Source organism: Bacillus sp. AFS088145, assembly GCF_002564465.1.
Taxonomy (GTDB): Bacteria; Bacillota; Bacilli; order Bacillales; family Bacillaceae_G; genus Gottfriedia.
The window spans coordinates 1-57,671 of sequence record NZ_NUUX01000015.1; the positions used below are offsets into that span (position 1 = coordinate 1).

At 33.0% G+C, this 57,671-nt stretch carries 49 protein-coding genes (1 of these 49 running past the window's edge); 16 read left to right on the top strand and 33 right to left on the bottom strand.

Annotated elements, in window-relative coordinates:
• Positions 1-361: 361 nt before the first annotated feature.
• The 8 genes from COI44_RS11130 to COI44_RS11165 form a co-directional block, all read right to left on the bottom strand.
• Positions 362-2,584 (bottom strand): glycoside hydrolase family 65 protein, encoded by a 2,223-nt coding sequence (locus COI44_RS11130; protein WP_098428008.1) that lies wholly within the window; start codon positions 2,582-2,584, stop codon positions 362-364.
• 174 nt (positions 2,585-2,758) lie between these two features.
• Positions 2,759-3,157: a VOC family protein gene (locus COI44_RS11135; protein WP_098428009.1), complete on the bottom strand. Its 399-nt coding sequence runs from the start codon at positions 3,155-3,157 to the stop codon at positions 2,759-2,761.
• Positions 3,158-3,214: 57 nt separating this feature from the next.
• Entirely contained in the window at positions 3,215-4,306 is a 1,092-nt protein-coding gene (locus COI44_RS11140; RefSeq protein ID WP_098428010.1) for a threonine aldolase family protein, read from the bottom strand.
• 90 nt (positions 4,307-4,396) lie between these two features.
• Entirely contained in the window at positions 4,397-5,005 is a 609-nt protein-coding gene (locus tag COI44_RS11145) for a methyltransferase (protein ID WP_098428011.1), read from the bottom strand.
• A gap of 93 nt (positions 5,006-5,098) precedes the next feature.
• A complete protein-coding gene (locus COI44_RS11150; protein ID WP_098428012.1) occupies positions 5,099-6,163 on the bottom strand; it encodes a DUF871 domain-containing protein in 1,065 nt (354 codons plus the stop codon).
• A 208-nt stretch (positions 6,164-6,371) separates the two neighbouring features.
• Positions 6,372-8,750 carry an immune inhibitor A domain-containing protein gene (locus COI44_RS11155; RefSeq protein ID WP_098428013.1) on the bottom strand — a complete coding sequence of 793 codons (2,379 nt, stop codon included), beginning with the start codon at positions 8,748-8,750 and terminating at the stop codon, positions 6,372-6,374.
• Positions 8,751-9,163: 413 nt separating this feature from the next.
• Complete coding sequence (locus tag COI44_RS11160) at positions 9,164-10,018, bottom strand: MurR/RpiR family transcriptional regulator (protein ID WP_098428014.1); 855 nt, start codon at positions 10,016-10,018, stop codon at positions 9,164-9,166.
• A 184-nt stretch (positions 10,019-10,202) separates the two neighbouring features.
• Positions 10,203-13,709, bottom strand: a complete 3,507-nt coding sequence (locus COI44_RS11165) for a S8 family serine peptidase (RefSeq protein ID WP_098428015.1) — start codon at positions 13,707-13,709, stop codon at positions 10,203-10,205.
• A gap of 873 nt (positions 13,710-14,582) precedes the next feature.
• On the opposite strand from COI44_RS11165, the gene COI44_RS11170 reads away from it, so the two are divergent.
• The 5 genes from COI44_RS11170 to COI44_RS11190 all read left to right on the top strand — a co-directional run bounded on the left by COI44_RS11170 (position 14,583) and on the right by COI44_RS11190 (position 20,339).
• Positions 14,583-15,005, top strand: coding sequence for a VOC family protein (locus COI44_RS11170; protein ID WP_098428016.1), 423 nt, complete (start codon positions 14,583-14,585; stop codon positions 15,003-15,005).
• 187 nt (positions 15,006-15,192) lie between these two features.
• Positions 15,193-15,963: a MurR/RpiR family transcriptional regulator gene (locus COI44_RS11175; RefSeq protein ID WP_098428017.1), complete on the top strand. Its 771-nt coding sequence runs from the start codon at positions 15,193-15,195 to the stop codon at positions 15,961-15,963.
• A gap of 191 nt (positions 15,964-16,154) precedes the next feature.
• Entirely contained in the window at positions 16,155-17,717 is a 1,563-nt protein-coding gene (gene malX, locus COI44_RS11180) for a maltose/glucose-specific PTS transporter subunit IIBC (protein WP_098428018.1), read from the top strand.
• 20 nt (positions 17,718-17,737) lie between these two features.
• Positions 17,738-18,928, top strand: coding sequence for a MalY/PatB family protein (locus COI44_RS11185; protein ID WP_098428019.1), 1,191 nt, complete (start codon positions 17,738-17,740; stop codon positions 18,926-18,928).
• A gap of 178 nt (positions 18,929-19,106) precedes the next feature.
• Positions 19,107-20,339 carry an MFS transporter gene (locus COI44_RS11190; protein ID WP_098428020.1) on the top strand — a complete coding sequence of 411 codons (1,233 nt, stop codon included), beginning with the start codon at positions 19,107-19,109 and terminating at the stop codon, positions 20,337-20,339.
• Positions 20,340-20,384: 45 nt separating this feature from the next.
• Here COI44_RS11190 and truA read toward each other — a convergent pair whose 3' ends face one another.
• Positions 20,385-21,128 (bottom strand): tRNA pseudouridine(38-40) synthase TruA, encoded by a 744-nt coding sequence (truA, locus tag COI44_RS11195; protein WP_098428021.1) that lies wholly within the window; start codon positions 21,126-21,128, stop codon positions 20,385-20,387.
• Positions 21,129-21,339: 211 nt separating this feature from the next.
• Between truA and COI44_RS11200 the strand changes: the two genes are divergently transcribed.
• From COI44_RS11200 to COI44_RS11210, 3 genes are all read left to right on the top strand, one after another.
• Positions 21,340-22,458, top strand: coding sequence for a CdaR family transcriptional regulator (locus tag COI44_RS11200; RefSeq protein WP_098428022.1), 1,119 nt, complete (start codon positions 21,340-21,342; stop codon positions 22,456-22,458).
• Positions 22,459-22,544: 86 nt separating this feature from the next.
• On the top strand, positions 22,545-23,957 hold the full coding sequence (gene glcD, locus COI44_RS11205) for a glycolate oxidase subunit GlcD (RefSeq protein WP_098428023.1): 1,413 nt from the start codon (positions 22,545-22,547) through the stop codon (positions 23,955-23,957).
• On the top strand, positions 23,954-25,288 hold the full coding sequence (locus COI44_RS11210) for a (Fe-S)-binding protein (RefSeq protein ID WP_098428024.1): 1,335 nt from the start codon (positions 23,954-23,956) through the stop codon (positions 25,286-25,288). The genes glcD and COI44_RS11210 overlap by 4 nt, the downstream gene beginning before the upstream one ends.
• Before the next feature lie 90 nt (positions 25,289-25,378).
• Here COI44_RS11210 and COI44_RS11215 read toward each other — a convergent pair whose 3' ends face one another.
• From COI44_RS11215 to COI44_RS24605, 12 genes are all read right to left on the bottom strand, one after another.
• Entirely contained in the window at positions 25,379-26,779 is a 1,401-nt protein-coding gene (locus COI44_RS11215; RefSeq protein WP_098428025.1) for an Ig-like domain-containing protein, read from the bottom strand.
• A gap of 1,055 nt (positions 26,780-27,834) precedes the next feature.
• On the bottom strand, positions 27,835-28,206 hold the full coding sequence (locus COI44_RS11220) for a cysteine-rich CWC family protein (protein ID WP_098428026.1): 372 nt from the start codon (positions 28,204-28,206) through the stop codon (positions 27,835-27,837).
• A gap of 221 nt (positions 28,207-28,427) precedes the next feature.
• Positions 28,428-29,282 (bottom strand): MurR/RpiR family transcriptional regulator, encoded by an 855-nt coding sequence (locus COI44_RS11225; RefSeq protein WP_179887090.1) that lies wholly within the window; start codon positions 29,280-29,282, stop codon positions 28,428-28,430.
• A 194-nt stretch (positions 29,283-29,476) separates the two neighbouring features.
• Positions 29,477-30,367 (bottom strand): N-acetylmuramic acid 6-phosphate etherase, encoded by an 891-nt coding sequence (gene murQ / locus COI44_RS11230; protein ID WP_098428027.1) that lies wholly within the window; start codon positions 30,365-30,367, stop codon positions 29,477-29,479.
• Positions 30,368-30,428: 61 nt separating this feature from the next.
• Complete coding sequence (locus tag COI44_RS11235) at positions 30,429-31,337, bottom strand: N-acetylglucosamine kinase (protein ID WP_098428028.1); 909 nt, start codon at positions 31,335-31,337, stop codon at positions 30,429-30,431.
• Positions 31,338-31,387: 50 nt separating this feature from the next.
• On the bottom strand, positions 31,388-31,699 hold the full coding sequence (locus COI44_RS11240; RefSeq protein WP_098428250.1) for a PTS lactose/cellobiose transporter subunit IIA: 312 nt from the start codon (positions 31,697-31,699) through the stop codon (positions 31,388-31,390).
• A gap of 41 nt (positions 31,700-31,740) precedes the next feature.
• Positions 31,741-33,078: a 6-phospho-beta-glucosidase gene (locus COI44_RS11245; RefSeq protein WP_098428029.1), complete on the bottom strand. Its 1,338-nt coding sequence runs from the start codon at positions 33,076-33,078 to the stop codon at positions 31,741-31,743.
• Between the two features lie 407 nt (positions 33,079-33,485).
• Positions 33,486-34,775 (bottom strand): PTS sugar transporter subunit IIC, encoded by a 1,290-nt coding sequence (locus tag COI44_RS11250; protein ID WP_098428030.1) that lies wholly within the window; start codon positions 34,773-34,775, stop codon positions 33,486-33,488.
• Between the two features lie 37 nt (positions 34,776-34,812).
• Positions 34,813-35,121 (bottom strand): PTS sugar transporter subunit IIB, encoded by a 309-nt coding sequence (locus COI44_RS11255; RefSeq protein WP_098428031.1) that lies wholly within the window; start codon positions 35,119-35,121, stop codon positions 34,813-34,815.
• Positions 35,122-35,297: 176 nt separating this feature from the next.
• Positions 35,298-36,392, bottom strand: a complete 1,095-nt coding sequence (locus tag COI44_RS11260) for a DUF871 domain-containing protein (protein ID WP_098428032.1) — start codon at positions 36,390-36,392, stop codon at positions 35,298-35,300.
• 11 nt (positions 36,393-36,403) lie between these two features.
• The gene (anmK, locus tag COI44_RS11265) at positions 36,404-37,552 is read right to left on the bottom strand and encodes an anhydro-N-acetylmuramic acid kinase AnmK (protein WP_098428033.1); all 1,149 of its coding nucleotides are present in this window, start codon (positions 37,550-37,552) and stop codon (positions 36,404-36,406) included.
• A 91-nt stretch (positions 37,553-37,643) separates the two neighbouring features.
• A complete protein-coding gene (locus tag COI44_RS24605) occupies positions 37,644-37,772 on the bottom strand; it encodes a hypothetical protein (protein ID WP_286163884.1) in 129 nt (42 codons plus the stop codon).
• Positions 37,773-37,976: 204 nt separating this feature from the next.
• On the opposite strand from COI44_RS24605, the gene COI44_RS11270 reads away from it, so the two are divergent.
• Positions 37,977-39,170, top strand: coding sequence for a M20 metallopeptidase family protein (locus COI44_RS11270; protein ID WP_098428034.1), 1,194 nt, complete (start codon positions 37,977-37,979; stop codon positions 39,168-39,170).
• A 104-nt stretch (positions 39,171-39,274) separates the two neighbouring features.
• On the opposite strand, the gene COI44_RS11275 is transcribed toward COI44_RS11270, so the two are convergent.
• Positions 39,275-39,466 carry a hypothetical protein gene (locus COI44_RS11275; protein WP_098428035.1) on the bottom strand — a complete coding sequence of 64 codons (192 nt, stop codon included), beginning with the start codon at positions 39,464-39,466 and terminating at the stop codon, positions 39,275-39,277.
• Positions 39,467-39,680: 214 nt separating this feature from the next.
• Here COI44_RS11275 and COI44_RS11280 point away from each other — a divergent pair, with 214 nt between their 5' ends.
• Positions 39,681-40,445 carry a DUF2935 domain-containing protein gene (locus COI44_RS11280; RefSeq protein ID WP_098428036.1) on the top strand — a complete coding sequence of 255 codons (765 nt, stop codon included), beginning with the start codon at positions 39,681-39,683 and terminating at the stop codon, positions 40,443-40,445.
• Positions 40,446-40,521: 76 nt separating this feature from the next.
• Here the strand turns inward: COI44_RS11280 and COI44_RS11285 are convergent, their stop codons facing one another.
• A complete protein-coding gene (locus COI44_RS11285) occupies positions 40,522-41,208 on the bottom strand; it encodes a response regulator transcription factor (protein ID WP_098428037.1) in 687 nt (228 codons plus the stop codon).
• A 536-nt stretch (positions 41,209-41,744) separates the two neighbouring features.
• Between COI44_RS11285 and COI44_RS11290 the strand changes: the two genes are divergently transcribed.
• The 3 genes from COI44_RS11290 (at position 41,745) to COI44_RS11300 (ending at position 44,466) form a co-directional block, all read left to right on the top strand.
• Positions 41,745-42,647, top strand: coding sequence for a LysR family transcriptional regulator (locus tag COI44_RS11290; RefSeq protein ID WP_098428038.1), 903 nt, complete (start codon positions 41,745-41,747; stop codon positions 42,645-42,647).
• Between the two features lie 303 nt (positions 42,648-42,950).
• The gene (locus COI44_RS11295; RefSeq protein ID WP_098428039.1) at positions 42,951-43,214 is read left to right on the top strand and encodes a CD3324 family protein; all 264 of its coding nucleotides are present in this window, start codon (positions 42,951-42,953) and stop codon (positions 43,212-43,214) included.
• A 616-nt stretch (positions 43,215-43,830) separates the two neighbouring features.
• A complete protein-coding gene (locus tag COI44_RS11300; RefSeq protein WP_098428040.1) occupies positions 43,831-44,466 on the top strand; it encodes a FusB/FusC family EF-G-binding protein in 636 nt (211 codons plus the stop codon).
• A 59-nt stretch (positions 44,467-44,525) separates the two neighbouring features.
• Here the strand turns inward: COI44_RS11300 and COI44_RS11305 are convergent, their stop codons facing one another.
• Positions 44,526-45,272, bottom strand: a complete 747-nt coding sequence (locus COI44_RS11305) for a TerC family protein (RefSeq protein ID WP_098428041.1) — start codon at positions 45,270-45,272, stop codon at positions 44,526-44,528.
• 213 nt (positions 45,273-45,485) lie between these two features.
• Here COI44_RS11305 and COI44_RS11310 point away from each other — a divergent pair, with 213 nt between their 5' ends.
• Positions 45,486-46,397 (top strand): bifunctional helix-turn-helix transcriptional regulator/GNAT family N-acetyltransferase, encoded by a 912-nt coding sequence (locus COI44_RS11310; protein WP_098428042.1) that lies wholly within the window; start codon positions 45,486-45,488, stop codon positions 46,395-46,397.
• 59 nt (positions 46,398-46,456) lie between these two features.
• Complete coding sequence (locus COI44_RS11315; RefSeq protein WP_179887091.1) at positions 46,457-46,855, top strand: DUF5412 family protein; 399 nt, start codon at positions 46,457-46,459, stop codon at positions 46,853-46,855.
• Positions 46,856-47,047: 192 nt separating this feature from the next.
• On the opposite strand, the gene COI44_RS11320 is transcribed toward COI44_RS11315, so the two are convergent.
• The 3 genes from COI44_RS11320 to COI44_RS11330 all read right to left on the bottom strand — a co-directional run bounded on the left by COI44_RS11320 (position 47,048) and on the right by COI44_RS11330 (position 49,882).
• Positions 47,048-47,257 carry a hypothetical protein gene (locus COI44_RS11320; RefSeq protein ID WP_098428043.1) on the bottom strand — a complete coding sequence of 70 codons (210 nt, stop codon included), beginning with the start codon at positions 47,255-47,257 and terminating at the stop codon, positions 47,048-47,050.
• Between the two features lie 121 nt (positions 47,258-47,378).
• On the bottom strand, positions 47,379-48,137 hold the full coding sequence (locus tag COI44_RS11325; protein WP_098428044.1) for a class I SAM-dependent methyltransferase: 759 nt from the start codon (positions 48,135-48,137) through the stop codon (positions 47,379-47,381).
• A gap of 32 nt (positions 48,138-48,169) precedes the next feature.
• Positions 48,170-49,882: an ABC transporter ATP-binding protein gene (locus COI44_RS11330; RefSeq protein ID WP_098428045.1), complete on the bottom strand. Its 1,713-nt coding sequence runs from the start codon at positions 49,880-49,882 to the stop codon at positions 48,170-48,172.
• Between the two features lie 335 nt (positions 49,883-50,217).
• On the opposite strand from COI44_RS11330, the gene COI44_RS11335 reads away from it, so the two are divergent.
• Positions 50,218-53,244: an efflux RND transporter permease subunit gene (locus tag COI44_RS11335; protein ID WP_098428046.1), complete on the top strand. Its 3,027-nt coding sequence runs from the start codon at positions 50,218-50,220 to the stop codon at positions 53,242-53,244.
• A gap of 147 nt (positions 53,245-53,391) precedes the next feature.
• Here COI44_RS11335 and COI44_RS24150 read toward each other — a convergent pair whose 3' ends face one another.
• From COI44_RS24150 to celB, 6 genes are all read right to left on the bottom strand, one after another.
• On the bottom strand, positions 53,392-53,544 hold the full coding sequence (locus tag COI44_RS24150; protein WP_176547310.1) for a hypothetical protein: 153 nt from the start codon (positions 53,542-53,544) through the stop codon (positions 53,392-53,394).
• A complete protein-coding gene (locus COI44_RS11340; protein ID WP_098428047.1) occupies positions 53,541-54,800 on the bottom strand; it encodes a helix-turn-helix domain-containing protein in 1,260 nt (419 codons plus the stop codon). The genes COI44_RS24150 and COI44_RS11340 overlap by 4 nt, the downstream gene beginning before the upstream one ends.
• A 167-nt stretch (positions 54,801-54,967) precedes the next feature.
• Positions 54,968-55,675 (bottom strand): chitin disaccharide deacetylase, encoded by a 708-nt coding sequence (chbG, locus tag COI44_RS11345; RefSeq protein WP_098428048.1) that lies wholly within the window; start codon positions 55,673-55,675, stop codon positions 54,968-54,970.
• Positions 55,672-57,003 (bottom strand): 6-phospho-beta-glucosidase, encoded by a 1,332-nt coding sequence (locus COI44_RS11350; protein WP_098428049.1) that lies wholly within the window; start codon positions 57,001-57,003, stop codon positions 55,672-55,674. Before COI44_RS11350 ends, chbG begins: the two co-directional genes overlap by 4 nt.
• Positions 57,004-57,018: 15 nt before the next feature.
• The gene (locus COI44_RS11355) at positions 57,019-57,339 is read right to left on the bottom strand and encodes a PTS sugar transporter subunit IIA (protein ID WP_098233187.1); all 321 of its coding nucleotides are present in this window, start codon (positions 57,337-57,339) and stop codon (positions 57,019-57,021) included.
• 249 nt (positions 57,340-57,588) lie between these two features.
• Positions 57,589-57,671, bottom strand: partial view of a PTS cellobiose transporter subunit IIC gene (celB, locus tag COI44_RS11360; protein WP_098428050.1) — the 3' end only. It continues 1,234 nt past the right edge of the window; the window shows 83 of its 1,317 coding nt (coding positions 1,235-1,317); its start codon lies off the right edge, out of view — the gene reads right to left on this strand; it ends in the stop codon at positions 57,589-57,591.

The following is a 57,671-nucleotide window of genomic DNA, read 5'->3' on the forward strand; positions in this document are numbered from 1 at the left end:
CTTATCCCATAGGAGTCGAGCATCCCTCCATTCCAATCAACTAATTCATCAAAAAAAGTTTGCTATAAAAACCTAATCTAATAACTTTTACTTAGAGTAAAATAACCAATTTATTAATTATTTCGTAGATCAATTAAGATCGAACATCAAATTATAAACTATCATTCGAACTTGTTTTCTAAAAATATTTAGCTTAAATTTTGTTTTTTGAAAGATGGTTCAATCAATCTAATCAACAAGATCATTATGTTCTCAATAAATTCCACAAAAACTACTACTTTGCAAAGAAAATAAGAACTTTTTGAATAAAGTTCGCTTAATGCTCGAACTTTTCAATATTAACTGCAGCATATTTCGTTTCTTAAAGAGAAACCTTTATCTTTTCTGTTAAATTATATGTTTCACCATTAATTTCTAATGATACTGGTGGACCATATTCCTTTGTGACTGTTATCGATTTTTTGGAAATTGTTACTTCAAGTCTTGATCCTTGCCATAGGAAAGGAAAAATCATCTTATCCCAATTTGGAGGTAATTTTGGATCAATTTTTAAACGATTGATGTCCATGGAGATATTTGCAAAGCCAAAGATTGCTACTAGCCAATTTGCTCCCATAGGCGCAGCATGAATTCCATCATTTGATGATTTTGGATTCGGTCCTAAATCGATTAAACATCCTTCTTGAAATAATTGGTAAGACTCTTCTTGATAGTCACATCTTGCAGCAACAATTGCATGAATTGCTTTGCTTATTGGAGAATCATGAACAGTACGCTCCTCGTAGTATTCTAAATTCTTTTTAGCGATTTCCGTTGAGAACAAATCTGGGAAAAGATAAAGCAACATTACAACATCAGCTTGTTTTAAAACTTGTAGTTCATAAAGTTCTTGTAGAGAATAATCTAATAGAATTTCCCGACTTGCAATGGATTGTCTATATTCCGTTAAGTCAATCTCGGGTTTACTTAAAAATGTATCATCTTGCGGGATGACATTTTCATCATTCTGAATTGGTAAATATAATCGTTTTAAAAAATCAGTACACTTTTGCTTTAATTCTGCATCAGGATCATTGTATTTTCCCATATAATTTAACGCATTCTGCACATTATAAAAAGCCATGTAATTGGTATAAGCATTATTATCGACTTGATCTGTATATTCGTCTGGACCGATGACATTTTTAATGATTAATTCGCCATTTGTATCGGTTGTCCTACTCACCCAAAAGCGCGCAGTTTCTTTGAGAAGTTCAAGTCCATCATTGGCCATAAAGCTTTCATCTAGCGTATTTTCATAGTATTGTACGACTGCAAATGCAATGTCAGCTACAATATGTTCACTTGATTTTGCTAAATTTGAGGTTTGATTGATCTCGGGTATTGTATTATTCTCTGATCCTTTCTGTGTTTCTTCTTTTCCGGAAAAAGCACTTGCCCAAGGAAATAAAGTCCCCTCATAACCTGATTGGTATGCATTTACTTTTGCTTCTTTAATATGATGATAGCGATATCTTAGTAATCTTTTAGCAATCTCTGGTTCAGTAAATAAGTGAACCGGTGTAATAAACATCTCTGTATCCCAAAATATTAAACCATTATTGCCCTCACCAGTTAATCCCCTTGCACCAATACTCAATCGATCATCATGCCCAGGGGTCATCGCTTCAATGTGATACAAAGAAAAATCTAGAGCTAACTGATCGGCTTGATCCTTCGAAGTTATGACTACTCTTTTTTTCTTCCAAAAATCCTGCCATTTGATTGTCGTACTATTTCTCAAATTATCATAACCCTCTGATAAAAATTTCTGTACAGTATTAACACTAGCTGCAGAAGGTTCTTCCCGTAACATATCATTAGAGGTATAAACTGAGCTAATTTTTGAAAACTCAACCGTTCGATCAACTACGAGCTCTTGTGTAATTGAGGCTAGAAGTTGATTATTTAACGTAAAATATGAAACTTCACTCTCATCAGGTGTTACACAGCATGTTGCAATTGCAATTTTCTGTTTAGTCTCAGTAGTTTGATAAACACCATGCATAATTCTATTATCCATTATTCTTACTAATTCTTCTGTAAGTTCATTCTTTTGTTGACTAACACACTCCGCATTAATACCTGTTTTTATTTTAATCTTGGCATTACAATCTAAAGCTGTGACAGTAATTTTTGAAGCGAGTAAATGTAAATCATCCTTTGAAACAAAACGCTGAAACAAAAAGTGGAATCGATTTCCGTCTTTATTCTGCCAAATTACCTCTCTTATTAATTCACCGGTCAGCATATTTAATTTTCGATCATAAAATGTAAATTGACCAGTTGCATTCGAAAAAATATCACCATTTATTTCAATTTCCATTCCAATTAGATCTGGAAGATTCACAATCTTTGTCGTTTGACTTGGAGATAACTGATTATAGATACCTGCTACGTACATCCCCCTAATTTGTCCTTCGTAGTCTTCTTCATGACAAGATCTCAAACCTATGTAACCATTACCTAATGCCATTAAACTTGCATATTTATTAATTAATTGCTCGTCAAATTCTTTTTCAGTAATCATATTTACTTCATTCATATAGTTAAATTCTCACCTTTATAAAAATTCATATAGTAAAAGTTTGCAATAAATCCTCGTATTTTAAACTTGATATTTTAAAAATAGTGGAAGATTTATTAAAAATAGGATTACCGACAATAAAAAAAAAATCGTGTCACTGTTTCCAACACGATTTTTTCTTACAGTTCTTTATTAATTTTTTGCGAGAGTTAATTGCCAAGATACACCATATTTATCATTCACCCATACAAATTTTTCACTGAATGGATATGATTGCAAAGGCATTAATACTTCACCATCTTGACTTAATTGTTTGTATGCATTTTCAATTTCTTGATTTGTTTCACAAGTCACATATAATGAAACAGCTGGTGTAAACGTAAATTGATGCTTAACGGTACTATCAATGCACATAAATTGTTGGCCGTTTAATGTGAAAGTAGCATGTATTACTTTCCCTTCAAATTCACCCATATCTGCTCCATAACGCGTAATATTCACAATCTCTGAATCGTTAAATAGAGACATATAAAAATTCATTGCTTCTTCTGCTTGTCCTTCAAACATTAAAAACGTTGTAATTTTTTGCATTTAAGTCAACTTCCTTTTTCATTTATATTAAAAATTCATTGCTTAAACAATTTTGGTTTATAGTGATTTCATTTCTTCGTTTAATTTGTTAAAAATACTGTGAAGATCCTCTTTAGAGATTGTTGAATATAAATCTCCAATACTAATCTCGCAATAACAAACTTCCTCATTAACTGGTCTTAAGTTACCGGTAATACCAATTTTTGTTTCTTCATGAATAGATTGAAGTATGTATTTAACCTTTTCGATCGGAGCATTAAAATGAACATGAAACATATTAGAAACAGGTATAGCTGGGACAGTATTGATTGCTTGGCAACTATTAAAAAATTTGGCTAACTCTACTGCATCTTCATAGTATTGCCCCATCTTATTTGCTCTTTGATCAAAATAATAATTTGCACTTATTATGTAAGGATAAAGACTAATTAAATCGCCTCCATGTCTTCTTTTCCAAACTTTTGATTCGTCGATAAAATCTCTTTCACCAGCAAGAATTGCTCCCGCTACTCCCCCAATACCTTTATAAAATGACATATATACACTATCAAATAAGCTACATAATTCAGAAGCTGTCTTCTTATAGTATGGGAGAATTTCCATTAATCTAGCACCATCTAAATGCAATTTAATTCCCTTTTCACGGCAATATGAAGAAATTGATTCTAGTGAATCATATGATGGTAGTTGTCCACCAATTTCTCGTTGTGGTAATTCTAGTAATAAACAAGAGATTTCCTCATCCATTGCTAAAACATCCTCTAACTCAATAACACGACTTTTATCTGCTAGTAAAATAGGCTGTATATTATGTAGTTTTTTCAAACCATCTTCTTCATGAATTTCTAAATGTGATAAAGGATGATAAGCAACTTTATTGATTCCTTTTTGATCACACCAAATTCTTAATGCGATTTGCTGAGCCATCGTACCGCTCGGAAAAAACACTGCTGATTCCTTACCTAAAAACTTTGCCATTTTTTTTTGAAAATCTTCAATAAAATTCCCTGCTCCATAAAGGTCGCTTTCTTCACTACCATTGAATTCGTTTAGTGCATCCTTTAGTACTTTGATATTTCTAAATCCATTACCCGCTAATTGTTGGTTTGTATTTTTAAATGATTCTATAAAAGGATTAATGTTATTCAAATTGAACTCTTCCTTTCGACTATTTAATTTACTGTTATCCCACTTAAAAAATTCTCCATTACGACCAATAAATCCTTGAATCTTATAAAATTAGTAAGTTAAGCGATAGACTAAAAATCTTTCATTTTGATTTTTCATATAAGCATCTGCTAATAGGATCTCTTGTTTTAATTCAAAGGCAGTCTGGTTTTCTAAAAAATAAATATAATCATCAGAACTATAATACAAAATGATTTCAACATTTCTCTTTGATTGCTCAACTGAAATTAAAATGTTATTTACGATATTCATAAAAATTTGGATTGAAAATGGATTAAAAAAATAGAAACAATTATCTAATGGATTAATTTGATAATCTTCAGCCAAGCAGCAATAAAACAGGATTTTGTCTTCACTCGTCTTTGTTTTTTTTATGTAATTCTTTTTATTTTCAACAGCTTCATTATAATATTTTTCATTCATTTCAATTCCAACAACAGTGGCATTAAATAAGCTATTTATATAGAAATTTAATCTTCCTTTACCGCATCCGAAATCAACTATTCGATCATCGCTTGAAAGTATGTATTGCTTAAATAATTGTTGTAAAGCGCTATAAGGTGTTGGCTCATATCGATGATAATGAAGAGATTCGTTAAATCCTTTTTGCTCTCCCTCTGTTTTTATATTCAGTAGGTTATCATAATACTTATCGTCCATTTTTCCACGACCATTCGAACTAATATTTTGTAAGTATCTTTATCATATCGTTTCTAAATAGTTCAGTCTAACTTTACAAAAAAAGCGTGTTATTTAAACACGCTTTAACTTAAATTTCTTACCCGCTCCAATATATTGTAATAATGATAGATCGTCTTCAATAATCATTCCTATTACATTTACTTTCTCATCGCTTGGTAGATTAGTAAGCATAATTTGTAGCTCTCCTCCATATCTGCCATATAATTCATTATCAATTGTCACAGATCCAACTGGGCGAGTAATTGTATTTACTGGCTTTAAACTATTCTTACCAAAGCTTCCATATAGTCTAGACTCCATAGATCGAAGACAATCGCGAGCAGGATCTTCTCGATTCGTATGAACTTGCTCTACAATAGTAAGGATTTCTTCTTCTTGTGAATATGGTTTATATCTTAATTCCATATAGTCCTCCGCTTTTGAAAGAGCCTCCATCGTTTCTATTTTTATACTAATATCACCAACTAAAACTTTATCAATGTCACAGTTTTGAGTCAGGTCTAGGTAAGCTAGCAGAGGGTTAATTCCACGATGTTTTTCTAATGTTGGTAGTCCTTTAAAAAGTGGTCCTCTCATTTCATCGTTCCCAGGAATAAATGCCATTGTTGAAATTCCATAACTTTTTAACCATTTATTTTTTTCAATTAAATAAGTTGTTGCTAATCCGGTTTCTGGACGAGGATAGAAATTATGCCAAGCTTCTACATTTTTAGTTTGTAATCCATATTTAAGCAATTCGTCTAAAAATACAGGCTTAAGTGTACTAGCATTAAGTGCAATCTTCATTTTTTTAGAAAGGTCTGCTATTTGTTTTTCATGTAATCCGTAATCTACTCGTAATCCAGTAACTCCCCAATTTTGTAATTCGCTAACGGATGAGTAATCTAACCCTAAATGTGTAAGTGATTTTGCTGAAATATCTGCCATAAGCTCCATTTCATTTTCTATTGCCCATGTACCAAGTAGTTTAAGAAGTGATTTATAGGTTGAAGGGTCATCTTCTGGTATGTGTAACGATGTAAAAATTGATTGAAATCCATTTTGCTTTGCTACTTCAATATATTTTTTAGTTTTCTCAATATTTTTTTCAGATAAATAGATTGATATACCTAGCATAGTCTCTTTCCTTCTTCCTACTATTAGATTTATACTATTTGGTTATCATTTTAAACTTTCGAAATAAAAAGTCAATATAATCAACATAATGCATGAAATTCAATTTCATGATAAAGTAGTATATTCTTAGTTTATCTAGTGTTTTCCTATTAATCACTTAAAAACAAAAAAAGAAAGACAACATTAAGTTGCCTTTCTAAGTTCATTATTATTTATAAACTACAATTGATCCAACTGACTTGTCAGTAGATTGACCATTAACACGAACTTTTAAACCAAAGTGTCCGATGTTACGACCAGCATCTGGTAAGAATTCGTTATTGTAGTCTTTGCTATCATTAAATAATGAGATACCTTCTTGACTTGGAGATTTCAATTCTTCCCCTGTTGAATATGCAATGTTATAACCTGATGTTGGATTTAATCCGAATGCTGCATCCGCTACATGGAAACGAGCACTAGCTTCAGCGCCATAGTTCCATAATAAATTAGTATCATCGTGAGCATCAACAACACCTAAGAAACCATCACCTGGATGAATACCTGTCCAGTTTTCTGTAAAGCTATCATCAACATACCATACTACTAAACCACCGTCGTAGCTTAATAGAGAGTTTCCGCGTTTAATATGAGCTAAACCTTCGTCAGCACCTTTATGATTACGCCACTCTAATAAGTAGTAATGATTTGCATATTTATTTCCATCGAATTTTGAAAATCCTTTTAATGTAAATGGAGAAGTTGCATTTTCAGCACCATCATCAACAATTGTAGCGCCATCTGCTACTACTTTAATATTGTCTGCAAAGAAACCAACATTTGAAGTACCCCAGTCAGTTGCAGAACGTAAGCGAAGCTGAATTTTTTGGCCTTTATATGCTGATAAATCAAAGCTTTGTGCTTCCCAACCATTTGATTTCCCAGTGAAACCAGGCATTGAATTTAAGATTGTTGGATATCCTTCAGCTACAACATCACTTCTAGTGTGGCTGTTACCTAATGATTTCCAAGTTGCACCATTATCAGTTGAAACTTGAACAAATGCGAAATCCCATTGTTCTTCCATATCGTACCAAGCGTCAAACGTTAATGTTGCTGAAGCTTTTCCTGTTAAATCTACAGAAGTAACCATGCTGTTATCCATTTCGTCTGCTTGTCCACCCCAATACTCATAAGTGCCAGCAGCTGGTTTATTAATAGCTGTTACTTTTTTCGGTAAATTCACTTGAATAGCTTGGTTGTTTTGACCAAGTGGTGAATTTGCTTGATCTAATAAGAATTGCGTACCTTTTGTAGATACATCATCCCAGTTTACAACAGTTGGGTTAGTCCATTTTCCACCTAAAGTTGATTGGAAATATGATTTTGCCCATGGAGAGAAACCTGTTGGCTCTGTTCCAGGGATTGTTCCTGCCCAAGAACCAGCTGACATGATTGACCAATATTCAACTGCTTCACCAGCACCAGAGTAAATTGTATCGTACTCATCTGGTAAACCTAAATCATGTCCATATTCGTGTGCAAATACGCCTGTTGCACCATCTTCTGGCATCATTGTGTAGTCATAGAAACCAGGTAAACCTTTTCCAAGACCATCTGGGTCAACGAATTTAGCAGAACGATGAGACCAAATTGCGTTGTCTCCTAGTGATCCACCGCCAGCTTCTTGTCCCATACCTGAGTGGATGATTTGAAGGTGATCAACTAAACCATCTGGCTCCCAGTAGTTACCGTCTCCATCTAAATCATGTGGATCTTCTAAATCGTAATCTTGTAAAGGAACTCCTGCAGCTTTTGCAGCAGCATAAGCATCAATTACTAATTGTTTTGATCCACCTGGTGTTACGTTATCATGTCCAGTTTTAGAATCTCTTCCGTAATATGCTGCAGTTCCTGGTACTTTTAACCAGCCATATGCTTTACCATCAACTGTATAAGTTCCACCAGATTGTTGTTCATAATATTGTTTTTGTGAAAGGAAAGTTTCTCCGTTTGGACCTTTCACACCATTTTTACCAAAAATCATATCTTCATAATGTTGTTGAGTAAAATCTGGGTACCAGTTGTCTGTTTCATTCTTCTTAATATTGTTATGAGGAAAGTCAGAAAACTCTACCATTAATGTTAGAAGTTTACCCTTCTTTTGAATTCCTGGTGAAGCTGACTCTTGAACTGGATCAGGAGTACCTTTTAATTGACCATTTTTCTTACCGTTTCCGTGTAATAGGCCATTATTGAAGTCTTTAAATTCTCCGTGTTTAGCAGCATCTGCTTTTTTTACTTTGCTTGCAATTGGATCTTTTTCTGTTACTTGATCCGATTGACCTTTAACCGCTAAATAACTTTGTAATGCAGCTTGTTTCTGTGCTTCTGAAGCATTAGCAGAAACCACACCACGTTTAATTAATGCATCTAATAACTTTTCGTCATTAACTAACGATAAATCTAAAGTACTTTTTGAATGCTTAGCTAATGCACTATGTACTTTACTTAAGCTTTCAGATGATGCTGTTTTTAATGGAATTCCAGAAAATAAAGTTCCGGCAACCATTACTGATGCAAAACTAGTTACTACAAACTTGTTCAAAATAAGCCCCCCTTAATAATTTTCAAAGTACATTTTAATAATATTCTAAAAATTCTTTAAATCACAGAGGGTATTTTTCATCAAATACTAACAAATTTCACATAATTTTTACAAAAAAATCACATTACACCATAGAAAACTGACGAATTTCGTCAGTTTTTATAACTTGCTTTTTTGACATTACGTTCTTTAGTCTTATATTATTCTTTTAATCTAATTTTCAAAATTAGAACTTTAGAATTATTAAAATAACATTAAAAATAAATTTAATAATGTAATACATGTAATTGTAACTAGGTATATAAATTTTCCTCTTCAAATTTTGACATTTTTTTCCTCATCTTAACTAAAAAAAGAAGATAAGCAATAAACTTACCTTCGCTCATCTTCCTTGACTAGTTATTTAATTTTGATTACCTTCTTAGTTTACCTGCTTCTTCACTATACTCATGAAGTTTACTAGATACTTTGTTACCAATTCGGTTAAAGCATATAACATATAATGAATCGATTATATTTTGTTGTGACATTTTAGAAGCTATACTTCCTATTCGAATATCTTGTTCCATGTCAGGTGTGCATAGCTTGATATCAGCTTCCTTAAATAACGGAGACTTGCCAAGCTTAGTAATCGCAATGATCGTTGCTCCCTTTTTCTTAGCAAAACGAGCAAGCTCTAATACATCTTTTGTTTTCCCTGAATTTGAAACGGCAACAAAAATATCGCCTTCTTCCATATGACCTACTAAAGTGATTACCATATGGAAGTCAGGAGACATGATGGCATGGTAGCCAATTTTCCCAAATTTATATGCTCCGTCCATAGCGGATACAGCAGAACCGCCTACTCCATAAAATATAATCTTCTTTGCTTTTACAATTTCATCAGTTGCTTTTTCTAATTCTCTTTTATCTAGAGTTGATACCGTAGCTTCAATAGCGGCTTTATTTACATAAGTTACTTTATTAAATAAATCATACGGTGTATCTTTCTTATCCATTACAGAAAAATCATTAATATTCATTTCAGCTACAGTCAAATCACGAACTAATGCTATTTTAAAGGCTTTAAAACTACCGATTCCTATTGTTTTACAAAACCTAACAACACTTGCTTCACTAGCTCCAGTATTGTTCGAAATATCTTTAGTCGTTAGGTTGGGGACAATTTCAGCATGCTCCATTATATATACAGCGATTTTCTTTTCGGCTTGCGTAAATCGATCCATATAATTTTCAATTTTTGATAAGATTGTTAAATGTTTCATTTACTAAACACCTTTCTGCTAAAAACATACAAAATACTATTATTCTCTATTATGAACCAATTGTTTAGAAAATCATATTAATAACCAAATTAAAGTTGTTTTTTTAGTTCTTTCTACATTAATAAATTTGTTAAAAATAAAAGTGTAGGAAAAAATATTCCCTACACTTTTTGTTTTCGATTATTTATTGTTGTACTGTAACTGTTTGTGGTTTTACTGAAACTTTGAATCCATCTTTACTAGATACATCAGCAGAGATTGTATACGTACCATTTGGAACATTTGCTTCTGGAGTCCATTTTAAATGGATTTCATTTTTATCTTGTATATCCATTGAATCAACTACATTACCATTAGCATCTTTAACATAAATTTTCCAATTTACATTATTATTTGCAAAGGCATTGATTCCAGCTGGCGTTTTTGCATTTACATTTTTATTTGGATATACACTGAAGTAACTAACAAGCATCCCCTCGTTAATATAAGAAGGATCTCCCCAAACTGTATAACTTTGGTTTAGTGCATAGTCTGCTCCTAATACTACAACACTCTTTGGTTCTTCTTTAACTAGAGTAGATGTTTCACCTTGAGCTAATGGCTTATATTTGCCGTTATACCAAACGATTGCACCATTAAAGCCACTTCCAGCATCATCCGCTTTGAACGAGATTTCGTATTGACCATCTTTAGGTGTTACTTTTATATCCGAAACAACTGGAGCAACTGAGTCAACATGTAATGGAAGTTTTACGATTTGTGGCTTCGCACCATTATAATCAAGAGTTGTTTTGATTACATAGTTATAAACGCCATCCTTCACTACTTGTCCATTTTGATCTTTTAAGTCCCAACCATAACCAGTATTCAAATAGTCTCTATAAGACATAATGTTTTTACGAAATTTCCATGGCTTACCAGTATATTCACTAAAATCACCTAAGTATTGAAGTAATTCACCTTTATCATTTTCTACATACATTTCTGTTTTAGCTAAGTTACGAAGCACTGTAAATGATGGGTATACTTCTTTCAATGGAGTATTAGGTGACATGACAATTCGATCCATATTAAATCTTCCTGTTCTTGGATCATACCCTAATGGGAATACCCCTTCTGCTCCTATTTCATCATTCCAAAGTGTAGTATAACCTAAGAATGCATCTTTCTCATATGCTGCTGGATCAATATTTTTTGGTTGATCCCATTTGCCGTAATACCCCATGTAAGGAACTGATAACGGTACAGCTGAATCGCTATTTTTTCCAGAAGGAACAAGACGTACGTATCCCTCAACAAATGAACCATCTTTTAAGCTTGATGGAAGTTGAATCTGAACATCAAGATTTTTTTCTTGTCCAGGTTTAATTTTTAATGTCTTTCCTTCTGTACTTGTTACTTTTTCACCATTTACAGTTGACATAGCACCTTGGATTCGCTCACTTTTTAATGTTAAATATTCTTTTGAATCTAACTTTCCATCATTGTCTAAATCAAATTCTTTTGTTTCTCTGCCATCTGTAAATACATCTACATATACTTGATATTCCAAATCTTTTACATTCAGATTTTGAAGAGCTTCTGCATTTAATTTGAAGTGAATATTATTGTTAACTTCTTTTAGTGCAACTGCTCCAGCTTGTTCAAGCGGTGTTTTCTCCCTTGTCACAAGTACTGGCGTTTTAATTGCATTTTGAATTTGCATTAAACCAGATCCTTGAATACGTGGAGAATACGGTACCTCATTATTCGTACTAGGATCCTGTACTAGTTTAGAAGTGTTCATTAAAGCAATTTTTGCTTTTAAAGCTGTACTCTCTGAATGTTTTAATCCTTTTTCATAAAGTGACTGTAAAACTAATGCTGAACCACCAGCAACATGTGGAGATGCCATTGATGTACCGCTCATAACCTCATAGCCATTCCCTGGTACAGTAGAGTAAATATTACCTCCTGGTGCAGAGATTTCAGGTTTAAAGTCTAATGTATGAGGTGCTCCATATGAAGAAAAATATGACATCGTATTCTTATCTGGGTTATCTACATATACCCCTTTAGATGGTTTCATTTTTACAACATAACCACTTTTCAACTTAGAAATTAATGCATTGCCAATCGCTTTACTTGTTGTAGCTGCTTCTACATTAAAATAAGGACTCCAATAAACTAATGGATAGTCACTATCATTATCAGCCGGAACAAGAATTACCGCTTTTGCGTTCTTCTTCTTCGCTTCTGATTGAATATAAGAGTAGGTAGCATACCTTTCATTTGGTTTGGCTACTACAATTTTACCAGTTAAATTAGGAAGATTTTTAAGATCGGCAGTTTTACCTTCTCCTACATAAACCAATTCATAAGATTCAAGCGGTGATAATACTTTTGATAGATTAAAGTTATATTGTGATTGATCTTGGTATGGAAGTTGCAATCCATTTTCTTCTTTTAACGTGCTCATATGGATACTTGAATTTTCATATGAAGCCACAGATAACGCAAAAGGACTTACACCTGGTTCCCCAACTGTACCAATATCCGGATTTTCGGCATATGGTTTTAAAGAAGATTGTAGCAAATTATTTTGTGTACTATAAGCAGAGTTTCCACCCGCTACAACTACAAGCGTACCTTGCTCAGTCGCTTCACGGATCACTTTTTGAATCGGATCATCTACTTCACTAACAAATCCTGAATCAGTTCCTAAACTCATATTAATGACATCTGCTCCCATTGTTACCGCATGCTCAATCCCGGCAATGATGTCGTCTTCGTACGCCCCATTTGCTGTATCAGAGAATACCTTTTCTGCAAGTAACTGAACGCCTGGAGCAATACCTTCTACCCCATCATTTGCATCATCACCGTTTGCACCAATTGTACCTGATACGTGCATGCCATGTTCATTTCCTGAACCATGTGGAATGACGTCTGTATCATGATCCGCCCAGTCATATCCAGTTGGAACTTTGTCACTATACCAAACTTCACCTACACTTGTTTCAGCTAGTTTACTTTTAATGTTTTCTTGATTCCATTTTTCTTTTGCTTTTCCTTTTTCAGTGATTGTCATGTCTTTATGCGTATAGTCAATTCCAGTATCGACTACCGCTACTAACAATCCCTCACCTTGATATCCGTAACTTTGCCAAACTTTTTGAGCTTGTACTAATTCTTTACTTGCTCCCATTGTAGGTTGGAACTTTCTTGCAATATGTACATTCGTTACGCCTGGTGTTTGTTGAATTTCTTTTAAGTTACGATATTCTGTCTCCAAACTAAAACCATTAAAACCTTCATAAAAGCGTTGATTTATTTTTGGTACAGATCTTGTTGTTGAAATCTTTGAGATGACTTGATCTTGCTTTTCTTTAAAGCGTGCTTTTTTAGTTTGAGTAGATTCATCAGAAGTTGTTGGTTGTTCAACCTCAACGATTACACGAACTTTTTCATTTGGTTTATAAGCATGAGCATCATTTAAATCTTTATAGCCAAATGGGTCTATAGCTTTTTCCCCAGTTTGTTTTTGTTCTTCAGCAAAAATCTTTTGACCCTGCTTTGCAATCTCATCTAAACTTGGAGCTGGCACCCGATTTTCATTTGTTCCTTCAGCAAATCCAGTTGATGTAAATAACATTGAAGCTAATGTTGTCGTTGCAAGGACTTTGTAAGGAAAGCTTTTTCTCTTTTTCATCTCTAATCTCCTCTACAGTAAACTTTAATGTTCTGAATCTATTAAAATAAAAATAGATTCAAGCAAAACTGATCGAATAAATTGCTAATGCTGTTTTAATAAATTTGATACTATATTAATTTTAATGACGTTAACTCCATAATCATAATGGGTTATTCAACCGGACTTTTGGCTTATTCAGTTTGAAGTAAACTTAAAGAATTTAAGTAGAAATAAAGGGGTTTTTGACATATTCAGTCGAGGAAATTCGAAAAAAATTCATAAACTCGGGAAAATCACATTAATAGGTTGAGACATTTTAGGGTTATATTTGATTATATTAAATAAAAGATGCAATTTATAATTTTCAATCGAGGTCTATTCTTTTTTAAATAGGTAAAAATATTGTATTAGTAGTAGTCAGAATAATCCGTCTTTACCATCTTTGCGACAAATTTCTACTTTTCCCCCCAGAACATTGGCAGTGTTGGTGAGTTAATCTAAAATGAAACTTTTTTTTGTAAAAATTGTTTTTTAGCTTAATAATGAAGTTGGTTCTACTATTTTAATTGCTGTTTCCCATTTTTAATTGTGATTATAGGAATTTAATTGCCATTTCCCGTTGTTAATTGCGATTCCACGATTTTAATTGCCGTTATCCATTTTTAATTGCGATTCCTAGATTTTATTCACTGTTTTCGCGTTTTTAATTACCCCTGAGATTAATACAATTTCCCACCTTAATTAAAAATTCCACAATTATATCTTTCCACATAAAAGAATCAGAATTTTTCATACAATTCTCAAATCTTAGTTTGTTAAATTACCTTTTTTTGGATAGAATGGATTTGTAGGCTTTTAAAGTCTTAATACATAACATTAGGAGTGAAAAAAATGCCAATCGATGTTTATTTAAATTTTAATGGTAATACACGTGAAGCGGTTGAATTCTACGCGGCTGTATTTAACACAGAAACACCAAAAATTATGACTTTCGGTGAAGCACCCCCAAATCCAGAATACCCACTACCTGAAGAAGCGAAAAATTTAGTTATGCATACTAGATTGAACATTAGCGGTAGCAACGTTATGTTCTCTGATACTTTCCCTGGTTTCCCTTTTAACCAAGGTAATAATATTTATTTATCTTTTTTAAGTGAGGATTTAGAAGAACTTAGATCTGTCTTTACTAAATTAAGTGATGGCGGTAAGGTAGAAATGGAACTTCAAGAAACATTTTGGAGTAAGGCTTATGGTAGCCTAACAGATAAATTCGGCATTCATTGGATGTTTAATCACGGTACTGGTGAATTTTAATTTATAAATAAAAAAAAGGAAATGAACCCTTCATTAATAGGATTCATTTCCTTTTTTTTACATGTCTCTACTACACTTCCTCACTTGAGATATCTCTCATCTTACTCCTCAATCTATATTTCTTTTCATTCAGAATATTTACTATATAATAAGGTATATTTAGTTCTCTAAAAGTAGGTGAAATTTTATGCAAATACTATTAAAACGGTTATCACAAAATAGAGAAAAACTTAGCCAGCTTGAAAAACAAGTATTGGATTATATTTTACAAAATACGGATTATATTACGAAGCTGAATCTTGATGAATTATCAAAAGAGCTTTATGTATCTACAGCAACAATTAGTAGAACATGCCAGCAATTAGGCTTTCGTGGGTTTCAAGATTTAAAATATACTCTTTCAATGGAAACAAATAAAGTTCAAAGTCCAGTTTCCTCTACCTCCTATCTACTTAATACGCATATTGAGAGAATGAAAGAAGAAATGGAAAAAACATTGGAATATATTGATGAAGAAAAGATCAAGCTAGCTGCTAATTATCTAAAGAAAAGTACACATGTTGAAATATTCGGAGTTGGTAACTCACTCCCCGCTTGTGTCGACGCTTCTAGGAAACTGATGTTTGCTGGAAAGTTATGTAATGCGAGAACTGATTGGGACGAGCTACGTAGTGCTGCAAATAGTTTAACAGAAAATGATTTGGCCATACTAGTTTCATATAGTGGGGAGACTTTACATATGTTAGAATTTGCCCACATTTTAAAGAATAGGAACGTTAAAACGATCGCCATAACTGGAAGCCACTCAAACCGTTTACAAAAAGAAGTAAGCTTATCTCTTCAAGCTTATATTACAAGCACATACTTTGGTGAGCTCGATATGACTTCAAGGTTTCCATTAAGTATGGTACTAGATTTCATTATTATTGCCTATTTAAACGAAATGAAAATATGTTAGTTATTCAAAAAGAGACAGAAGTCGTCTATACCAGACCACTACTGACTCTTTTTATTTATGAACTTATTAATCTACTGAAAGTAAGCAATATACAAAAAATGTACACGCTTACATAAACACCTCAAATGGTTGTTAAACAATTTTACCGTGGGTATTCTTAATACATAATAAAAAACGAGGGAGCTAAAAACATGGCAAAGAAGAAGTCCGTTAAATCACAACTTTGGGAATTTTTTCAAGGGCTAGGTAAGACCTTTATGGTGCCTGTAGCATTATTAGCCTTTATGGGTCTTATATTAGGGATCGGAAGCTCATTTACTAGTCCGACAACTATTGAGACATTCCCATTTTTAGGAAACTCCGTACTCCAAGTTATTTTTAGCTTTATGGCCACTATTGGTGGATTTGCATTTTCATACTTACCCGTTTTATTTGCAATGGCAATTCCGTTTGGACTTGTACGATATGAAAAAGGTGTCGCTGCTTTCTCTGGATTTGTTGGCTACGTCATTATGCACTTATCAATTAATTTTTATTTAACAGAAACAAATCAATTAGTAGCGGCAGATAAAATGCGCCAAGCTGGTCAAGGTATGGTTATGGGCATTCAAACAATTGAAATGGGCGTATTAGGCGGAATCATCGCCGGTATAATTGTCTATTTATTACATAACCGCTTTTATAGTATTAAACTTCCAGATGCATTTGCATTTTTTGGTGGTGCCCGCTTTGTTCCAATCATAACCACACTTGCATTATCAGTTGTTGGGATTATCATTCCGATGATCTGGCCAATTTTCGCAATTGCCATTACAGGAATCGGAAGTTTAATTCAAAAATCTGGCGTTTTCGGACCATTTTTATTCGGTGCCGGTGAGCGTTTACTACTGCCATTCGGTCTTCACCATATTTTAGTTGCAATGATTCGTTTCACAGAAGCTGGTGGTACTGAAGTCGTTAACGGTCAAACGGTTTCTGGAGCTCTAAATATTTTCTATGCACAATTAAAAGCCGGTGCTCCGATCAGTCCATCAGCGACAGCTTTCTTATCTCAAGGAAAAATGCCTACATTCATGTTTGGTTTACCAGCAGTAGCGCTTGCGATTTATCATACTGCCCGTCCAGAAAATCGTAATAAAATAAAGGGGCTATTAATCTCTGGTGTTATTGCAACTTTTGTAACCGGTATCACTGAGCCAATCGAATTCTTATTCTTGTTCGTTTCCCCACCTTTATATTTCATCCACGTTATTTTAACGGGACTAGGTTTTATGGTAATGGCTTTATTACATTTAACAATTGGTAACACAGATGGTGGAATATTAGATTTTATAATCTTTGGTGTTTTACAAGGGGTAAAAACAAAGTGGTATCTTGTACCTGTAGTAGGAGCAATTTGGTTTACCGTATACTATTCAGTTTTCAGATATGCAATTTTGAAATTTAATTTAAAAACTCCTGGTAGAGAAGAAAAAATTGATGATCAACAAAGTGAGGAACCAGTGGTTAAAGGCACAAATGCCCAAGCATTAAAAATCCTTACTGCTTTAGGTGGCAAAGAGAACATTCAATCACTAGATAACTGCATTACAAGATTAAGACTTGTTGTAGATAATATGAATATTGTTAATGAAAAAGTTCTAAAGGATTGTGGTGCACTTGGCGTCGTGAAATTAGACGAACATAATTTACAAGTCGTTATTGGTCCACAAGTTGGTATTCTTAAAACACAATTAGAAAAATTATCATCTTAAATAAATTGGGGTTGTACGAAATGAAATACAAATTTGATCAGATAGTTGATCGGACCGGTACTTATTGTACACAGTGGGACTATATTGAAGATCGATTTGGAGTGCCAGATTTACTACCATTCTCGATTTCAGATACTGACTTTCAAAGTCCAGAGGAAATAATACATGCGTTAGAAAAGCGAATGAAACACGGTATATTTGGCTATACGCGATGGAATCATACTGAATTTAAAAAATCAATTATAGATTGGTTTCATAATCGATTCTCTTGTGAATTAGAAGAAGATTGGATTGTTTATAGCCCAAGTGTCATTTATTCAATTTCGAAACTAATCGAATACTTGACAAATGTTGGTGATCATGTCGTTATCCAAACTCCGGCGTATGATGCTTTCTTTAAAGTCATTCAAGATAACAATCGTTTCATTTCTGACAATCAATTAATCTACGAAAATGGTAAGTACCGAATCAACTTTTGTGATTTAGAACAAAAACTATCTCACGAGCGTGCCAAGGTTCTTCTAATGTGTAGCCCGCATAACCCTACTGGTCGTGTTTGGACTAAACATGAATTAGAAATAATTGTAGGCTTATGTAATAAACATAATGTATTTATTATTTCAGATGAAATTCATATGGATATTGTACATGACCCTTATTCCCATAGTCCGATTATAAACACTAGCAGTGACTTGAAGAATGTGTGTATATGCACTTCCGCGAGTAAAACGTTTAACACTCCTGGACTAGGTGGATCATATATGATTTTACCTAATGAAACGATAAAACAAGCCTTTCTTTTATCATTGAAAAATCGAGATGGCCTTTCATCCGCAAGTATTTTTGGAACGTTAGCAACAATTGAAGCCTACAAAACTTGTGAAGAGTGGGTTGATGAATTGACCGAATATATTCATGATAATTTTAAAACAGTAGAAAATTTCATTAACGAACATCTTCCAAATCTTAATTTTGCAGTGCCAGAATCAACATACCTTGCATGGATTGATATTTCCGGGCTATCTTTTTCTAGTGAGCAATTACAACATGCACTTGTTCATCACGCAAAAGTAGCCATCATGCCCGGAAAGACATATGGTGAAGCTGGGAAAGGATTTATCCGTATGAACATTGGATGTCCCAAATCTAAGATTATTGAAGGATTAAATCGTCTAAAAAAAGCAATAGATTACTTAGAAAGTAGTAAATAGTTAATTTAATAACCCTCTAAAGGTAGAAGAACCGTAAACTACTTTTAGAGGGTTATTCATTTGAGAAAATAGTTAAAATTACTTCTTCAATTTTGTGAACAAGTAGTTATTAATTAGCGAATTAACATATATTCTATTAAGTCGCTTTTTTTCGAATATAAATTAGGGAAGTGTTAGAATGACATCCACTAAAGTTATTAAGCCATTCTCATCAAACTGGTATGTCTTACTGTCGTTTGCTGTACTTGCAGGAATTAGTCAAATGCTTTGGTTAAATTTTGCACCTCTAATTTCCTATTTAAAATCGCATTATGAAGTTTCTGAGTCAGATATTAATTGGTTATTAATTGTATTTCCATTAATTTATATCGTATTTTCTATTCATTCAGGTAAAGTAATTGATCGAGCTGGATATCGATTTAGTATTTTACTAGGTGGCATTTTCATGTCCGTTTTTTCTACTATTAGAATTTTTGATTCAAGCTTCTCATTTTTACTAATTGGTCAAGTAGGAATTGCGATTGGCCAACCTTATATTTTAAATGCAATATCAAGTTTAGTAGTAGACTGGTTTCCGAAAAATAAACAAGCTACCGCCACTGGCATTGGTACAGTCGGTATGTTCATCGGTATGGCAGTTGCCTTAGCAGGGACACCGCTTCTTGTAGCATTTTTTGGATTCCAACCCACATTAGTCATCATGGCCATTTTAACAATTCTTGCAACACTCGTCTTTTACTTCATCGGTCATCATAATTCAGATTTCAATCGAAATTCCAGTACTTCAGGAAGTTTTAGTACTACATTTAAATTATTGAAAAACAAGAATCTTTTACTACTAAACATTGTTTCCTTTCTAGGCTTAGGAGTCTTTAATGGACTAACATCCTGGCTTGAACAAATCTTAAAACCGTACGGAATTTCATCAGAACAAGCCGGAATTATAGGAGGCACTTTAATAGTCGGAGGTATTATTGGTTCAATCGTTATCCCGATGGTTTCAGATAAAGCTGGTAAAAGAAAGCCCTTCTTATTAATCACTATAATCGGCTCCCTACTATTAATCTATCCTGTTTGTACTTCAGGGAATTTTACTTTTCTAATTGTAATAGCCAGTGTCCTTGGATTCATATTTTTACCAGCCTTTGCTTTATTATTGTCTGCTACGGAAGAGCTAGTTGGTGAAAAAGTTTCCGGTGAAGCTACAGGATTACTTTTAATGGCAGGGAATTTAGGAGCTGTAATTGTAATCGGAGCGATGCAGCTAATTAAAGGCGAGCAGTCAACGTGGAATCATTCAGTTTTTTTCATACTAATCTTAATGCTTATTGGATTTTTCCTTATGATTTCATTTGAAGAAAGAGCTTGTTTGGTAGTTGATAACAAGGAAAATGATAACGAACTAAAGTAAAAAAAGCATTGAAACCCATAAATTCCAATGCTTTTTTTTATAAAATTATGACTTAAATTCTATCTTCTCCAAGTACAACCCGCCTGGATCTGCAAGATTACTCACTTGAGCACGATCTTTTAATTCAATTATTTTCGATATATTTTCAGCATGTAATCTACCTGCACCAACTTCTATTAATGTTCCTACGACCTTTCTTACCATATTGTATAAGAAACCATTTCCGCTTATTCTTATTTGAATAAATCCGTCTATCTTTTCAAAATCAATCGAGTAGATTTCTCGTACCATCGACTTCTTTTTAGATTTGGCATTCGAGAATGCTGTAAAATCATGTTCACCTAAAAAGTACTTGGCTGCAGCCTTCATTTTTTTAAGATCTAGTTTCTCTTCTACATGCATACTATATTTGCGCATAAATGGATTCGAATATTCTTCATTCCAAATTTTATATATATACGTTTTTGCACTAGTATTGTATCTTGAATGGAAACGGTCAGATTCCATCGAAACTTCCTTTATACTAATATCTTTAGGTAAATAACGATTTAAATAACTTTTAATTTCTATTTCAGGCATGTTCTCTTTTATTTTAAAATTAGCAACCTGTTCAAATGCGTGTACCCCTGCATCCGTTCGGCTACTTCCAATAATTTCAATTTCTCTTCCTACCATTTCTGAAATTACATTCTCGATTTTACCTTGAATTGTATTTTCACCATTACCAAGCCTTTGCCAGCCTTTATATCGGCCCCCATCATATTGTATGACTAATTTATAATTGTTCATCTCTTGCTCCTTTATCTAACACTATGTATGTACTATTTTCCTACTACCTGCTCTTAACACTTTACCACTTTTTTATTACATATCCTATTTTTAGCCCATTCAAGCTAAGTTCATAACTTTTTTCACTTTTTCATAAACTACTTTAAGACTATATAGTAGAAATAAGACATTTTACATTATACTAGTAGTAACAATTTTGAGGGAGTTTGACATGGTACTTGATGAGTTGGCATTAAAGATCATTAATGAAGTTAGAAAGTTAATACAAGAAGATATCATTATTATTAATACAGATGGCATCATTATAGCAAGTACAGACCCAGCACGAACAGGTACATTTCATGAAGGTTCATTAATTGCAATTAATGAAAGAAAAACGTTAACGATCACATCTGATGATGAAAATCGTTTAAATGGTGTGAAGGCTGGAATTAATCTTCCTATTTATTTTCAAAATGAAATAGTCGGAGTAATTGGCATTACAGGAAATCCCGATCTGATTTCGCCTTTTGGAGAAATGCTTCGTAGGATGACAGAATTATTAATTAGAGAAAACTATTATACAGATCAAATTGATTTACAACAAAGAACGTTAGAAGCATTTGTATTTGATTGGATTCAAGATATTGAATGGGATGATCATTTTTACGAACGTTCTACTATGCTAAATATTGATTTAAGTTATATTAGGCAGGTTATTATTTTTGAATGGGAAAATACCAATAAGGTCCCAATTGATACAAGACAACTAATAATTGATTTATCGAATCGAAATAAAGATGACGTATTTGTTCGTTGGGGCAATAATCGAATTGTATTTTTGATGAAAGTTGAAGATACGAATAAAAATATTCATCAACTACAAAGAATGCATGATTTATATGAGATCATAAAAAGTCGATTAAACTCACCCATTGCTGCAGGCGTTGGGCAACAAATCTCTCCAAAACAATTACATCAATCATATCATCAAGCGGATCGTGCTTTAAAAGTTGCATTAAAAACAAGTTCAATTATTTTTGATGAAGATTTAACAATTGATTTAATTCTGCAGGAACTTTCACAAGAGATTAAGAAAACATTTATAGAACGGACAATTGCACCTTTATTAAGTGAAGAAGATTTATTTATTACAATTAAAGAGTATTTAAATCAAAATCAATCTCTTAAAAATACCGCACAATCCTTACATATTCATATAAACACACTTCTGTATCGCCTAGGTAAAATTACTGAATTAACGAAATTGAATCCGAAAGATATCCAAGATTTAGTTAAATTGTATATCGGAACATATCTACTAGATGATTCTACAAAAAAACACCGATAAATGGTGTTTTTTCTGTATGTTCCTCTATAGTAAATTCATCTATTCACTCTTTATACTTGAATTAAGATAATGGGGGGAATTTATTTATGATTACAAATGACATTGCACAAAGTTTTATAGCAATTGTTGGAAAAGAAAATTATGATGATTCAAAAGTGGAGAGACTCGTATATTCTTACGATGCTACACCAAATTTGCAAGCTCTTCCGGATGCAGTCATTAGTCCTCGTTCTACTAAAGAAGTATCCGAAATCGTTAAAATCTGTAACGAAAACCATATTCCGATCGTTCCTAGAGGCTCTGGAACGAATTTATGCGGTGGTACTTGTCCAACAGATGGCGGTATCGTTATCTTATTTAAACACTTAAACAATATTCTCGAGATAGATGAAGAAAACTTAACAATTACAGTTCAACCAGGTGTAATTACTCTTGATATGATCAATACAATCGAAGAAAAAGGTTTATTTTATCCACCAGATCCAAGCTCAATGAAAATTTCTACAATAGGTGGAAATATTAATGAAAATTCAGGTGGCTTACGTGGATTAAAATATGGTGTAACACGTGATTATGTCATCGCACTTGAAATCGTATTAGCAAACGGAGACATTATTAGAACTGGTGGAAAGCTAGCAAAAGATGTTGCAGGATATGATTTTACTCGTTTATTTGTTGGTTCTGAAGGAACTTTAGGTATTATTACAGAGGCTACATTAAAGCTTATTCCAATGCCTGAAACGAAAAAAACAATGCTTGCATTATATGATAGCTTAGAAGATGCAGCCAAAACTGTTTCTAAAATTATCGCTAATAAAATTATTCCTACTTCCCTTGAATTTATGGATCAACCTACTTTAGAAGTAGTAGAAAACTTTGCGCAGATTGGGCTACCAACCGATGTAAAAGCTGTCTTATTAATTGAACAAGATGGTCCAAGTGAAGTTGTAGACAGAGATATCGAATTAATAAAATCAATTTGCCAGCAAGAAAAATGTACTTCAGTTAGCGTAGCTAAGTCCGAAGAAGAAGCAGTAGCATTACGTACGGCTAGACGCTCTGCTCTTTCAGCTCTTGCACAATTAAGACCAACAACAATTTTAGAGGATGCAACTGTCCCTCGTTCTAAAATTGCTGAGATGGTCTCTGCCATTAATGCGATTGCTGAAAAACATAATGTAAAAATTTGTACATTCGGTCATGCGGGCGATGGAAATCTACACCCTACTTGTCCTACCGATGCTCGTGATCACGAAGAAATGGAACGCGTTGAAATGGCATTTGCAGAGATATTTGAAAAAGCAATTGAACTAGGTGGCACGATTACAGGTGAACACGGTGTAGGAATCGTAAAAGCTCCTTACCTTGAATTAAAGCTTGGTAAAGAAGGCATTAACGCAATGCTTGCTGTCAAATCAGCTTTAGATCCGAATCATATTATGAATCCAGGTAAAGTCTTTGCAAAAGACAGTCGTAAAAGAATGGTGGTGTCAAAATGACAACACTTCAAGAACAACAAGCTATCGGTCAACAATTTAAAGAGCGTATGAACGAAGACGAGCTTTTAAACTGTATGCGATGCGGTTTTTGTTTACCGAGCTGTCCAACTTATATTGAATCAGGTCAAAAAGAATCACACTCACCACGTGGTCGCATCGCTTTAATGAAAGCAGTAACAGATGGATTAATTGAACCGGATGAAGATGTAGAACGTACACTTGAGCTTTGTCTTGGATGTCGTGCATGTGAGCCCGTTTGCCCTTCTGGTGTGAAATATGGTCATCTACTAGAAGAAGCTAGAGATATTATTGCTCAACACAAAAAACATTCACTTCCTGCACGAGCTGTTCGTAAAGTTGTATTTAAAGAACTTTTCCCGCATCAAAAACGTATGAGACTTGCAGTTGGTTTATTAGGTTTATATCAACGAACAGGCCTTCAAGTCGTAGCAAGAAAAGCTGGAATTATGAAATTGATCCCAAACAATTTATCTGCAATGGAAAAGGTTTTACCAAAGGTTCCGACCATGAAACAAATGAAGTCACGCCCTGACTATTTGCCACCATTAAAAGAAAAAGTAAAGAAGGTTGCATTTTTCTCTGGATGTTTAATGGATACAATGTTCTTAGAAACAAACAATGCAACGATGAAGCTTTTACAATTAGCTGGTTGTGAAATTGTCATTCCAAAAGACCAGGCGTGTTGTGGTGCATTACATGGTCATAGTGGTGAAAAGTCGATTGCGAAAGATATGGCAAAGAAAAACATCGAAGCCTTCGAAAATCTCGGAGTAGATTATATCATTACAAACGCAGGTGGATGTGGTGGTTTCCTAATTGACTATGATCATCTTCTTAAAGATGATCCAAATTGGAAAGATCGAGCTCTAGCGTTTAAAAATAAACTAAAAGATATATCAGAAATTCTAGTAGAAGTTGAGTTTCATAATAAAGTAAAATTAAGTTTACCAGAACAAATTATTACGTATCAGGATTCATGCCATTTAAGAAATATTATGAAAACCGCCTCTGCTCCAAGAACATTACTGAAGTCAATTCAAAATGTATACTATCACGAAATGAAAGATGCCGATCGTTGCTGCGGCTCAGCTGGTATTTATAATATCGTCGAATCCGAAATGTCGATGCAAATACTAGATTACAAGATGAAGCAAGCAACAAAAACGCAAGCTACTACAATTGTAACTGCTAACCCTGGATGCTTATTACAAATGAAGCTAGGTGTAGATCGAGAGAATCAATCAGAACATGTGGAAGTCGTACACATAGTTGATTTACTTTTAAAAGCTGCTGAATATAAAGCAAATTAATGCTAAAAAACACAAGGAACTTAATCCTTGTGTTTTTTACTGCCCTACTATGCTTCATAAAGGAATAAATCCTTGGCTCTAATGTAAATATTAATGTTTTACAACTGTATATGTTGCAGCTGCACTAGTATTTCCTGCTTTATCTTTTGCAGTTACTGAAATGACTGTTCCTTTTTTCTGTGCTGCGATCTTAACTGAATAGTTTCCATATGAATCAGCAGTTGTACTTCCTAGTACAGTTGTGCCTCTTTTAACGGTAACCGTCGAACCTTTTTCAGCTTTACCTGTTACTTTTAAGTCATTATCATCTACACGATTAATTGTTGGTTTAGCTGGTGGGATTACATCGACTACGACTACGCTAGTTCCTGCGCTTGTGTTTCCTGCAGCATCTTTAGCCGTTACAGTTAATGTTGTACCTGCATATTGAACAGGGATTGTCACTGAAAACGTTCCAGTTGACGTTGCTTTTATAGTACCTAATGTTGTTGTACCTTTTTTAACGGTAACAGTCGAATTTGCTTCAGCCTTACCTGTAACAACTTTATCGTTGTTGTCAACTCTGTTTACAGATGGTTTTCCAGGTGCAATTACGTCTACAACTTTAGTTGTTCCAGCTACGCTCGTATTACCAGCTGAATCCTTCGCGGTAACACTGATTGTTGCACCAGCGCTTTGAGCTTTAGCGATTGCAACTGAATAAGTACCAGCAGATGTAGCTTTAACCGTTCCTAACACGGTACTTCCGTTTTTAACCGTAACCGTTGAATTTGCTTCGGCTTTACCTGTTACAACTAAATCATTATTGTCAACTTTGTTTACAGTCGGTTTAGCTGGTGCTACATTGTCATTGAATAATGTATAGAACCCATAATAATCGTCTGGTGTATTATCATCATATTCCTCATCATCAAGATCAAACGTACTCACATAATATGTACCAGCTTTAACTTGGTAATATAAGTATTCCATATCAGTTTCTTCATCATATTCGTAATCCGTTAATACAAGCTTATCGTCGGAAGCAAAATCTTTTTGAAACAGACCGGCGAATAAAGTGATATTTTGAGGTCCGAAAGTAGTATCAGTTAAAAGAACTTCCCCATCAGAAGGCACAACGATTTTAAAGAAATCCATGTCATATCTAGGAGTTAACTGACCATACATTATTCCTCCAAGTGGCACGTCGTTTGCTGAATCGAAATCATCGTTGTATTCTACTTCATAGTACTCATTGTCTGCTTCTGTAGCTCCATAGCTTGATAGATTAATAGATGGCTTTGCAGTAAAATGAGTAAGTTTTGATGTCATACTTGAATCATTAAATGTATGAAAACCATTTATGCCTGCTGGAAGTGGCTTTACTACCTGATTCTCACTAGCCTTTTTTAATAATTCATAATTGTTCACTTCTGCATGAGCAGTTGTGAAAGATAATGGTGAAGCTAATAAACCTAAAGTTGCTAAAGATAAAATTCCCTTTTTCATCATAATATTCTTTCCCCTCTGTGTTTGTTCTTTATAATGAACACCTTTTTAGTATCCGTTAATAATTAGCTATGTGCAATAAAAATTTAACTTTAATCTAATAAAATTTTATGCCCACTAAACAAAGCTTACCTTCGATTTGATTTAATCACATAATCCCCCTCTTAATAGTATCAAAACTTGTTGTGATTAAATCTAACCACTTCATTTCTGATATCACCTCCCCTAGTGAGTGGATTACACCAACCACAATAAACATTTGCGTTTTTTCTGCCTTCCCGAAGGCTTTCTAATCCTCCTTTAAATTATTGATGTTAATCATATTCTACCTACATACCCTTTCATTTTTTTGAGTACCAGACTAATCTCAAATCAACTCTCTTAAAAATAGAATCTGTTAAACTAAAATGTTTATTTTTGTGTACTAAAAAAGACTGTTTTAAATTAAACAGTCTTTTCAGAGTGTTTAAATATAAAATGGTCAAAAAGGAAAACGGACTTAAGTGAACATTTAATAATGATAAAATCAGCATTTTTTGAATGATCTTTTAATGGTTTTAAATGTTAATATGTTTGAGCAATTTCATTGTTTCAATAACACTAGAAATGATTTTTTTAGAAGTTAAAAATATTATGAGCTTTTTTTAGAAAACAAATTCGATTGTTTAGTTTAATATATGTTCAATATTAATTGATCTACAATCTGATTAATATACAACAGTTAGATTACTCTAAGTAAAGGCAACTTGATTAGGGTTTATCGCAGACATTTTTTGATGAATAAGTTGATTGGAATGGAGGGATGCTCGACTCCTATGGGATTAGCGGGAAGGCTGAGACCCCACAGGCGCGCCGAGGAGGCTCNNTCAGGTCTCGCCCCATGGAAAGCGAGCATCCTGTAATGGAAATCAACATCACTCTACTCCTTTTACAAAAATTTGATAATTAATTGATAAGGTTGTTTACAGCCTTTCTAATGATTATTCAACTAATACATTGCGTTAGATGTTTACGAGAGTATCGTTTCCTCACATATTCCTAAAAATGATAAAAAACTATTATAATATCCCGGAATTTGCAGAGGTGCAGCTTAGGTAATTAGCACATTTCTCTTTGAAACACTTAGTTACTGTTCCTGGTTTAAGTTGATCTTTAAACTTCTCATAGCAGTAACATACTTCATCATCCTGTTTAGGTGCATTCTTTCGACCAAAGACCATTGGTCCGATATCAGAAGGCTTTAAGTCTTCTATTCTATTATCCTCTTTATACTTATCTAAACACGACTTACATATACAAGATCTTCTTACCTCTTCTGATGATATCTGATTAAATATCTCTCTTGGGAAATACTCATCATTACACCAACAAGTCTTCCCACTTGAGCACTTATTCTCATTACCACACATGGGACAGAGCTTAATTGCCATTAAAATACCCTCCTCAATAATCTGGTTACCAAAAGGAATTACCTTTTTATTCTATTCAATCATATAATTAGTTTACTAAATTTATCCATTTAATTATATCATTCCATGTTACTCTAAACTGCCATATAGTTGATTTACTTTAACAGAGCCTAAAAATAAAAAGCACAAGGAACGTTGATTTCCTTGTGCTTTTATTACCTAAATCCTTAATCCTGCACTATTTACTTTTTTAATGATGATATAGCCGTTCTTGTTTGATCGATATACTGAATTGTTTGATCGTATTCTTGTGTTGCGACAGCCATAAATAAGATATCAATGACATGTAGTTGAGCCATCCTTGATGACGTTGCTCCACTTCGAAATGTTGCTTCCCTATGTGGAGAATTAAATAATTTAATGTCCGCTAGGTTTGAAACAGAATTGGAACCAAAGCCTGTGATACTAATAGTGTTCACGCTGTTTTCCTTTGCAATTTGAAGAGCTTTTTGAACCTCTAGCGTTTCTCCAGAAAATGAAATTCCTACTAAGACATCATTCTCCTCGTGGTTCGCTATTTGAACAGCTAACAAATGCAAATCAGTAAATGCAGAGGTGTATTTTTTTATACGTAAGAACTTTTGTTGTGCATCTAAGGCGACAACCATTGACCCACCTACACCGAAGAAATAAATATTTCTCGCTTTTGTTAAAGCTTGTACAGCTTCCTCTAAATCACTCACATTAATAATATCGCTAGTATCCTTGATGGCCTGGATATTGTTATTCATCATCTTTTTAATAATGGAACCAGTTGATTCCCCTAAATTGATATCTCTTGATCCTACTTCTGTTGTCGTAATAATATCACCGGCAATTCGTAGCTTAAGCTCTTGAAAACCCTTTAGACCAAGTGAACGACATAAACGAATAATTGCAGAGTTGCTTGTTTGGCTTTTTTCCGCAAGTTCAAAAACTGTATATTGAATTGATTTTTCCGGGTTTTCAATTATATATTTAGCTGCTCTTCTTTCAGATGGTGGAAGTTTATACAGCATTTCGTTTAACATGATTAAACCGCCATTTAATGCATTCATTTAATCTAATCAACTCTCCCTTTATTTGTATAAAATGATGAATTTGGAAATTTCCAACCGACATTTTCCCCTCTTTTAATCGGAATCGAAATACGACTATAAACAAATTATAAAATATTTAGATTAAAATCTGAATTATATTTTAATATGAAATAGAAGGCGACAGACTAGTAGTACTAGTTGCCGCCCTCTAATTAATCTTTTACTACCTTGCTAATAAAACCACTAGCTTTATTTAAACTGTTCATTGCTTCTTCGTAATTCATTCCGGTTAAAATCATAACGATTGCTACTTTCGTTTGATTATTTGCTTTCAGTAAATAATTACTTGCTGTTTCATAATCACAGCCAGTAGCTTCAACTATTATTCTTTTCGCTCGATCAACTAGTTTACTATTCGTTAATTGCAGGTCTACCATTAGATTTTTATATACTTTTCCAATTCCAATCATTGAAGCTGTTGAAATCATATTGCAAATTAACTTTTGGGATGTTCCAGCTTTTAATCGTGTAGAGCCTGTTAACACTTCTGGACCATTATCTACTTCAATTTTTTGGAGGGCAACCTCTCCAATTTTTGAATCTTTATTACACGCTACCGCTACAGTTTTTGCTCCAATCTCGTTCGCATACTTTAAAGCACCTATTACATACGGCGTTCGACCTGATGCTGCAATACCGATCACGATATCATTTTTTGTAGGGGATATTCGTAATAAGTCTTCCTTACCTAGTTCTTCACTATCTTCGGCACCTTCAACAGCTTTAATAAAGGCTCTCTCTCCGCCTGCAATTAATCCAATGACTTCACTAGGGTTCGTTCCAAATGTAGGTGGACATTCAACTGAATCAAGCAGACCAATTCGTCCGCTTGTACCAGCACCTGTATAAATTAAACGTCCTCCGTTTTGAAATGCTTCAACAACTAGCTGAACTACATTTGAAATCATCGGAATTTGTTCTCTAACTGCGAGAGCAACCTTTTGGTCCTCTTCATTCATTATATTTAAAAACTCATCGACGCTTAGTTGATCTAAGTTACTCGTACGATTGTTTCTAATTTCTGTTGTTAAGTTTTCTAACACAATTACACCTCAATCATAAGGCAGGATTTTTATTCCTACTCCCTGTTTTTACCGCGCTTAATTATTCCTTACGTGAACTAACTTCTTTCATAGCTAATAGATATCCTCCGAAAGTCGAAGAGATTTCGTCCGTGTAAAATGTTACTGTTGGATCATGCTCATGAATTGTTTGAATAAATGTTTTCTGAATGACTGGTATTCGACTTAGAATACTTCCTTTTATTGCAACTCGTGGCTCTTCTCGAAGATTTAACTTTTTTATGGCTTGGATGGTCGTTTTCCCAAGAAGTTGACCAGCTCTTTCTAGAACTGATATGGCCATTAAATCACCTATGTTGGCCATTTCAACGATAAATGGAACATGTGAAGCAATCTCAGCTTTTGTATTGTGGTAAATATATTTTTTAAGTTCTTCTACTTCTTTCAACTGCAATTTTTCCAGCATTTTCAGAGATAAATAACTTAATGAAATACCTTCATCAAATTCCTGTGTAATCTTTTTAAAGATTTCCATGCAAATCCAATATCCGCTTCCTTCATCCCCTAGAAGATGTCCCCATCCGCCTGCCGTAACAGTCCGTTCTTTATGCATTCCGATACAAATTGAACCCGTACCAGCGATTGTTAATACACCACTTTGTCCATTTAGTAATGCTGCATGTGCAATTTGTGCATCATTAACAATTTTGAAAGGGATCTGAAAAGCATCATTTAGTGCCTTTTCTAAAGGACCTCGGTCTTTCACTCCACCAATTCCAGCAATTCCTATAAATAAGAACAGGCAATTCTCTTCTGATAAAGGGCTCAAGCAATTTTCAATCGCTTCTATAATGTGATTAATTCCATCTTCTTCATTGATTAGTAAATTACTAAAACCAGAATAACCTTGACTAATAATTTCTCCATCTAAATTATAAGCAATAGCCTCTGACTTCGTTCCTCCACCATCAAGACCTATAACATATTTCACTAAAACTGCCCCCTACCATCTTTCGTCTATTCTATTACTATATGAATCGATTATTTCTCGGCTAATTTTTTATGTAAACGAATAATATGCTCAATAAGCTTTTGTTCACTCATTGCAGTCATTAAATGATCTTGAGCATGAATCATTAATAGAGACTTTTCACATGGCTGACCATTTAATTCAGCTTGAATTAAAGTCGTTTGTGTTTTATGTGCATGACCAATTTCTTTGTGAGACTCTTCGATTAAGCGATCTGCTGTTTCAAAATCATTTTTTTCTGCAGCCTCTAATGCCTCGTAAGCTAGTGATCTTGCATTCCCACCGTGTGATATAATTTCAAAAATTTCCTGTTCGTTAGTCATCATCCTATTCATACTCCTTAATTTTTGTTTTATATTTATCCTTATTGAATTACCAATTCTTCTTTATAAAATAATGGTAAATATTCTTTATGAGCATCTAAAAGTGCATCTAGTACTTCCTTTGCAACTTCATCACTTGGAACTAATGGATTAATCGTTAGTGCTAATAATGCCTTCTCATAAGATCCAGTAACGGCCGCCATAGCTCCAACTCGTTCAAATGATTTAATTTGCTGAACTAATCCATTTATTTGAGGTGGTAATTCACCTACTGATATCGGAATTGGTCCTTGCTTTGTAACGATACAATTTACCTCGACAGCTGATTCATTCGGAATCCCTTGTATTGAACCATTATTTTGAACGTTTAATACTTGGATATCCTTTTTATCGTTATAAATAGATGTAATTAAGCTACAAGCGGCATCACTGTAATAAGCTCCACCTCGTTTTTCAAGCTGTGGCGGTTTAATAGCTAAATTCTCATCTTTATATAATTCAAATAAATCATCTTCCAGCTTCTTAACGACCTCTGCTCGGGTAGTACCTGTTTTAAAAGATTCTAATTCTTCATCTAATATATGTTTCGTTTTGTAATAGTAACGATGGTATGGACACGGAAGTACACCTAATGACATAAGAAATTCTTTTTGCCATGGTAATGGTGCGATATTTTTCATTGTCATTTGTATTTCTGGATTCGCTAATAACTCTAATACATGTTCAGTCACTTCTTTTCCATCAACATAAACATGAAGTCCATAAACCATATGGTTTAATCCAGCAAAATCAATATGTACACGACTTAGATCAACTTCTAACAATTTAGCAATCGTCATTGTCATATTAATTGGTACATTACAAACTCCAATTACCTTTTTATGTTTACTATATCGAAGTAATGCTTCAGTAACCATTCCAGCAGGATTTGTAAAGTTAATTAACCATGCATCGGGGCATAGTTGCTGCATTTCTTCAGCAATTTCAAGTAATACTGGTATTGTTCTTAGACCTTTAAATAGACCACCTGCACCATTCGTTTCTTGACCAATCATACCGAATTGTAAAGGTATACGTTCATCTTTAATTCGTGCCTCTAGTAAGCCTACTCGCATTTGAGTCGTTACAAAATCAGCATCCTTTAGCGCTAATTTTCGGTCTAACGTTAAATGAATTTCCATTGGTACTCCAGCTTCTTTTACCATACGTTTAGCTAAATTACCAACGATCTCCAACTTTTCCTTCCCTGCTTCTATATCTACTAACCATAACTCACTTACAGGAAGTTCATTGTATCTTTTAATAAAACCTTCGACTAATTCTGGAGTATAACTAGATCCTCCACCTATTGTTACGATTTTAATTCCTTCTTTACTCATAATTGTCTCACCTCTAATTAGTTTAAGAACCGAATATAGTTTTCATTTTTATAGTGGGAATAAGAGAAAATAGCTAATTAATGTGCAAACAGCGGTAGAAATTAAAATAAACTTTAGTGCTTGTCTCCTATTCTTGTATTTCCCTTCCAGCTTTAAGACGACATAAGGTAAAACTATACTACAAGCAATACTATTCGCAAAAAATAATGATGTCTGGTAGACAAAGCCTATTTGTTGAAAGAGAGGACAAAGTAATAAATTGATGATTATTGCGAAGGAGAAAAATATAATTGCACTTTTATAATTAAACTTTATAAACCAACTAGATTCTTTCAATCTGCTCACCCTTTAAATAAGTAATAAAGAAAGGTCGAACTGTTCTGTAAAACAGTCCAACCTTTTCGCTGCTATAAAGTAAGACTATTTTTATCTGCTACAGTCGTTACATTTTCTTCTTGTGCAAGTTTATTGTCATAAACCTTAAAGAATGGTAAATACACAAAGAATGAAATTGCAATGTTAATAAACACTAGAACAATCGCTCTCCAGTCTCCACCAGTAGATAAATAAGCTCCAATTGGTGCAGGTAAAGTCCAAGGAACCATGATATATGTAGGTCTTACAAAACCTGCAACTGTAGCAAAATATGATAACGTTGCTGTAATAAATGGTGTTAATACAAATGGAATAATTAAAATTGGGTTTAAAACGATTGGTGCACCGAAAATTACTGGTTCATTAATATTAAAAATACCAGGAATAATCGCTGATCTACCAACAGCTTTTGTATATTGTGATTTTGAGAAAAATAACATTGCTAAAACTAGTCCAATTGTTGCTCCAGAGCCGCCAATCCAAATAAACCATTGGAAGAAAGTTTCAGGTGCTACGTGAGGAATAGTTTGTCCAGCTGCAACAGCTTCAGCATTTTTTGCTAAATATACTTCCCAAAGTGGTCTTGCCACTGTACCAACAATTGAGTCACCATGAATACCAAAAATCCAGAAAAACGTAATAAAGAATACCGGTACTAATACTCCTCCAAGACTGTCTCCAGCACTAACTAAAGGAGAAATTGCTTTATCAACTAAAGTATGTAAATCAATTTTAAAGACAACTGTTACTAAAGTTAATACGAATACAACAAAAGCAACAGGAATTAATGATTCAAATGAACGTGCCACTGATGGTGGAACCGAATCTGGCATTTTAATTGTAATTTTCTTCTCTTTAAAGAATCTTAAAGATTCTACAGAAAAAATAGATGTACACATTGCTACGAATAATCCATGACCACCCATATTGCCCATCGGTAATACCATTCCAACTTTATCAACTAGTTGAGGTGTTAAAGTTAAAAGGAATGCAGCAGCCGATAATTGAGCACCTGATAATGGATCCATCTTGTAGTTTTTCGATAAGTTATATCCAATACCATAGGCTATATAAAGCGACATAATATACATAGTTAAACGATATGGAATTAAAATTTCAAAAACATGCTTTTTTGCCCAAAGTGAGATCGCCCACTTTTCTGGTAATGGAGGAAAGGCAATTATTAAGAATAAAGAACCAATAATAATAAAAGGTAGTGCAGAAATAACTCCATCACGAATTGCACGTAAATGTTTTTGTTCAGAAATCTTTGCCATTGGGCCAGAAAGCTTATTTTCCATAAAATTAATAAAACTGTTCATAATTCTCCCCCTTTTTCATTGTTGATAACTACTAAAATTATTTTTTAGTAATCTCTTGTACTATTGTTAATAGTTTTGGTCCACCAAGTGGTGTATAAGCCATAGGCGGTATTACTTCACATGGAACATTTGCTGCATCTGCTTCAGCTTTAAAGCTATTAAAACGGTGACGAACTTGTGGTGCTACCATGGCAACGTCCCAACCGTTTTTAACTTCTTCACCAAACTCTTGAGTTCCCACTGCTTGTACTTCCATTTGGATACCGTTTCTTTCCGCTTCTTTTCTTAATGCATTCACAACAATCGCACTTGACATACCGCCTGCACATACAAATAATACCTTCATTCTCTTATCCTCCTAATTTAAGTTTGATAATATAAAAGATTCGAAAAACTGGAAACGTTTTCTATGAGGCAATTATATTCTTAATAAAATAAAATTTCAATTATTTTAACGAAAAAATGAAATAAAATTTTAAGAAGATGTAAAAAAAATTTCACATCTTCTTAAATAATGATTATTTAGTTTTCCTTAAACTGAAACTTACTCCAAGGATGTAAGAAATCTAGTAGGAAGATTTCTTCCTCTGCAATGCGTCCAACAACATTCGTTTTCCCTGAATTCTCCATATCCTGTAGTGCTATTTGCAATTCACCTTTATACTGTCCATATAATTCATTTTCTATTAAAAGATCACCTCTACGAATATGTGGAGTATAAGTAGGTTTAAACTCTTCATCTCTATATTTAACACGAGACTGAGTTGAACGAATTAAGTAATCTGATACGTCCCCGCGGTAAAAATGAAACTCATCTAAAACAATCTTTTTCTCTAAATCTGTAATTGAATCATGTAAGTCAATATTCAGTGTAAATAAGTCTTTACCGTTCTGATTTAGCTCCGCAAGTTTTTTGAACTCTTCTTCAGATGCATAAGCATTTGCAATAATAACATCATCAATTAAGTCTGAATAAAATAAATGTTTCGCTTGAGTTACGACTGATAAATTACGGTGCATCTCTAAAGTACAAAGACCTTCTGATATAGGCCACGGTCCGTATGTTGCAGCTTGTGAATTAATAAATGCTGCTGTACGAATACCATGCTTTTTAAACTCTTCACTGCATTTAACGAAATGTGAATAGCTCAAACCCGCATAACGATGGGGATAAAAATTATGAGATCCGATTAAATTAGATTGATTTGGCTTATAGGCTAAAATATTTTCTAGATATTTCGTAGCATTACTCATGTTAATTTCAATTTTTAACCCATATGGATTATAAGTCATAATGGACTCTTCATTCCCAGTGAATCCCATATCAAGTCTAATCCCATATGCTCCTAAGTCAGCAAAAAATGATAAATCATTATATGAAATATTCAATGTACCAAATACTCGAGGGGCAATATCAACTATGACTTCCATCTCTAAACTATTTGCATAATCAACTATATCTTTGAACTCTTTTATAATCTGTTCCTTGTCACCATTTACTGATAATAAACATGTAAAGATTCGTTTAAAACCATATTGATGAGCTAATTTAATATAAGCCTTGTCTTTTTCAACAGTTGAGTGCTCTGGATAAATTGAAATTCCTAATTTTTTCACGATGAATCCTCCTAGTATGGTATTGGTGTAATATTTCCTAAAACAACTAACCGATTTGCCTTCGTTGCTCCAGGTACATTGCTTGGTAAACCATTTAAAGTTTCATTTGCTAAAATCGCAAACGCAATTGCTTCTTTTGCGTCCGAAGAAAAACCAATATCTTCTTGAACTAATACTTTTGAATCCTCACCTAATAATTCTTGAAGCATGCGTAGTAGCGTTTTATTATGACTACCTCCGCCACCTACAATTACTTCATCAATTGGATGGTCTGGTAAAATAAACTTTTTATAATTCTCAGCGATCGATTTTGCAGTAAACATCGTCATTGTAGTCACTAAATCAATTGGTGAAATATCTCTAAACTCTTCCAATATTTCATCAACAAACTGTGTACCAAATAACTCTCTTCCTGTTGTTTTAGGTATAGGTGCTAAAATATAAGGAATACTCATGCATCTTTCTAGTAATCTCTCATTTACATTACCTTTAGCAGCTAAATCACCATTAGCATCATATGGAACATTAAAATAGCGCTTACAAATTTCATCAATAATCATATTACCAGGACCTGTATCAAAGGCTACCAAATCATCGATTGTAGAATTCCTTGGAATGATCGTAACATTACCGATTCCACCAATATTCTGTAGTAAACGAGTTTTAGTTTTACTTTTATAAAGTAATAACTCAGAATGTGGAACTAAAGGCGCACCATACCCACCAGCTGCCATATCCATCACCCGAAAATTGGAAACAACTTTCGTGTTTGTTTCATATGCAATAACCGCTGGCTCTCCTAACTGTAATGTAGATTGTATGAATTTCCCATGAGCTTCAGGCTGGTGATAAATCGTTTGACCATGCGACCCAATAAAATCAAGTTGATCCAATGAAAATTCGTTTTTACCGCAAATTTGCTTTACTGCATCTGCAAAAGCGTAGCCAAGCTTAAAGTTTAAACTACATAAGTGCTGAGCGTTTGAAGAAACAAGTGTAATCGCATCTTGAATTTCTTTTAATAAACCTTCCTCAAGAGGAACTGTCATAAAATCAATCAATCTTACCTCTGTCTCAGGTCCACATCCAGCGATTTCTACTAAAGCTGCATCGATTCCATCTAAAGATGTACCCGACATTAATCCAACTGCATATCCCAATTCATTCACTCCTTCATATTTTTATTAATAATACCTTAAAACAGAATTTCAATTTTGTAAAAGAAAAGAGTGAAAGTTTATTTAGAATTTTTCAAAAAGTAATCGTTGATTTTTTTAAAAGATCAGTTAATAGAAAGAGATTTTTACAGACTGATTTAGTCGTTACACATCTACCATGTTTCATTTCATATCCAGAAGCACATAATGAATTATTACTCATTTTACCCTCTCCCACAAAATAACACTTAATAAAAAATCCAAATAAAATATTTTCTAAAAACACACTCATCACTTTGATAAATAGGCATAATTATCTTGTGCAAATCAGTAACTAGTAAAAAAGTATTGAATGAACAACAGAATAATTATACAATCCTTTACATAATCAAACAAAAATTCCATCTAATAATAAGGAGAATTTAAGATGAAGCATTTAGAAACACAAATAGATGAATTAGCAGAAAAATATTTTACGAGGCTAATAGAGATCCGTAGACATTTGCATATGTATCCTGAATTAAGTAATCAAGAATTTCAAACAACGAATTTTATCAATCAAGAACTAGAAAAAGCTAATATCAAAAAAATACAGTTGAATAGTCAAACAGGAACTGCAGCCGAGATCAGTGGTAATTCAGGACCGATTGTTGCACTCCGAGCTGATATTGATGCACTTCCAATTCAAGAAGAATCTAATTTACCATTTCGTTCACTTGTTGATGGAATCGCCCATATGTGTGGACATGATGTTCATACTACTATTACACTCGGAGTTGGATTTATTTTACAGGAATTAAAACACCTGATTCCTGGTACAGTTCGATTGATCTTTCAACCTGCTGAGGAATCTGAAGGTGGCGCTGAGCAAATGATTGCTGAAGGCCTACTTAACGATGTAAAAGTTATTATCGGACTTCACAATATGCCGGATCTTCCAGTTGGTATGATTGGAATTAAAGAAGGCTTCTTAATGGCAAGTGTAGATGATTTTGCAATTAAGATTAAAGGGAAAGGCGGTCATGCAGCACTTCCTGAAAAAGCAATTGATCCGATTGTAATTGGCAGTGCTGTTGTCAATCTTTTACAAACTCTAGTTAGCAGAACAATTTCTCCAAAAGATTCTGCTGTCATAACTGTTGGATCGTTTCAGGCTGGGAATACAAATAATGTAATCCCTGAATTTGCAGTTTTAAAAGGCACAGTTCGAACTTCAAATGAAACAATTCGAAAGCAAATTCAAGAAAAATTTCAAACACTAGTTCAAAATCTTGTACATTCACTTGGAGGAGAAGTAGAAATAGATTATCAAGTATTACTGCCCGCAGTATTTAACGATACGAAAGTAACATCAATAGTACGAGAAGCAGCAATCTCAACAGTCGGAGTAGAACATGTTGTGACTGCAGAATCGACAATGGGCGGAGAAGACTTTTCATTCTATCAACAAAAAGTACCTGGTTCTTATATTTGGTTAGGCTCTGGAAATAAAGAAAAAGATATAACGTATGGATGGCATCACCCTAAATTTATGGTCGATGAAGACGCAATAAAAATTGGTGTAAAACTAATGGCCCGATCAGTATTAAAACTATTAACAGATACAACTCTTGATCAATAATAGACAAAAAAGTGAAATCATTCATTAAATAATGTTTTCACTTTTTTTATTTTTCATATATTGGCTTAGATGTTTTTAAATAACTATGAGATGGGTCTAATGGATTAGTCGTTTTTCCTAAAAATAAACATTCCTAACATAAATGCGATAAATGTAATGTAACCAGCAACTATACCAGCAATATAGCGATTTTCGTAATGAATATAATTCTCTAATATTGTAATGATAATCGCAGAAAGAGCAGAACCAAAAAAAGCTTGAGAAATAGTCATTTTTCCTTTTAAATGTTTTTTCATAAAAATTTCCCCTCTTAAAATTGCTAGTATATTATTCTATTTAATTGATGGATAAACCTTTTTTATCAAGACTATACAGCCATTAAGACCAATTAAAATCAAAGGAATAAACTTAAGAAACTCCAATCTACCCACTACCTTTTCCAACACTTCCTGCAATATTTTAGGACATTCATTAATATATTTACCTTGTAGAGTTTATAGGGGGGATTATATGCCGGATTTTGTACAAACTGCCAATTTTGAGCATTCTTTCTGGTTACATGTGTTAAGGGATCATTCTCAATTTATATTGGATGCTTTACCGTCTAAGCAAGAGGAAGAAATTAAGATTGCACAATCATTTTACGTAATTTTTAATAATTTATTTTCTAGGGTAAATAACAATGAAAATATGAGCGAGATTACAATTCAAGCAGAAAAAAGTGCTTTAGCGCTACGCGATTTTAAACTTTCATTGCTTACGAAACATATTACTGACGCTAATTTTACGATTTACTTAACACCTACATTTTTAAATCATATGGTTAGTGAATTGGAAGAATATTTATTAGTACTATCCTACTTAAAACAAAGTCAAACCCCACCTGTCTTCAATGAACTTCATCATCATTTATTATGGGTACTAGATGCGGCAGGTCATGCTGATGCCATTTATACGAATCTCGATGGTACAGAAAAAATGCTAAGAAAGAAAAGTCATGAATTCACAAAGCATTTTGAACACTTCTATCTTAAAGCAGTAGAACTCACCGGATATTTACGTACTAAACTAAGTACATTTCCTGCATTAAAAAGAATGAACCAAGACGTAAAATTAGAAATTCAGCTATTTCAAATATTTCTAAAAGAAATTGAAGAATTAGATATTTCAAGCCAAATGTTGAGTAACTTTTCCGCTTTAATGGCAGATCATATGTACAGAGAAGAAATGTATTTCTTAAAAAAATTAGAAGAATCTTCATCAATTAATAATTAATTTTATGAAAAATAAAGCACTCTATTTAACACGTAATATGCTGTGTTAAATAGAGTGCTCTTTTACTTTAATTAAACTATTGTTTTATTGAAATCCAGTTATTTTTAATTACTTTTATGACTGCATTTAAACGATCTGGAACGTCTAATTTCATTAAAATATTGGCAACGTGATTTTTGACTGTTTTATTCGAAATAAATAATTCCTTACCAATTTGGATATTCGAAAATCCCTTTACTAAAAGGTGAAGTATTTCGTATTCTCTATTTGTAAGTAGCTCTTTAATATATGAATCATTGGGCGGCATAAAATGGATTGAATTATCCTTAAGAAACTTGTATTCTTTTATCAATTCATTCGTAAAGCGATTGTCTACCATGAATTGTCCACCCTGCACTAGCTTAACAGTATTCACTAAATATGCCTCGTCAACATCTGTTAAACAAATACCTTTTACTCCTACTTTCAATAAACGATCTATTTCATAAAAGTCTAAAGAGTTTTTAATGGTAATAATTTTCGAAGAATCATCATGTAACATAATATTTCTTGCATACTTTACCATTTCTTCTCCCGAAACTTGAGTTATAAGAATTGAATTACTTACTTCCTGGAAAGAAAAACTATCTTCTAAATTAATTTTAATAGCATTTATTCGATTAAATTCTAATATTGTACGAATACCCGCAACGAAAAGCGAATTTTCAACAAAAATAACAGTATTATTATTTCTTGGATGATTTGGAACTAATTTTGCTAACATTACTGCCACCTCCAATTTGCAAATTTTTTATAGCAACATTTGTATTGTACATATTTGAATTGATTAAATAAATTTAATATTTTTGAAATTAAAGTTAAGTACTTCTTAAACAAAAGATTATTGTTATTAAAATTTAAACTAAATCGTTAAAATAAATGATTCAAAAACTTACGGTCTTATATTATGATATCTATGTACAGATATTTTTTATTACTATAATGTTCCCAAGGAAATATTTTACTTTGCACCGTTTCAACTTCTTGCTTTTTTAGTAAAAAGAGATTTTTTACAAAATCCAAGAATTATTTTAATAATATAAATTTAACTATGCACAAGATTTTCCAGTAAAAAAGGTGTATCATTAAACTGTTTTCTTATCTTAAGTGTTCCTTCATACTGCATCCACAATATAATTTTATTAGCTCCTCAAATTAATGAAATTACTAAATTTTAACCAACGATGTCCACGATCTTTTAAGTTTTTATGTTCTTAAATTACTACATGTATTAGAATTTTTTATTATTAGGAGATTACTATGAATTTCGAACAATTAGAGTATATTGTTTATGTAGCAAATGAAAAATCAATATCTAAAGCTGCCGAAAGGTTATATATCTCTACATCAGCTATAAGCCAATCTATTTCACAACTAGAAAGAGAATTAAATATAACAATATTTAATCGTTCAAGGATAGGAACTACTCCTACACCTGAAGGAAATATTGTAATAATGAAAGCAATAAATATATTATCGAATATTAAGCAATTAAACGAGGAACTTTTTAACTTAAATATTAAAAAGGAAAAACAGTTAAAAATCGTTGCAGCAACAGCATTTTTTGATATTTTTCAAGAAGCAGTAACAAACTTCAATTTAGAAAATCCTCAAATCTCCATTGACGTAGAGGAAATGCTTCAAGAACAGTTACTAAAAAGTTTTAATCCAGATCGTTACGATGTTGGTTTCCTACCAATAGAGAAAGAAGAATTAGATAAATATCCAAAATTGGGTAAAAAGTTAATCAGTAGAGCTAGAGTAGGTATAGTAGTTGGAAAGAATTCTAAATTATTCAATTATGAATATGTAACACCTGCAGATTTAAATAATGAGAAAATAGTAATATTAAAAAATACAAAAAATGGGATAGTTAAAAAGTTTTCAAAATGTATTACTAATCATGTTATCTTAACTACAAATAATCCTAGACTACTATTAAACGTTGTAAAGGAAAGTGCTGGTTTTTCTTTTATTCATGAGTTTACGGTAAAAAACTACCCAACATTTCGTAATGATGAACTCAAGGTAATACCGATTACATATACTGATGAAACGAATTACATCTATCAGGATATATGGGCTATTTATTCGCGAGAACATGGACTATCAAGTTCATCCAGTGAGATTATTAAACACATATTATTTCAGTTAAATAAATAATGAAAAGGAATAGGAACAATCCACAAAAAGGCTTTCTATTCCTTTTTCATATTATTCATAAGTAACAAATGCAATCTGAACAGATATAATTTATAATAAATAAAAAGTTTTCATGATTTCTTTAGGAGGTGATCTATTATGACAAATACTGTTAGTTTGTCAGATAAATCAACATCCCATGCAAAGCCTAGATTTAGAAAGGCGATACTTTGCATGGGTAGGTTTCACTAATCGCCCAAGTAAGCAGTTCTGATTCAAAGGCTTTGCACCTTATTTACTAATTAAGAATAAGGGGCTGCAAAGATGGCATATATAAAAGCAACTGCTATTTTACCTGAAAAGTTATTATTGGAAATACAAAAATACGTACAGGGAGAAACACTTTATATTCCAAAATCTGAAAAAGTTCACAAAAAATGGGGCTCACGTTCAGGTACAAGAAAGCTAATTGATAATAGAAATAAAGCAATTAAAGAAGCATTTAAAAATGGTCAATCAATTGAGCAATTAGCAAAAGAATATTTTCTCTCCATCGAAACGATAAAAAAAATTGTATATACTAAATAAATAAAAAACACTGATAACCTCATCAGTGTTTTTTCACGCAGTTGAAAAACATCCTTATCAATTAATTACAAAAGTTTCGTAAAAGGAGTTTAGTGAGGTTGATTTCCACTACAGGATGCTCGCTTTCCATGGAGCGAGACCAGAGCCTCTTCGGCAAGCCTTTGGGGTCTTTAGCCTTCCCGCTTATCCCATAGGAGNNAGGAGTCGAGCACCCCTTTCGTTCCAATCAACTTATTCATCAAAAAAATGATTACACTAAAAACCTAATCTTATATCCTTTACTTAAAGTATCATCACAGCTTGTTAATCAGTATATATTTTTAACTTCTTAAGAAGAGACAATTACTAGAGTTTGTTGCTATGATAAAACCGCTTAAACATGTTAACATTAAAATCAATATTAGAACATCAAAAAATGAATTCAATAAGATTCTCTTAATATACGTTTGACAATTTTATATTTCAACACCTGAAAAAACACTGGTTACCTCATCACGTTTTTTATGGCAACTTTGTTTCTTACATAAACTCAACATATATAAATTCACTTTTTTGATGTAAATTAAAGATGTTGAGTTATAAATCAAACTTTCCTTTCAAATTAGGAGTGATATAAATGAACCCTTTTATTAGAACAGAACAATATAATTTTATTAGACATCAACTTCAAGTCTTAACAAATGGACATTCTACAGTAAATGATAAAACTGTGTTAAATGCTTTACATTCACTAGTTAATGATAAAATTCTAAGTTTATTTCCTGAACTAACTGAAGATCAACATATACTCTTCAGTCCAATTAGCACAATTAAAAATTCTGATCAAGCAGATGTTTTACTGAACAAACTAAAGCCTTATATAATACCTTTTAAAGAAGTATCAGAACAATCCATCAAAAAGCTATTTCCTAAAGCAAAAAAATTAAAGCTTCCCTTATTACAAAATATCGATTTAGTTGAGACAACATATATTGGATGGGATGACTTAGGCTCTAATTCAAAGTTTATTGTCACCTATTTAAATGACAAACTAATTGGTTTACAAGGTACTTTTAATCCTATGAAAAAAAGAGGCAACTGTACAATATGTAATAAATACGGTGACTTAGGATTATTCATGACAAAAACAAAAGGAAAAATTGAAGGTACTTTTACACAAAGAGGAAATTACATTTGCAAAGATAGCCAAATATGTAATCAAAATATTATGTCGCTAGATAAACTGCATGATTTTATTATGTTGGTTAAATAGTAAAAACTAAAAAAATCGCTTAGTGCTACAAACTAAGCGATTTTTCTATTATTTATCATTTATTCTACATTAGTATCTGTTGATTTCTCTTTAGAGAGAAACCAACCACCTAAAGCGATTAATAGCATGACTGACCAGAAAATCGTATTCCAGATTGGTCCTTCAACGAAATGATGTGAAACAATGTGTAGAGAAGGATGTGCCAAAGTATGCATTAGTAGTTTAACCCCTACCCATCCAACTAAAAGCATAGCTGCTGTTTCTAATCTAGGACGTGTTGTCAGTAATTTAACAAAAATACCTGCCGCAAAACGAATGACGATTAAACCTGCAATTGCTCCAATAACAATGATTATAAATTTCGCACCATCCATGCCACCTATATTACCCATTTTTGAATTAGGCAGATCAATTACTAGCGCTACTGCTGCTAAAATAGAATCAATTGCAAATGCAATGTCTGCTAATGATATTTGAGCAACTGTCAAACCAAAGCTTTTTCCTTTTTTTCCTTTATCATCATCATGCTTTTTAAATAAATGCTTTAATGCGATGAAAATTAAATAAGCCGCTCCGATTGCTTGAACCTGCCATACATTAAAAAGAAATGAAATAATAAAAATGGCACCGATTCGAAAAATAAAAGCTAAAAGTAAACCAATATTGATCGCTTTCTTTTGTTGTTCCTCAGGTAAATGTTTTGCCATAACAGCAAGTACTAGTGCATTATCGGCCGATAATAAACCTTCTAATAAAATTAGAATAATTAATACCCAACCGTACTCTAATAACAAAGATAGTTCCATTTTTTCCCCCTATTTAATTTACTTTTAACTTATTTTTAACCACTTTTTAATTATATTCCCATTTTTATAAATTACTTATCCAAATTATTGAATATTCTAGTACAATTTTCACCATTTACACTTTTATCAGCTTCAAAAAAGTTGACTTAGTCAACTTTTTTCATTTATATTATTAGTAATCTAAAATTTCAGAATATTAAAGGTGGGGAAAATATGAATTATGTAGAAAAAATACGCAAATTTAACAGACATTATGCTAATGTATTGGGAAAAATTGATCAAGAAATCTATAATCACCCTTTTCCATTAACCGAAGCCAGAATCATAACAGAAATCAACGAAAACCACGGATGTACTGCCACAGATATTATCGAAAAACTCGGCATTGATCGTGGTTATTTAAGCCGTATTATTCAACGATTCGATGACGAAAACATCATTTCAAAAATCCAATCTCCTGAAGATAAACGTCAATATACTCTTCATTTAACAGCAAAAGGAAACGAAATCTATAATAAATTGGTTAATGATGCGAACATTGGAGTAAAAAGTATGATTCAAAGCCTTTCTACTCCTGAAGTAAAAGAGCTAGTAAAATCAATGGAAACAATTGAAACCATTTTCTCATTAACTCAGGCACCTATTCCTGAAATATCAATTCGACCATTTAAACCTGGCGATCTTGGGTATGTCTCATATATTCATGGAAAGATTTATAGTACAACCTACCAATTTGGACGTGTATTTGAATATTATGTAATGAAAGGATTAAGCGAATTTTTATTGAATCCTAACGGAGGAGAACTATGGGTCGCAGAAGTAAATGGAGATATCGTCGGATCAATTGCTATTACGAAGACAAATGAGTCAGTAGCACAGCTTAGATGGTTTGTATTAGATGAAAAATACCAAGGTTTAGGTATCGGTAAAAAGCTAATCGAAACAGCACTCAACTTCTGTAAGGACAATCAATTCGAACATGTATTTTTATGGACTGTAAGCACATTAGAGACCGCACGTTATCTTTATAAAAAATATAACTTTACTTTAACTGAAGAGAAGCCTAACTTCGAATGGACTGGATCTGAGTTAATTGAGGAACGATGGGATTTAGTGCTATCATAAAAAAATCAGACCTTTTCTAAATTATAGAATATCTTATAGATTTATAAGACGGAGAAATAATGAAGAACAAATTGATAAAAAGTATAAAAATATTTTCAATCATTGCAGTGGTCATAACAGTAATATCTTTAGCTGGCTATTATACTTTAGATTATTTATTTGGAGATATGTGTGGAAACGAAATTACCCATAGGGAAGTTTCTCCTAAAGGTGATAAGGTAGCTTATATTTTCCAAAGAGATTGCGGTGCTACAACTGGATTTTCGTATCACTTATCGATAATGGATTCGGATCAGAAGCTAGCGAATAAATCAGGAAATACATTTGTTTCAGACGATTTATTTCAAATAAATTGGATAAATAATAAGAAAATTCAAGTTAATTATCCAAAGTCCACTAAGACGTACGAAATGGATCGACACGTGAACGGGACGAAAATTGTCTATGTGGGAAAATAAACACCGCTATTTTTCCAATAATAAAAAAGCATCTAATTTGATACTCTCAGTATGTAGTCAAAGCACAAAATTATCAGACTGATTGCAACAGCTTGTCTTTCCGCCGCTCTTTTTACTTTCATAAACAAAACATTTTTAAAGAAGGTCAGTCCATTAATTTAATTTATGGATTGACCTTCTTTTTTTAACCATTTATTTTAATTTACCTAATTCATCAATAAATGCTGGTTTTTTAACGTATTTTTGTTTAAAGTCACTAATAATATTCTGAGCGTATTGGCTACCAAAAATTTTATTAAACTCTACGATTGTTTTACAAACTTTTTTATACATTTTCCGTTCAGTTGCTTGTCCTGCTTCTACTTCAATTAGTTTTGCATAGATTTCTCTTGTTTCTTCCAAATATTCTTCTACTAAATGCGGATAAAGTTTTTTAATTGAAGAAATATGAGATTTACAATATTGAAGCACCTCAAAATAATCGTTCGATTGAATTAAGTTATCAATCGCTTTTTCTCTAAATTCACTTTTTGCAGCATTGAAAAATTAAGAAACAAACTTGAAAATAATAAATGATTTTACCATTTAAACTTTTCATATAAAATAAATTTGTAAGTGTAGTTTTATATGGTTCAAATTCTTTGTCCCCACTTAACGGAGAAAAAGAAGAAGATAAGTTTCTACCTAGAAATCCTTCTAAATCCATTTCCAAATCATTTCTATAAACCTTTGTTTCATAAATCCCATTTTTAAAAAATTGGTTAGTAACATCGGGCGTATCTTCTATTCCACCACTAAACCCTTTAAACTTAGGACAAGTTTCTTTGCATACCTTCTGCAATTCAATCATTATTGGACTTAATAAATCTTTACTATTCCAAACTAGAGATACTTTTGCATTCTCTTTTAGGATCCGTTTGCATTCTAACCGGAATTTTTCTTTATCAAACCAATGAAATGCTTGCGCTACCGTTATTAAATCAACACTATTATTTTTTAATGAAGTATTTTCAGCTGTTGCATTAATTGATTTATATTGATCGTATACCTTCAAACTCTTCTCAGAGATCCCTCGCATATCATCATTTGGTTCAATTGCTATAACAGTTAACTTTTTTTCAAGTAAAAGTTTCGTCAAAATACCCGTACCTGAACCAATGTCTGCAATAACACTCCCCTCACTTAAATGATTTTCTGAGAGTAAATAATTGATATATTCATTCGGATAACTTGGGCGAAACTTAGAATATAGATCTGCTTTACCAGTAAAGTTTTCAATCAATACAAAACACCTTCTTAAAAATGTTTAGTGTGTTAAATTTGATGAGCATGAAGTCTAGCAAAGATCCCATCTTCCTGTGATAGCAGTTCTGTATGCGTACCATCTTCAGCAATTCCTTCTTCAGTAATGACTAAAATTCGATCCGCTTTTTTAATTGTGCCTAATCGATGGGCAATAACTAATGTTGTTCGATCTTTTGATAAATCATTTAATGCCTCTTGAATAATTGCTTCTGTCTCTGTATCTAATGCTGAGGTAGCTTCATCTAATATTAGGATTGGTGGATTTTTCAAAAACATTCTAGCAATTGCTAATCGTTGTTTTTGTCCTCCTGAAAGCTTTAATCCTCTTTCTCCAATTTGAGTTTCATAACCATCAGGCAATGAAGCAATTAAATCAGTTAAATGGGCTTTTCTAGCAGCTTCTTCTATTTCTTCATCGGTTGCATTTAACTTACCGTAAGCTATATTTTCTTTTAATGTACCTGTAAATAAAAAGACATCCTGTTGTACAATTCCGATATTTGATCGCAATGATTCTTTCGTCATGTTGCGAATATCAATTCCATCAATTGTGATCGCACCGTTTAAAACATCATAAAATCTTGGAATTAATGAACAGATTGTTGTTTTCCCAGCTCCCGAAGGACCTACAAAGGCAATTGTTTTACCAGCCTCAATAGAGAAGGAAAGATCATTTAAGATTCTACGTTTGTTTTCGTAACCGAAAGAGACATTTTTGAACTTAATATCCCCTCTTAGATTAATTACTTCAATTGCATCAGGTGTATTTACAATGTCTGGCTCATTGTCAATCAATTCAGTAAAACGTTTAAAACCCGCCATACCCTTTGGATATAATTCAAGTAAAGCACTAATCTTATCAATCGGTTTAAATAAAATGTTTAAATATAATATAAACGCTACTAATTCTCCATACGTTAAAATTTTCGTAAAACTTAACCAAGCTCCAAAAACTAGAATAACAAGTGTCATTAATCGAGTAGATACATAGATTCCTAATAAATTCACGCTCATTACTTTATAAGCTTTTAGTTTCGTTTTACGGAAGTATTGGTTATTTTTATTAAATCGTTTCATTTCATATTGCTCATTCGTAAAAGATTGAACTACCCTTACGCCTGAAACACTATCTTCAACTTGCGCATTTACATTCGCAATATTTCCATACATTTTACTCCATGAATTATTCATTTTCATGTTTGAGTATGAAATCAACCATACTAAAAATGGAACGATTATAATTGCTACTAATGCAAGCTTCACATTAATTGCTAGCATAATCCAAAATGCTCCAATGAAGGTCATAATTGCAATAAATAAATCCTCAGGACCATGGTGTGCTAATTCACCAATATCCATTAAATCATTTGTAATACGGCTCATTATATGACCAGTCTTCGTATTATCAAAGAAACGAAAAGATTGACGTTGAACATGATTAAATAACTCACGACGCATATCAGTCTCAATATTAATACCAAGTTTATGTCCCCAATAATTCACAACAAATTGCATACCAGAACTTACTAAATAAAGTACTAAAAGTCCGATACTGATTGAGATAATTTTACTCCAGTTCCCTTCCGGAAGCAGTTTATCAATAAACCAAGATACTGCTAAAGGAAATCCAAGCTCCATTAACCCTACTAATATTGCACAGAAAAAGTCTATATAGAATAGCTTTTTGTGCGGACGATAATAACTAAAAAAACGTTTAATCAAAATAAGGCACCTCGAGTTCTATTAAATTTCTAGTTTGTTAGATGTTAATACCTTACCACATGTGATTTAAGCGTGCTATTATTTCAGAATTTTCCAACTAACCATTAAAAATATCACAAAACTGGATTTCATTAAACAAGTATAAAAGACAAATTGTCTCATATTTTAATAAAGTATGTACTAATTCATTTATCTCTTTAACTGTTGAAATGTCGAATTCTGCTTTTAAATATTTTGTAAATTCTAAATAAAATGTATATTATTTTCAACATTAGTGTGTTACGATTCAACTTGTGTATTACTGGATATTTTTACCATAAGGGAGGAAAACTTGAATGTCGTGGTTTACAAAATGGGCCTTTAATAATAAGGCCGCCATTACCTTTTTATCAGTTCTCATTTTATTAATTGGAGTAGTAAGTTACAAAAAGCTTCCAATGGAATTCCTACCTGCTGCAGACCAACCAATTGTATCTGTCATTGTTATGGGCCAAGGTACTGATTCGAAAACAATGGAGGATCAAGTAACTACTCCGATTGAAAGTTCTGTCTCTGGTGTGAAGGGTAAAAGTCATATTTATTCAAGCACAAGCAATGGTTTTTCAAAAATTGATGTATATTTTGAATCAGGAACAAATATGAAGGACGCTAAACAAGAAGTCCAAGAATCTTTAAATAAAGTCACACTACCTCAAAATGTTAGTAAACCTACAATTGTTCAATTAAACACTTCTATGATCCCTATCGCAGATGTTGCAATCACTTTCGAGGATGGATTAAGTCCGAATAATATTGATTTTGCAAACAAAAAAGTTATTCCATATTTCAAAGACATCAAAGGCGTAGCTGACGTTCAAACATACGGTACAGAAAAATCTTTTGTTTCTGTAAAAATCGATAATGCGAAGCTTGCACAGAATAAAGTATCACTAGAAACTGTCATGGGTATTATTCGCGGCCAAAATTCTGCAGTTTCAGTTGGTGAAGGTATTATAAATGATAAAACTAGTAATATTAAGGTTGTTGGGAATTTAGACAATATAGACAAAGTAAAGAGCCTTATGGTGGCTGATCATGTTAAATTGGCTGATATCGCAACTGTTGAAGTGAAAAAGCCAGCAAACAATCTAACAAGAATCAACGGAAAAGACGGATTATTATTAATCGTCACGAAGGATAGTAATTCTAATGCAGTTAGTATTACAAAAGATGTAAGAGAAGCTACTAAACACTTAAATAAAAAATATAAAAATATGAATTCAGATGTCATGGTCGCAACCTCAGATATGGTTAAAACTTCTGTACATGCAATGATTAAGGAAGTTTTACTTGGTGCATTATTTGCTACGATTGTCATCATGTTATTCTTAAGAAATGTGCGTTCAACACTAATTACCATTGTTTCAATTCCGCTATCGCTATGTTTAACATTATTTTTACTTGCAGAGTCTGGCATTACATTGAATGTTTTAACACTCGGTGGAGTAGCAGTAGCAGTTGGACGATTAGTTGATGATAGTATTGTAGTTATTGAGAATATTTTTAGAAAAACTCAATCAGAGAAATTTTCAGTTCAGATGATTATTGACGCTACGAAAGAAGTCGGCAGTGCAATCACAGCCTCTACTTTAACGACTGTAGCTGTATTTTTACCAATAGGAATAATTAGCACGGGGCTTAAAGATTTCATGCTTCCATTTGCTTTAACCATTACTTACTCTTTATTAGCTTCATTATTTGTCGCATTGACGGTCGTTCCATTATTAAGTGCATTCTTCCTTAAAAAGGCTAAACTAAAAGCTCATAATCCTTCAGTACGATATAAAAAAGTTCTCACTTGGTCATTGAATCATAAATGGGTGATAGTAGTCGTTTCATTTTTATTATTCGTCGGCTCAATTGGTACTTATTTCGCTATGCCAAAAGGTGCGACAGATAATTCTTCTTCAGACTTTGTTCAAACAACTTTAACGTATCCAAGTGATACACCAGTCGAAAAAGTAAAAGAAAACACTCTTAAACTAGAAAAGTATATTCTAAAACAAAAAGGTATAAAAGGAGTTTACACTCAATTAGGCAGTACAGCTGATGCTGCAAAATATGGAGATGTCCGCTCTTCTACCCAAGCTGTCTATTTAATTACATTAGATGATAAAAAACTTACTGATCAAGTCGTAAAAAAAATCAATACGCAAAAATCTAACTATGCGGATGCAGAATTAAGTACGATGGCATCTAGTTTATTTGGAGGTTCTAAAACTCAAATTACGATCGATGTTGTCGGAAATAATTTAAATGATTTAGAGAATACCGCAAGTGAAATTAAAAATAAGATTAAAAATATTGATGGAGTTAAGAAGGTAACAACAAATGAGGAAGATAAAAAAACTGTTTATTCATTAGAGGTTGACCCTTCAAAAGGTAATGCTGAGCAACTATCGCAACAGTTATTTGTTATGTTGAATCGAACTCCACTTGGAACAGTTACAATTGATCAACAACCAACTGATGTTTATCTTGAACCAATATTAGAACCTAAAACTCCTGAGGATATAAAATCAGTACCGATACTGACTAAAACTGGAATGATTCCAGTATCATCAGTAGCTACATTAAAAGTAGAAGAAAAGTCTACTAATCTATATCATAAAGATGGCGATCCGTATTTAAGTATATCTGCCGAAGTAAAACCAGATAAACTTTCAAAAATTAATGCAGATTTAAATAAAGTTGTTTTTGGAGATAAAAAATCAAAAGGCATGAAAATTGCCGATGGTGTAAATGTATACATTGGTGGTGCCCTTGCACAACAATCACAAGATTTCTCAGATTTATATATGATCATGCTTGTCTCAATCGGATTAGTTTTCCTAATCATGATTATTACATTTAAAACATTCCGTGCACCAATTGCTATACTATGTTCTTTACCTTTAGCGGCGATTGGAGCTGTGCTTGGATTAATGATAAGTCGTATATCCGTTGAACCAACAGCACTATTAGGAGCACTGATGCTCATCGGAATTGTCGTGACAAACGCAATTGTATTACTAGATCGAGTAAAACAAAAAGAAAAACAAATGATTCTTCGTGAAGCAATTATCGATGCTGCAGTAACTCGTATTCGACCAATTCTTATGACGGCTGTTGCTACAATTTGTGCAATGCTACCATTACTATTCAAAAAAGCTGAAACCGGTAGCCTTGTATCCCAAAGCCTTGCAGTTGTCGTAATTGGTGGATTAACTGTTTCAACATTATTAACACTAATTGTTATCCCTGTTATTTATGAGTTACTTTATTTTAGAAAATCTAGAAAACAACGTAGACAACAAGATACTAGTAAGCCAGTAAGTTTGTAAATAAATAAATAAGGGATATCTCGATGTTTTTGAGATATCCCATTTTTTTGGTTAGAAATCTGTCACAAACACTTTGCGTACTTAATTCAAATAAAAACAGGAAACACAAGGAAAATGAATTAACCTTGTGTTTCTTGTTTTTCCCCATCAACTTCCTGGAGGTTTTGGATCATCTTCCTTCTTATTGGATGCGTAAATTTCATTGTTTGACGAATGATGACTTTGAATAGTATTTATTCCTACACTCACCAGCACAGTAATAATTAGGGAAAGAGCGATAAGTTTAATCTTCTTTTTCATCTGAGAACTCCTGTATTATGTGTCTTTTTCATTTGATGTAAACTGATTTGTAAATACTTATTAGCTAAAAGTGGATCACCTTGTCTTTGGTAATACTCGGCAATTCGTTCACTGTATTCATAAACCTTCATTCGATTACCGTGTTTCTCCATAATTGGTAAGCCGTCTGCCATTAAATACCGAATTAGTGCCTTCTCTTCATTTTTTGCTTCAAAATATAATACTCGTAATTTCACATATTCTAATCTTGTTGTATCTTGAAATGACTCTAGTTCATTTTCTAACATATTCATAACTTGTTCATTTTTTTGTAGCTTTAGCAAATGAGTAGCAATATTTCCTAATGTAAGGTAATAACTCTCAGTATATTTCTCTATTAACGCAAGTGATTTATAATAACACTCCAACGCTTTTTCTGAAAAATTTTGAGTACCATATAAAAAACCTAAATTATGCCAGGCCATTTCTTCAATTGTTGTGTTTTGAATTAATTCTGCATCATCTAGTATTTCTTTTAATAAATTTTCTGCTCTTTCATATTCACCTGTTTCAGTTAAATGGATTGATAAAATTGTTTTCACATCTAACATTCTAATAATATTATTCCTTTTTTTGAAAACTTCTAGAGCCTTATTACCGAAAAAGATCGCTAATGCAGATTGTCCTAATCTACAATGCATTAAGGATTTTAAATAATAATATTCAGTTATGTCATCCCGGTACAATTTCCTTAAATCTTTTACGTCTTCTAGTAAGTCTAAAGATTTAATAAAATTATTCCTTTTATGATTAAAAATTGCATTTAATACATTCCAAACAAATAGTTCAAACTCAGAAAACATCTTCGTATTTTGACCTATTTTTTCAATTAATTGCTCTGCCAAATCGACTTGATTTAAAAATAAAGTATACCTTAGCATGTATAATTCATATACATAAAGCAATTCCGTATACTGGACGAACTCCTTGTATTCCGTGAGGTCTTGATAGAGTGTATTTGCTTTTTTATGATGCAGTCGTTCAATTGCGTCATAGAACTCCTGTAGTTTTATTTTAATATGATTAACTTTATTTTTTTCATCTTCAACTGATATACCTAACTTCATACACAATAAGTTTAAAGTTTCGATATTAACCTCTTTTGAGTTGTTCTCAATCTTACTTAAATGAGAAATTGAACAAATTCCATCACAGAGTTGCTCTTGTGTCATCTGTTGTTTTTTTCGATGGTAATTAATAATTTTTCCAATTTTCATAGGTATTTTCCTTAAATATTATTTTAATATTATTAATATTCATTATAGTGTAAAACTACTCCTATTTCATCTTACATTTTTTCCCATTATTATAAAACTCTAATTATATATATACCAAAAAAAAGCATAGAGTCTAATTCAGACTCTATGCTAGTAATTATATTATCCTATAATAAATCAATCTCTTTTGGTAGTTTAACAGTAGATAAAATTAGCGTCTCCTTTACTCGATCTTTAGCATAAGAAGAATTATTTAGTATCTCGTGATCAAGATAACCAGGATGACACATGACTTCAACAGATTGACCGTCCTGAACCCGTGTTAATATCTTTTCAAAATAATCATCTGTCACGCCTTCCCCGTAGAAATCATGAAGAAAAACATCCGTAAAAGGAGCGACTCCTTGTAAAGCATTTTCAGAAATGCGTCTCGCACTTAAATTATATTTTTGAGCTAACTTCTGTACGACCGGTAAAAACTCAGGTATGGAATGAACATGGTGGTGGCTATCAAAATGAGTTGGTTTTAATCCCGATTCTAAGAATTTTTCTATTTGTGCAGTCCATTCTCTTTCTAATTCTTCTAGCGATATATTTTTATCTTCAAAGAACTCATGTCTACTTTTAAAATTACCATTTTCATTAACAAGTGTTGGCACATTATTTAATAGTGGCTTTCCACAAGTTAAAACAAGATGGATCCCTACTTGAAAGCTAGGATTTTCTTTTGCTAGATTTATAGCGTGACTTACTCCAGGCATATTCATCATCATCGTAGCTGAGTTAACAACTCCATTTTTATGTGCATCAATTATTCCATAATTAATTCCCCTTGAATAACCAAAATCGTCTGCATTCACAATTAATTTAATCATTTAACTTTCACCTCTTTAAAAAATTGAGGTAAATATTTTTTATGTGCTTCTAGCATTTCATCAACAATTTCCTTAGCAACTTTATCTGATGCAACTAACGGGTTAATCGTTAACGCTAGAATGGCCAGATCATAATCACCAGTTACCGCTGCTTCACAAGCCACTCTTTCAAATGATTTGATTTGTTGAACGAGCCCTCTTACAGATACCGGTAGATCCCCCATTACGATTGGTTTTGGCCCATCCTTTGTGATGACACAGCTAACCTCTACTGCTGAATCATTAGGAATACTAGCAATGGAACCATTATTCATTGTATTAACTGGTTGAATATCACCTTTATCATTATAAATAGAAGAAATTAAGCGAACCGCTGCATCACTATAATAAGCCCCGCCTCGTTTTTCGAGCTGAGGTGGTTTGATTGATAGATTTGGATCTTTATAAAGTTCAAAAAGATCGTCCTCTAATTTTTTAACAACTTCAGCACGAGTCCCTACCGTTTCGGCATTTTTAATATCCTTTTCAACCATTTCACGCGTTTTATAATAATAGTTATGATATGGACAAGGAAGTGCGTTTAAAGCACGAAGAAACTCAGGTTCCCATCCATATCCTTGAATATTCTTAACAAAACTAGAGTTTTCCGGATTCGTTAATAATTCAATAACTTGATCTTTTACACTTTCACCGTCAACAAACACATCTAACCCATAAACCATATGATTTAATCCAGCAAAATCAATCCGTACACGAGAATGCGCGACATTTAATAATTTAGCAATTCCCATTTCCATTCCGATTGGGACATTACATAAACCAACTACTTTTCGATGGTCTGTATAACGCAGTACCGCCTCAGTAACCATACCAGCAGGATTCGTAAAATTAACTAACCACGCATTTGGACAAAGATCCCTCATATCTTTTACAATATCTAAAATTACTGGAATTGTTCGCAATCCTTTAAATAACCCTCCTGGTCCATTTGTTTCCTGACCAAGTACGCCATATTTTAAAGGTATTCTTTCATCCTTTGCCCTTGCATCCAACAAACCAACGCGGAATTGAGTAGTAACAAAGTCAGCGTCTTTAAGTGCCTCTTTTCGATCAAGTGTCAAATGAACTTCTACAGGAAGACCTGCCTTTTGAAACATTCGTTTTGCTAATTGACCAACAATCTCTAATTTCTCTTTGCCTTCTTCTACATCTACAAGCCATAGCTCTCGCAATGGAAGCTCATTGTACCGCTTAATAAAACCTTCTACTAACTCTGGAGTATAACTAGAGCCTCCACCAATTGTCGCAATTTTAATTGATTTACTCATCCTATGTACCTCCTTTTATTGGTTGCTTACCTCTTGCCGCAGTTCAATAATCTCCCTTGCTAAATCTTTGAGCGTCATTGCTGTCATTAAATGATCTTGTGCATGAATTAATAGAATTGGCGTATCAAAATCTTCTCCACCAGCCTCTGCCTGAATCAATTGAGTTTGAAAGCGATGTGCTTGACTAAACTCGCGATCTGCCTCTGCAAGCTTCTCAAAAGCTAGCTCAAAATTTTTTTCTTTTGCTGCATAGATTCCCTCCATTGAAAGACTTCTAGCATTTCCACTATGCAAGATTAACTGAAAGGAAAGGTTGTACAATTCTTCTTTTGTCACTAGAATCACACCCCTTACAAGAATTTAAGAAAACAATACCAAGAGCTTGCCTATAGGCAAGCTTCCAGTGTGTTTACGCACAATCAAAACTCTAAGTACCCAGACTAATTGAAAGCGCTTATCTTTCGAGGCGCGCAGTCTGATGAGGAGCGGAGTTACCATTAGCGGTAATGAGCATCCTCATCAGACGAAGCAACGAAGAAAGCGAGCGCTTAGCGGGGAGTCTGGGCAAGCCCCTCTTTGCATTTCTTATTTAGGTGAGCCTTGTTCAGTTTGTAAATTTTGTTTATCCCACATTCTAAAGAATGGGAAGTAAATTAAGAATGCTACAA

Excerpts from the sequence above, each read along its gene's own strand:
- COI44_RS11130 (WP_098428008.1), bottom strand. The coding sequence starts at position 2,584 with ATGAATGAAGTAAATATGATTACTGAAAAAGAATTTGACGAGCAATTA.
- COI44_RS11135 (WP_098428009.1), bottom strand. The coding sequence starts at position 3,157 with ATGCAAAAAATTACAACGTTTTTAATGTTTGAAGGACAAGCAGAAGAA.
- COI44_RS11145 (WP_098428011.1), bottom strand. The coding sequence starts at position 5,005 with ATGGACGATAAGTATTATGATAACCTACTGAATATAAAAACAGAGGGA.
- COI44_RS11150 (WP_098428012.1), bottom strand. The coding sequence starts at position 6,163 with ATGCTAGGTATATCAATCTATTTATCTGAAAAAAATATTGAGAAAACT.
- COI44_RS11160 (WP_098428014.1), bottom strand. The coding sequence starts at position 10,018 with ATGAAACATTTAACAATCTTATCAAAAATTGAAAATTATATGGATCGA.
- COI44_RS11165 (WP_098428015.1), bottom strand. The coding sequence starts at position 13,709 with ATGAAAAAGAGAAAAAGCTTTCCTTACAAAGTCCTTGCAACGACAACA.
- COI44_RS11170 (WP_098428016.1), top strand. The coding sequence starts at position 14,583 with ATGCCAATCGATGTTTATTTAAATTTTAATGGTAATACACGTGAAGCG.
- COI44_RS11175 (WP_098428017.1), top strand. The coding sequence starts at position 15,193 with ATGCAAATACTATTAAAACGGTTATCACAAAATAGAGAAAAACTTAGC.
- malX (WP_098428018.1), top strand. The coding sequence starts at position 16,155 with ATGGCAAAGAAGAAGTCCGTTAAATCACAACTTTGGGAATTTTTTCAA.
- COI44_RS11185 (WP_098428019.1), top strand. The coding sequence starts at position 17,738 with ATGAAATACAAATTTGATCAGATAGTTGATCGGACCGGTACTTATTGT.
- COI44_RS11190 (WP_098428020.1), top strand. The coding sequence starts at position 19,107 with ATGACATCCACTAAAGTTATTAAGCCATTCTCATCAAACTGGTATGTC.
- truA (WP_098428021.1), bottom strand. The coding sequence starts at position 21,128 with ATGAACAATTATAAATTAGTCATACAATATGATGGGGGCCGATATAAA.
- COI44_RS11200 (WP_098428022.1), top strand. The coding sequence starts at position 21,340 with ATGGTACTTGATGAGTTGGCATTAAAGATCATTAATGAAGTTAGAAAG.
- glcD (WP_098428023.1), top strand. The coding sequence starts at position 22,545 with ATGATTACAAATGACATTGCACAAAGTTTTATAGCAATTGTTGGAAAA.
- COI44_RS11210 (WP_098428024.1), top strand. The coding sequence starts at position 23,954 with ATGACAACACTTCAAGAACAACAAGCTATCGGTCAACAATTTAAAGAG.
- COI44_RS11215 (WP_098428025.1), bottom strand. The coding sequence starts at position 26,779 with ATGATGAAAAAGGGAATTTTATCTTTAGCAACTTTAGGTTTATTAGCT.
- COI44_RS11220 (WP_098428026.1), bottom strand. The coding sequence starts at position 28,206 with ATGGCAATTAAGCTCTGTCCCATGTGTGGTAATGAGAATAAGTGCTCA.
- COI44_RS11225 (WP_179887090.1), bottom strand. The coding sequence starts at position 29,282 with ATGAATGCATTAAATGGCGGTTTAATCATGTTAAACGAAATGCTGTAT.
- COI44_RS11240 (WP_098428250.1), bottom strand. The coding sequence starts at position 31,699 with ATGACTAACGAACAGGAAATTTTTGAAATTATATCACACGGTGGGAAT.
- COI44_RS11245 (WP_098428029.1), bottom strand. The coding sequence starts at position 33,078 with ATGAGTAAAGAAGGAATTAAAATCGTAACAATAGGTGGAGGATCTAGT.
- COI44_RS11250 (WP_098428030.1), bottom strand. The coding sequence starts at position 34,775 with ATGAACAGTTTTATTAATTTTATGGAAAATAAGCTTTCTGGCCCAATG.
- COI44_RS11255 (WP_098428031.1), bottom strand. The coding sequence starts at position 35,121 with ATGAAGGTATTATTTGTATGTGCAGGCGGTATGTCAAGTGCGATTGTT.
- COI44_RS24605 (WP_286163884.1), bottom strand. The coding sequence starts at position 37,772 with ATGAGTAATAATTCATTATGTGCTTCTGGATATGAAATGAAACATGGT.
- COI44_RS11270 (WP_098428034.1), top strand. The coding sequence starts at position 37,977 with ATGAAGCATTTAGAAACACAAATAGATGAATTAGCAGAAAAATATTTT.
- COI44_RS11275 (WP_098428035.1), bottom strand. The coding sequence starts at position 39,466 with ATGAAAAAACATTTAAAAGGAAAAATGACTATTTCTCAAGCTTTTTTT.
- COI44_RS11280 (WP_098428036.1), top strand. The coding sequence starts at position 39,681 with ATGCCGGATTTTGTACAAACTGCCAATTTTGAGCATTCTTTCTGGTTA.
- COI44_RS11285 (WP_098428037.1), bottom strand. The coding sequence starts at position 41,208 with ATGTTAGCAAAATTAGTTCCAAATCATCCAAGAAATAATAATACTGTT.
- COI44_RS11290 (WP_098428038.1), top strand. The coding sequence starts at position 41,745 with ATGAATTTCGAACAATTAGAGTATATTGTTTATGTAGCAAATGAAAAA.
- COI44_RS11295 (WP_098428039.1), top strand. The coding sequence starts at position 42,951 with ATGGCATATATAAAAGCAACTGCTATTTTACCTGAAAAGTTATTATTG.
- COI44_RS11300 (WP_098428040.1), top strand. The coding sequence starts at position 43,831 with ATGAACCCTTTTATTAGAACAGAACAATATAATTTTATTAGACATCAA.
- COI44_RS11305 (WP_098428041.1), bottom strand. The coding sequence starts at position 45,272 with ATGGAACTATCTTTGTTATTAGAGTACGGTTGGGTATTAATTATTCTA.
- COI44_RS11310 (WP_098428042.1), top strand. The coding sequence starts at position 45,486 with ATGAATTATGTAGAAAAAATACGCAAATTTAACAGACATTATGCTAAT.
- COI44_RS11315 (WP_179887091.1), top strand. The coding sequence starts at position 46,457 with ATGAAGAACAAATTGATAAAAAGTATAAAAATATTTTCAATCATTGCA.
- COI44_RS11335 (WP_098428046.1), top strand. The coding sequence starts at position 50,218 with ATGTCGTGGTTTACAAAATGGGCCTTTAATAATAAGGCCGCCATTACC.
- COI44_RS24150 (WP_176547310.1), bottom strand. The coding sequence starts at position 53,544 with ATGAAAAAGAAGATTAAACTTATCGCTCTTTCCCTAATTATTACTGTG.
- COI44_RS11340 (WP_098428047.1), bottom strand. The coding sequence starts at position 54,800 with ATGAAAATTGGAAAAATTATTAATTACCATCGAAAAAAACAACAGATG.
- chbG (WP_098428048.1), bottom strand. The coding sequence starts at position 55,675 with ATGATTAAATTAATTGTGAATGCAGACGATTTTGGTTATTCAAGGGGA.
- COI44_RS11350 (WP_098428049.1), bottom strand. The coding sequence starts at position 57,003 with ATGAGTAAATCAATTAAAATTGCGACAATTGGTGGAGGCTCTAGTTAT.